This window comes from Bradyrhizobium sp. BRP19, assembly GCF_020194195.1.
GTDB classification, from domain to species: Bacteria; Pseudomonadota; Alphaproteobacteria; order Rhizobiales; family Xanthobacteraceae; genus Bradyrhizobium; species Bradyrhizobium yuanmingense.
Genome location: NZ_JADYVZ010000004.1, coordinates 54191 through 109410 on the forward strand (window position 1 = coordinate 54191; position 55220 = coordinate 109410).

55 protein-coding genes, 1 tRNA gene and 1 riboswitch (2 of these 57 running past the window's edge) are annotated in these 55220 nt (G+C 64.6%); of the genes, 28 read left to right on the forward strand and 28 right to left on the reverse strand.

The features are described 5' to 3' along the window. Together I6F36_RS14795 and I6F36_RS14800 are read left to right on the forward strand one after the other, a co-directional pair. Nucleotides 1-29 carry the 3' portion of an alkaline phosphatase gene (locus I6F36_RS14795; protein WP_225171660.1) on the forward strand. Its footprint begins 1537 nt before the window's first position, so 29 of the gene's 1566 nt are visible here — the last part of the coding sequence; the start codon falls outside the window, past its left edge; it ends in the stop codon at nucleotides 27-29. Nucleotides 30-286: 257 nt separating this feature from the next. Next, a complete protein-coding gene (locus tag I6F36_RS14800; protein ID WP_225171661.1) occupies nucleotides 287-1105 on the forward strand; it encodes an aldo/keto reductase in 819 nt (272 codons plus the stop codon). A gap of 266 nt (nucleotides 1106-1371) precedes the next feature. Here the strand turns inward: I6F36_RS14800 and I6F36_RS14805 are convergent, their stop codons facing one another. Beyond that, nucleotides 1372-1614: a hypothetical protein gene (locus tag I6F36_RS14805; RefSeq protein ID WP_036031049.1), complete on the reverse strand. Its 243-nt coding sequence runs from the start codon at nucleotides 1612-1614 to the stop codon at nucleotides 1372-1374. 102 nt (nucleotides 1615-1716) lie between these two features. Beyond that, the gene (locus tag I6F36_RS14810; protein ID WP_074447526.1) at nucleotides 1717-2169 is read right to left on the reverse strand and encodes a hypothetical protein; all 453 of its coding nucleotides are present in this window, start codon (nucleotides 2167-2169) and stop codon (nucleotides 1717-1719) included. A 159-nt stretch (nucleotides 2170-2328) separates the two neighbouring features. Here I6F36_RS14810 and I6F36_RS14815 point away from each other — a divergent pair, with 159 nt between their 5' ends. Further along, entirely contained in the window at nucleotides 2329-2601 is a 273-nt protein-coding gene (locus I6F36_RS14815) for a helix-turn-helix domain-containing protein (RefSeq protein ID WP_036031024.1), read from the forward strand. 20 nt (nucleotides 2602-2621) lie between these two features. On the opposite strand, the gene I6F36_RS14820 is transcribed toward I6F36_RS14815, so the two are convergent. Both I6F36_RS14820 and I6F36_RS14825 read right to left on the reverse strand, forming a co-directional pair. Next, a complete protein-coding gene (locus tag I6F36_RS14820) occupies nucleotides 2622-3854 on the reverse strand; it encodes a PLP-dependent aminotransferase family protein (protein ID WP_225171662.1) in 1233 nt (410 codons plus the stop codon). Between the two features lie 51 nt (nucleotides 3855-3905). Continuing rightward, entirely contained in the window at nucleotides 3906-4433 is a 528-nt protein-coding gene (locus I6F36_RS14825; protein ID WP_036004005.1) for a DUF3124 domain-containing protein, read from the reverse strand. Nucleotides 4434-4500: 67 nt separating this feature from the next. Between I6F36_RS14825 and I6F36_RS14830 the strand changes: the two genes are divergently transcribed. The 4 genes from I6F36_RS14830 (at nucleotide 4501) to I6F36_RS14845 (ending at nucleotide 9929) form a co-directional block, all read left to right on the forward strand. Next, nucleotides 4501-6231, forward strand: a complete 1731-nt coding sequence (locus tag I6F36_RS14830; RefSeq protein WP_036004008.1) for a cation:proton antiporter — start codon at nucleotides 4501-4503, stop codon at nucleotides 6229-6231. Between the two features lie 189 nt (nucleotides 6232-6420). Then, nucleotides 6421-7497, forward strand: coding sequence for a 3,4-dihydroxy-2-butanone-4-phosphate synthase (ribB, locus tag I6F36_RS14835; protein WP_036004011.1), 1077 nt, complete (start codon nucleotides 6421-6423; stop codon nucleotides 7495-7497). A gap of 136 nt (nucleotides 7498-7633) precedes the next feature. Next, a complete protein-coding gene (locus tag I6F36_RS14840) occupies nucleotides 7634-8848 on the forward strand; it encodes an acyl-CoA dehydrogenase (RefSeq protein ID WP_036004014.1) in 1215 nt (404 codons plus the stop codon). 163 nt (nucleotides 8849-9011) lie between these two features. Next, nucleotides 9012-9929, forward strand: coding sequence for an MBL fold metallo-hydrolase (locus tag I6F36_RS14845; protein ID WP_036004017.1), 918 nt, complete (start codon nucleotides 9012-9014; stop codon nucleotides 9927-9929). Nucleotides 9930-9999: 70 nt separating this feature from the next. On the opposite strand, the gene I6F36_RS14850 is transcribed toward I6F36_RS14845, so the two are convergent. Both I6F36_RS14850 and I6F36_RS14855 read right to left on the reverse strand, forming a co-directional pair. Then, the gene (locus I6F36_RS14850; RefSeq protein ID WP_036004020.1) at nucleotides 10000-10854 is read right to left on the reverse strand and encodes a DUF1499 domain-containing protein; all 855 of its coding nucleotides are present in this window, start codon (nucleotides 10852-10854) and stop codon (nucleotides 10000-10002) included. 253 nt (nucleotides 10855-11107) lie between these two features. After that, a complete protein-coding gene (locus I6F36_RS14855; protein WP_036004029.1) occupies nucleotides 11108-12736 on the reverse strand; it encodes a fatty-acid--CoA ligase in 1629 nt (542 codons plus the stop codon). Nucleotides 12737-12801: 65 nt separating this feature from the next. On the opposite strand from I6F36_RS14855, the gene I6F36_RS14860 reads away from it, so the two are divergent. After that, nucleotides 12802-13884, forward strand: a complete 1083-nt coding sequence (locus I6F36_RS14860) for an extensin family protein (protein WP_225127561.1) — start codon at nucleotides 12802-12804, stop codon at nucleotides 13882-13884. A gap of 36 nt (nucleotides 13885-13920) precedes the next feature. Here the strand turns inward: I6F36_RS14860 and I6F36_RS14865 are convergent, their stop codons facing one another. Next, a complete protein-coding gene (locus I6F36_RS14865) occupies nucleotides 13921-14601 on the reverse strand; it encodes a L,D-transpeptidase (RefSeq protein ID WP_036031037.1) in 681 nt (226 codons plus the stop codon). A 340-nt stretch (nucleotides 14602-14941) separates the two neighbouring features. Between I6F36_RS14865 and I6F36_RS14870 the strand changes: the two genes are divergently transcribed. Both I6F36_RS14870 and I6F36_RS14875 read left to right on the forward strand, forming a co-directional pair. Next, nucleotides 14942-15919, forward strand: a complete 978-nt coding sequence (locus I6F36_RS14870; protein ID WP_036004038.1) for a magnesium transporter CorA family protein — start codon at nucleotides 14942-14944, stop codon at nucleotides 15917-15919. A gap of 204 nt (nucleotides 15920-16123) precedes the next feature. Beyond that, a complete protein-coding gene (locus I6F36_RS14875) occupies nucleotides 16124-16342 on the forward strand; it encodes a hypothetical protein (protein ID WP_035696491.1) in 219 nt (72 codons plus the stop codon). Nucleotides 16343-16555: 213 nt separating this feature from the next. On the opposite strand, the gene I6F36_RS14880 is transcribed toward I6F36_RS14875, so the two are convergent. Together I6F36_RS14880 and pdxH are read right to left on the reverse strand one after the other, a co-directional pair. Next, entirely contained in the window at nucleotides 16556-17308 is a 753-nt protein-coding gene (locus tag I6F36_RS14880) for an SDR family NAD(P)-dependent oxidoreductase (RefSeq protein WP_036004050.1), read from the reverse strand. Nucleotides 17309-17334: 26 nt separating this feature from the next. Then, entirely contained in the window at nucleotides 17335-17976 is a 642-nt protein-coding gene (pdxH, locus tag I6F36_RS14885; RefSeq protein WP_036004041.1) for a pyridoxamine 5'-phosphate oxidase, read from the reverse strand. A gap of 113 nt (nucleotides 17977-18089) precedes the next feature. Between pdxH and I6F36_RS14890 the strand changes: the two genes are divergently transcribed. Both I6F36_RS14890 and I6F36_RS14895 read left to right on the forward strand, forming a co-directional pair. Further along, a complete protein-coding gene (locus tag I6F36_RS14890; protein ID WP_225171663.1) occupies nucleotides 18090-18497 on the forward strand; it encodes an RT0821/Lpp0805 family surface protein in 408 nt (135 codons plus the stop codon). A gap of 166 nt (nucleotides 18498-18663) precedes the next feature. Beyond that, nucleotides 18664-19626, forward strand: coding sequence for a DnaJ C-terminal domain-containing protein (locus tag I6F36_RS14895; RefSeq protein ID WP_057026860.1), 963 nt, complete (start codon nucleotides 18664-18666; stop codon nucleotides 19624-19626). Between the two features lie 317 nt (nucleotides 19627-19943). Here I6F36_RS14895 and I6F36_RS14900 read toward each other — a convergent pair whose 3' ends face one another. Then, entirely contained in the window at nucleotides 19944-20714 is a 771-nt protein-coding gene (locus I6F36_RS14900) for an anti-sigma factor (protein WP_036031043.1), read from the reverse strand. Between the two features lie 106 nt (nucleotides 20715-20820). Beyond that, on the reverse strand, nucleotides 20821-21309 hold the full coding sequence (locus I6F36_RS14905; protein ID WP_025034639.1) for an RNA polymerase sigma factor: 489 nt from the start codon (nucleotides 21307-21309) through the stop codon (nucleotides 20821-20823). 172 nt (nucleotides 21310-21481) lie between these two features. Here I6F36_RS14905 and fabI point away from each other — a divergent pair, with 172 nt between their 5' ends. From fabI to I6F36_RS14925, 4 genes are all read left to right on the forward strand, one after another. Continuing rightward, nucleotides 21482-22297 (forward strand): enoyl-ACP reductase FabI, encoded by an 816-nt coding sequence (gene fabI, locus I6F36_RS14910; RefSeq protein ID WP_018648668.1) that lies wholly within the window; start codon nucleotides 21482-21484, stop codon nucleotides 22295-22297. 12 nt (nucleotides 22298-22309) lie between these two features. Further along, a complete protein-coding gene (locus I6F36_RS14915; RefSeq protein ID WP_036004064.1) occupies nucleotides 22310-22909 on the forward strand; it encodes a histidine phosphatase family protein in 600 nt (199 codons plus the stop codon). Nucleotides 22910-23094: 185 nt separating this feature from the next. Beyond that, nucleotides 23095-24183, forward strand: coding sequence for a chorismate synthase (aroC, locus tag I6F36_RS14920; protein WP_225171664.1), 1089 nt, complete (start codon nucleotides 23095-23097; stop codon nucleotides 24181-24183). Nucleotides 24184-24245: 62 nt separating this feature from the next. Beyond that, nucleotides 24246-25436, forward strand: coding sequence for an adenylate/guanylate cyclase domain-containing protein (locus I6F36_RS14925; protein WP_225171665.1), 1191 nt, complete (start codon nucleotides 24246-24248; stop codon nucleotides 25434-25436). A gap of 42 nt (nucleotides 25437-25478) precedes the next feature. Here the strand turns inward: I6F36_RS14925 and clpS are convergent, their stop codons facing one another. The 3 genes from clpS to I6F36_RS14940 all read right to left on the reverse strand — a co-directional run bounded on the left by clpS (nucleotide 25479) and on the right by I6F36_RS14940 (nucleotide 27540). Next, nucleotides 25479-25784, reverse strand: a complete 306-nt coding sequence (gene clpS / locus I6F36_RS14930) for an ATP-dependent Clp protease adapter ClpS (protein ID WP_036004073.1) — start codon at nucleotides 25782-25784, stop codon at nucleotides 25479-25481. 141 nt (nucleotides 25785-25925) lie between these two features. Next, nucleotides 25926-26309 carry a fluoride efflux transporter CrcB gene (gene crcB / locus I6F36_RS14935; RefSeq protein ID WP_225143576.1) on the reverse strand — a complete coding sequence of 128 codons (384 nt, stop codon included), beginning with the start codon at nucleotides 26307-26309 and terminating at the stop codon, nucleotides 25926-25928. Nucleotides 26310-26337: 28 nt separating this feature from the next. Next, nucleotides 26338-27540 (reverse strand): MFS transporter, encoded by a 1203-nt coding sequence (locus I6F36_RS14940; RefSeq protein ID WP_225171666.1) that lies wholly within the window; start codon nucleotides 27538-27540, stop codon nucleotides 26338-26340. A gap of 118 nt (nucleotides 27541-27658) precedes the next feature. Further along, a riboswitch (Fluoride riboswitch) is annotated at nucleotides 27659-27735 on the reverse strand. A 261-nt stretch (nucleotides 27736-27996) separates the two neighbouring features. On the opposite strand from I6F36_RS14940, the gene I6F36_RS14945 reads away from it, so the two are divergent. Both I6F36_RS14945 and I6F36_RS14950 read left to right on the forward strand, forming a co-directional pair. Then, nucleotides 27997-28860, forward strand: a complete 864-nt coding sequence (locus I6F36_RS14945; RefSeq protein WP_036004084.1) for a DUF1194 domain-containing protein — start codon at nucleotides 27997-27999, stop codon at nucleotides 28858-28860. Between the two features lie 191 nt (nucleotides 28861-29051). After that, nucleotides 29052-29687 (forward strand): hypothetical protein, encoded by a 636-nt coding sequence (locus tag I6F36_RS14950; protein ID WP_036004087.1) that lies wholly within the window; start codon nucleotides 29052-29054, stop codon nucleotides 29685-29687. A 4-nt stretch (nucleotides 29688-29691) separates the two neighbouring features. Here the strand turns inward: I6F36_RS14950 and I6F36_RS14955 are convergent, their stop codons facing one another. Further along, the gene (locus tag I6F36_RS14955; protein WP_225171667.1) at nucleotides 29692-30531 is read right to left on the reverse strand and encodes a nucleotidyltransferase domain-containing protein; all 840 of its coding nucleotides are present in this window, start codon (nucleotides 30529-30531) and stop codon (nucleotides 29692-29694) included. A gap of 111 nt (nucleotides 30532-30642) precedes the next feature. On the opposite strand from I6F36_RS14955, the gene I6F36_RS14960 reads away from it, so the two are divergent. Next, nucleotides 30643-31242, forward strand: coding sequence for a hypothetical protein (locus I6F36_RS14960; protein WP_036004093.1), 600 nt, complete (start codon nucleotides 30643-30645; stop codon nucleotides 31240-31242). Here I6F36_RS14960 and I6F36_RS14965 read toward each other — a convergent pair. Further along, nucleotides 31239-32318, reverse strand: a complete 1080-nt coding sequence (locus I6F36_RS14965; protein ID WP_225171668.1) for a Tat pathway signal protein — start codon at nucleotides 32316-32318, stop codon at nucleotides 31239-31241. The genes I6F36_RS14960 and I6F36_RS14965 overlap by 4 nt on opposite strands. Before the next feature lie 83 nt (nucleotides 32319-32401). Further along, entirely contained in the window at nucleotides 32402-33424 is a 1023-nt protein-coding gene (locus I6F36_RS14970; RefSeq protein ID WP_225143588.1) for a GntR family transcriptional regulator, read from the reverse strand. Between I6F36_RS14970 and I6F36_RS14975 the strand changes: the two genes are divergently transcribed. Genes I6F36_RS14975 through I6F36_RS14995 form a run of 5 tightly spaced genes read left to right on the forward strand, consistent with a single transcriptional unit; the run spans nucleotide 33401 to nucleotide 38334 of the window. Continuing rightward, entirely contained in the window at nucleotides 33401-34336 is a 936-nt protein-coding gene (locus I6F36_RS14975; RefSeq protein ID WP_036004099.1) for a hydroxymethylglutaryl-CoA lyase, read from the forward strand. The two genes, I6F36_RS14970 and I6F36_RS14975, sit on opposite strands and share 24 nt — an antisense overlap. Then, nucleotides 34333-35547: a CaiB/BaiF CoA-transferase family protein gene (locus I6F36_RS14980; protein WP_225171669.1), complete on the forward strand. Its 1215-nt coding sequence runs from the start codon at nucleotides 34333-34335 to the stop codon at nucleotides 35545-35547. The genes I6F36_RS14975 and I6F36_RS14980 overlap by 4 nt, the downstream gene beginning before the upstream one ends. 41 nt (nucleotides 35548-35588) lie before the next feature. Beyond that, complete coding sequence (locus tag I6F36_RS14985; RefSeq protein ID WP_225171670.1) at nucleotides 35589-36635, forward strand: ABC transporter substrate-binding protein; 1047 nt, start codon at nucleotides 35589-35591, stop codon at nucleotides 36633-36635. Next, entirely contained in the window at nucleotides 36632-37480 is an 849-nt protein-coding gene (locus I6F36_RS14990; RefSeq protein WP_225127544.1) for an ABC transporter ATP-binding protein, read from the forward strand. Before I6F36_RS14985 ends, I6F36_RS14990 begins: the two co-directional genes overlap by 4 nt. A 2-nt stretch (nucleotides 37481-37482) precedes the next feature. Beyond that, the gene (locus tag I6F36_RS14995; protein ID WP_036004112.1) at nucleotides 37483-38334 is read left to right on the forward strand and encodes an ABC transporter permease; all 852 of its coding nucleotides are present in this window, start codon (nucleotides 37483-37485) and stop codon (nucleotides 38332-38334) included. A gap of 5 nt (nucleotides 38335-38339) precedes the next feature. On the opposite strand, the gene I6F36_RS15000 is transcribed toward I6F36_RS14995, so the two are convergent. From I6F36_RS15000 to I6F36_RS15030, 7 genes are all read right to left on the reverse strand, one after another. Then, on the reverse strand, nucleotides 38340-39587 hold the full coding sequence (locus tag I6F36_RS15000; RefSeq protein WP_225171671.1) for a methyltransferase: 1248 nt from the start codon (nucleotides 39585-39587) through the stop codon (nucleotides 38340-38342). Next, nucleotides 39580-40314 carry a TlyA family RNA methyltransferase gene (locus tag I6F36_RS15005; protein ID WP_225150024.1) on the reverse strand — a complete coding sequence of 245 codons (735 nt, stop codon included), beginning with the start codon at nucleotides 40312-40314 and terminating at the stop codon, nucleotides 39580-39582. The genes I6F36_RS15000 and I6F36_RS15005 overlap by 8 nt, the downstream gene beginning before the upstream one ends. 27 nt (nucleotides 40315-40341) lie before the next feature. Next, nucleotides 40342-40896, reverse strand: coding sequence for a nucleoside 2-deoxyribosyltransferase (locus I6F36_RS15010; protein ID WP_225136514.1), 555 nt, complete (start codon nucleotides 40894-40896; stop codon nucleotides 40342-40344). A gap of 218 nt (nucleotides 40897-41114) precedes the next feature. Continuing rightward, nucleotides 41115-43043, reverse strand: coding sequence for a 1-deoxy-D-xylulose-5-phosphate synthase (gene dxs / locus I6F36_RS15015; protein WP_225127537.1), 1929 nt, complete (start codon nucleotides 43041-43043; stop codon nucleotides 41115-41117). A 628-nt stretch (nucleotides 43044-43671) separates the two neighbouring features. Beyond that, on the reverse strand, nucleotides 43672-43923 hold the full coding sequence (locus tag I6F36_RS15020; RefSeq protein WP_008132970.1) for an exodeoxyribonuclease VII small subunit: 252 nt from the start codon (nucleotides 43921-43923) through the stop codon (nucleotides 43672-43674). 73 nt (nucleotides 43924-43996) lie between these two features. Continuing rightward, nucleotides 43997-44926, reverse strand: a complete 930-nt coding sequence (locus tag I6F36_RS15025) for a histone deacetylase family protein (protein WP_109145896.1) — start codon at nucleotides 44924-44926, stop codon at nucleotides 43997-43999. A 122-nt stretch (nucleotides 44927-45048) separates the two neighbouring features. Continuing rightward, nucleotides 45049-46710: a bifunctional UDP-sugar hydrolase/5'-nucleotidase gene (locus tag I6F36_RS15030; RefSeq protein ID WP_225143596.1), complete on the reverse strand. Its 1662-nt coding sequence runs from the start codon at nucleotides 46708-46710 to the stop codon at nucleotides 45049-45051. A 230-nt stretch (nucleotides 46711-46940) separates the two neighbouring features. Between I6F36_RS15030 and I6F36_RS15035 the strand changes: the two genes are divergently transcribed. Continuing rightward, nucleotides 46941-48173 (forward strand): MFS transporter, encoded by a 1233-nt coding sequence (locus I6F36_RS15035; RefSeq protein WP_225171672.1) that lies wholly within the window; start codon nucleotides 46941-46943, stop codon nucleotides 48171-48173. A gap of 107 nt (nucleotides 48174-48280) precedes the next feature. On the opposite strand, the gene I6F36_RS15040 is transcribed toward I6F36_RS15035, so the two are convergent. Next, entirely contained in the window at nucleotides 48281-50059 is a 1779-nt protein-coding gene (locus I6F36_RS15040; protein ID WP_225139678.1) for an acyl-CoA dehydrogenase, read from the reverse strand. 243 nt (nucleotides 50060-50302) lie between these two features. On the opposite strand from I6F36_RS15040, the gene I6F36_RS15045 reads away from it, so the two are divergent. Continuing rightward, a tRNA-Gln gene (locus tag I6F36_RS15045) sits at nucleotides 50303-50377 on the forward strand. A 220-nt stretch (nucleotides 50378-50597) separates the two neighbouring features. Then, complete coding sequence (locus tag I6F36_RS15050; RefSeq protein WP_036004140.1) at nucleotides 50598-50939, forward strand: 5-carboxymethyl-2-hydroxymuconate Delta-isomerase; 342 nt, start codon at nucleotides 50598-50600, stop codon at nucleotides 50937-50939. 28 nt (nucleotides 50940-50967) lie between these two features. On the opposite strand, the gene I6F36_RS15055 is transcribed toward I6F36_RS15050, so the two are convergent. The 3 genes from I6F36_RS15055 to I6F36_RS15065 are packed head-to-tail and all read right to left on the reverse strand — an operon-like array spanning nucleotide 50968 to nucleotide 53420. Next, nucleotides 50968-51762: an IclR family transcriptional regulator C-terminal domain-containing protein gene (locus I6F36_RS15055; RefSeq protein WP_109144609.1), complete on the reverse strand. Its 795-nt coding sequence runs from the start codon at nucleotides 51760-51762 to the stop codon at nucleotides 50968-50970. A 60-nt stretch (nucleotides 51763-51822) separates the two neighbouring features. Next, on the reverse strand, nucleotides 51823-53061 hold the full coding sequence (locus I6F36_RS15060) for an NAD(P)/FAD-dependent oxidoreductase (protein WP_225171673.1): 1239 nt from the start codon (nucleotides 53059-53061) through the stop codon (nucleotides 51823-51825). Next, complete coding sequence (locus I6F36_RS15065; RefSeq protein ID WP_346656655.1) at nucleotides 53058-53420, reverse strand: 2Fe-2S iron-sulfur cluster-binding protein; 363 nt, start codon at nucleotides 53418-53420, stop codon at nucleotides 53058-53060. The genes I6F36_RS15060 and I6F36_RS15065 overlap by 4 nt, the downstream gene beginning before the upstream one ends. A 268-nt stretch (nucleotides 53421-53688) precedes the next feature. Between I6F36_RS15065 and I6F36_RS15070 the strand changes: the two genes are divergently transcribed. Beyond that, nucleotides 53689-55220, forward strand: partial view of an amidohydrolase gene (locus I6F36_RS15070; protein ID WP_225171674.1) — the 5' portion only. The gene runs 64 nt beyond the window's last position; 1532 of the gene's 1596 nt are visible here — the first part of the coding sequence; it begins with the start codon at nucleotides 53689-53691; the stop codon falls past the right edge of the window.

A 55220-nucleotide genomic window follows, 5' to 3' on the forward strand; every position in this document is an offset into this window, starting at 1 on the left:
AGCCCGCGATTGTGGCGCAGCATTGGTGAGGTTGCGGCGCGCCAGTCGTCATGCCCGGGCTTGTCCCGGGCATCCACGTTCTTCGTGCCGCGTGGCAATGCGTGGATGACCGGGACAAGCCCGGCCATGACGATGGAGAGGCATTGCTAACCCGATCTTGATTGGCCGCTGTGCTCCTCCCGCGCTAGGGTGAGGGGTCCCGCCACTTCTTTTCCATCACCGAAAAGTCTACTCACGCGGCATCGCCGCGCGATCCGGTGGGCTGAATTGCTCAGGAGCCTGTTGCATGGATCATCTGAAAACCCAGGGCATCAGCATGCCCAAGCTCGGCCTCGGCACCTTCCGCATGCAGGGCGATGCCTGCCGTGCCGCGGTCGAGAGCGCGCTTTCGATCGGCTATCGCCACATCGATACCGCCGAGATGTACGCCGACGAGGAGGCGATCGGCGCGGCCATCGCCGCGTCCGGCGTGTCGCGTGGCGAGTTGCACGTCACCACGAAAGTCTGGCACGAGAACCTCAGCTCCGATGCGATCCGCCGCGCTTTCGACGCCAGCCTTAGGAAGCTCCGGCTCGACCATGTCGACCTCTATCTCGTGCATTGGCCGTCGAAGGCCGCGAACTGGGGGGCGGTGTTCGAAACGCTGATGACGCTGAAGGAGGAGGGGCGCACGCGCGCCATCGGCGTTGCCAATTTCACCACCGCGCTGCTCGAGGTCGCGGTCGAGGAGATCAAGGCGCCAATCGCCTGCAACCAGGTCGAATATCACGCCATGCTCGATCAATCGAAGGTGCTTGCCTATCTCCAGCCGAGGTCGATCCCGCTGGTTGCCTATTGTCCGCTGGCGCAAGGGCGTTTCGCGAGCGATCCGGTGCTGGCCGACATCGGCGCCCGGCACGATGCCACCGCCGCGCAGGTCGCGTTGAAATGGCTGCTCGACCAGGACGGCGTCGCCGCGATCCCCAAGGCCTCGCGGCGCGAGAGCCAGCAGGCCAATCTCGACGCGCTGAAGATCACGCTCGACGATGTCGACCGCGAGAAGATCGCGGCGCTGGCGAAGGACAGACGCTGCGTCAATCCAGGTTTCGCGCCGGCGTGGGATTAGGCGCTCTTTACCCTCTCCCCCTGTGGGAGAGGGTGGCTCGCCGCAAAGCGGCGAGACGGGTGAGGGGTCTCTCTCCGCGCATAAGTCTTTCACTTTCGGACTTGCTGACGCAACCCCTCATCCGGCGCCATAGCCGATGCGCAGCATCGGCGTTCTCAAGAACGGCGGCCGAAGGCCGCCTATGCCACCTTCTCCCACAAGGGGAGAAGGAAAAGAACACAACAGAAATGGCCCCGTGAGGGGCCATTTCCTTGTCGCGTTGCGCATTAGTCCCAGTGGTGATGGCGATGGCTGCGCTTGATCACGACGACCTTGTCGCCGCGATGGTGGCGATGCCAGCCATGATGACGATGTCCGCGGAATTCGGCGCGGGCGCCGTACGGGCCGTGGTGATGATGATGATGATAACCGCCGCTGCGCTTGATCACCACCGTCTCCGCACTTGCGAGCGTTGGCGCCGCGATCACGAGCGCACCGAGAGCCGCAACCACATAACCAAGCTTCTTCATGATGTCCTCCTCCAAACGAATGCACATCTAAACCGCAGATTTGCGCGAACGTTCCGGAGGAGCGGGAAGAGAATTCTGAACGGATGTTCAGACGAAGGCGTGCTAGTCGCAGCGCTGCTGCGCGGGCGTCGGCGCACCGCTGGCGACGTATTTGCCGTTCCTGATCGTGTACTCGCCGCGCTCGCTGCGATTGTAGATCGCGCGCAGGCTGCCGTCCTTCTGCAACAGCAACCCGAACTCGCGGGCCTGATGCAGCGAGGGGAAGTACACCATGACATTGAGCAGGCCCTCGGCATTGACCGTGGCGGACACCACCTCGTTCTCGTCCCTGGCCTCGCCGAAATCGCGCCGGTACATCACACGGCCGTCTTTCCGGATTTCGTAAGTCAAGCGCGCGCCCTGGTCGCGGTCGGGCCTACCCGAGCAATCGACCGCCCAGGAGCCGAGCAGGCCCCATTGCTCCACGGTCACGGCCAGCGTCTCGGCACCAGCCGTGGGGGTGAACGCGACCCACAGCACCGCAGCCGCGATCCAGCGGCCCGAACAACGCATCATGTCCTGAAAAACCCCGCCTCGAACAATTCCAAAGTTTAGCATCCCGCGCGCGGCCCTGCCACGGCGGCTGCCGATCGCCCGCGAATTTGATCCGCGTCAATGAGGCGGGGCGGTTCGAAGATAAGATGGCGTTTCCCGAAGGCGAACGTGGATAGAGCAATGCTGAATCAAGTCATGGATTTTGCGGGCGAAGTACTGCCGGGGAGCTGTGCCGTACCGCCTTATTCCGAGGCCGCGTTTCTGAGCGAGCTGGGCGATCGGTTACGGTCCTCACGCATGCGCTGCGATCTGTCGCGCCGGGAGCTCGCCCGGCGCTCGGGGATTTCCGAGCGCTACATCGCCCAGATCGAGGCCGGCAAAGGCAACGTCTCCATCGTCCTGTTGCTGCGGCTGGCTTCCGCGATTCACGGCAGTCAGCCACAGGCGGCGTGAGGAGACGTCCGGACTGGGCCTCAGGCTCGCTTCTCCACATTGGCGCTGCGGGCGGGCACGCCAAACTCCCTGCGGCAGACTTCGGCTAGCACGGCGACGCCATCGCGGATCTGCTGGTGCGTGGGGCTGGCAAAGCACAGCCGCAGCCGCGAAGCGGAATGGCCCTTGCTGGTCGACCATTCCGGCCCCGGATTGATCGAGACGCCGGCGGCGAGCGCGGCCTGATACAGCTTCAGCGTATCGACCTGGTCGGGCAGCTTCACCCAAAGGAAGATGCCGCCCTTGGGCTCCTCGAACTCAGCGGCGGTCCCGAACTGCTCGTTGAGCGCTTCCATGAGCGTGTCGAGCTTGGTGCGCAGCGCCTTGGTCAGGGCCGGCACGTGAGTTGAAAAATGCGGCTTGCAATAGGTGGCGAGCACCATCTGCTCCAGCGCACCGGAGCCAGCATCCGTCTTCAGCGCCAGCATCCGCGACATCACCTCCCAGGGCGCCACGACGAAGCCGACGCGCAGCGCCGGCGCGATCGACTTGGAGAACGAGCCGATATGAATCACGCCGCCGCTCTCGCTCATCGCGTAGATCGCGGGCGGCCGCTGCCCCGACCAGATGAGGTCGGCATAGCAATCGTCCTCGAAGATGGGCACGCCATATTCGGTCGCGAGCCGCACCAGCTCGGTGCGGCGGCTCTCGGGCATGATGCTGCCGGTCGGGTTCTGCACCGTCGGAATGGTGTAGATGTATTTCGGCCGGATGCCGCGGCGCTTCAGGTCGGCCAGCGCGGAGGCCAGCAGATCCATGCGCATGCCGTCCTGGTCGAGGGGAATGCCGACGACGTTGACGCCGAGCCGCGCCAGCCGTGTCAGGGAGCCCTGATAGCTCTCCTGCTCGAAAATCACGGTGTCGCCGCGCGTCAATAGGGTGGCGTTGACGAGGTCGAGCGCCTGCAGCGAGCCGGAGACGATCAGGAGGTCGTCGACCGTGCAGCTGATGCCGGCGTCGCGCTTGAGTTTCGTCACCAGGAATTCGCGCAACGGCAGGTAGCCCTGCGGACCATGCGCCAGACCGTAGGTGGCGAGCGAGCGGCCCTCGCGCCGCAGCACCGTGTCGGCCGCTTCGATCAGCTCGTCGAGCGGCACCTGTTCGGAATCGTTGTTGCCGCCGACGAAGCTGTATTTGGCAAGGCCCGTCCAGCGCGCAGACGGGGCCGGCAGCCCTGCTGGAAACAGGGGCGCGAAATCGAAGCTGGACGTCATGGGAGCGTTCCTCGTTTTGTTCTTGTTGAGCTCGGCTTTGCACCGGCCGCCTTACTTCTTGCCGGCCGTCCTGGTCGGACGGCCCTGACTGATGAAAGCGTAATGCGTGTTGGCGATGCCGCCAACCATTAAGGCTTCGACCACGGGTTCTGCGATCTCGCCCGTGGCGGCCCAGTCGACCAGAAAATTGGCGCCGGTCCCGCCGCGCACGTCGTCGGTCGGAATGAAGATCGAGACGGTGGCGAGCGGCCTCAACGCCACCGGCGTCTTCAGATAGCTCTCGACCTGCTTGCCTGCGGTGTCGAAATAGGCGATGCGTTTGATGACCAGCGGCTGGGTCTCGGAGGCGTTGTGTACGCTCAGCGTCACCGAGAAGTCGACACGCAGCTTGCCCTGGCTCATCGCGACGCTGGAATAGGCGGGCACGTAGAAACCGCCGGATACGGCGAGGTCCTCCTTCAGCGGCGTGGTGAGCGAATCGGCAAAGTTTTGTTCGATACTGACCTTGGATTGCGCGGCGGCGGGCACGGCAAAGGCGAGGGGAGCGAGCAGCATGGCTGCGAAGAGCCCATTCCGCATGTGACGAATTGCTCGCTTGCCGCACCGCAACCCACCTCTAGGGTGCGGCAAAACGGACCAATTTGGCATGCATGAGCTCATTCGCGATATCACACTCTCTATTCTGTTCGCCTGGATGCTGGGGCTTCTCGCCCATTTCTCCCGGCAACCGCTGATCCTGGCCTACCTTATCGCCGGCTTCTGCATAGGTCCATTCGGCGCCGGCTGGGTCCATTCGCAGGAATCGATCAGCGTCATCTCCGAGCTTGGCCTGATCTTCATGCTGTTCATGATCGGGCTCGAGATCGACCTGAAGAAGATCGTTCGGGCCGGGCGGGTGATCCTGTTCGCGGCGGGCAGCCAGCTGCTGGGCGGCTGTCTGCTCGGGCTTCTGTTCTTCGTCGGCATCGGCCTGTCGCTCGGCGGTGGGCATTTCGATGCGGTCTATCTCTGCGTCGCCTGCGCGCTGTCGAGCACGGTCATCATCGTCAAGGTGCTCTACGAGAAGCGCGAGCTCGATACGCTGCCGGGCCGCATCACGCTCGGCGTGCTGGTGCTCCAGGACATCTTTGCCATCCTGTTCCTGGCGGTGCAGCCGAGTCTCGCCAATCTGCAGGTCAGCGTCATCCTGCTCTCGATCGGCCGCGTCGCGGTGCTGGTCACGGCCGCGCTTCTGGTCAGCCGCTACGTGCTGCCGCGCGTGTTCCACCAGATCGCCCGGCGGCCCGAGCTGATCCTGCTCGGTGCGCTCGCCTGGTGCTTTCTCGTCGCCGAGACCGCCTATCAACTGTCGCTGTCGCGCGAGATGGGTGCGCTGATCGCCGGCGTCTCGCTCTCGACCTTCCCCTATGCGCTCGATGTCACCGCCAAGGTCACCACGCTGCGCGACTTCTTCATCACGCTGTTCTTCGTCGCGCTCGGCATGACCATTCCCGTGCCCGGCCTCTCGGTGATCAGCCTCGCCTTGATGATCGCGGCGTTCACGGTGGTGAGCCGCCTCGTCACCACCTTCACCCCGCTCTATCTGATGAAGCAGGGCCTGCGCGCCAGCCTGTTGCCGGCGCTCAACCTCGCGCAAATCTCCGAGTTCTCGCTGGTCGTGATCCAGACCGGCGTCGCGGACCGCCACATCGCAGCCGAGACGGCGAATGCGGCTTCGTTCGCCTTCGTGGTGCTGGCGGTGCTCTCGACCTTCGTGATGACCCGCAGCGACGAGATCACCCGCTGGGCGATCGGCCCCTTGAAGCGGATCGGCCTGCGCGATCTCGACCATGGCAACGGCCATGCCGAGGAGGGCCACGGGGGCGGCCATGGCGAGGCCCGCCGCATCGTTATCCTCGGCTTTTTCCGTGCGGCGAGCGCGCTGCTGGCCGAGATCGAACGGCAGGCACCGGTGCTGCTCGAGCAGATCACCGTGGTCGATTTCAACCCCAATGTGTACCAGACCCTGCTTTCACGTGGTCTGCACGTGATCTATGGCGACATCAGCAGCGCCGACACGCTGCTCCATGCCGGCGTCGGCAAGTCCGAGATGATCATCCTCAGCGTGCCGGATTCGCTGCTGAAGGGCGCCACCAACGAGAAGTTGGTCCGTCACGTCCGCGCGCTCAATCCGACCGCCCTGATCGTCGCCACGGCCGACCTGTTGGCCGACGTCGGCGCGCTCTACGAGGCCGGCGCCAGCTATGTCACCGTGACCCGGCTCAGCGATGCACATGAGCTGTTTACCGTGATCGAAGCCGCCCAGGCCGGCCTGCTCGCGGACAAGCGCGCCGAGCTCGATCAGCGCCTCGGCGAGCGCCGCGAGGTGCTGCCCTGACGGCGTCGGGCCGCCTTCCTTGCCCGCCTTCCTTGCGGGCAATCTGCGCCTATATCGCTGGTATGCCCGGTGCAAGCCTGAAACCCATCGGCAGGCCCGCCCTCGGACATATGTGGTTGCGCTGGGGAGACTAGCGCCCCGACCCAAGTCCGGCTAAGCCTCCCGGCCATAACCGATAGAGATTGGGAAATGCCCGATAGCGTTCAGGAAGTCTTGCAGGCCTTTGCTCGGGGTGAGCTCGTGGTCGTCACCGACGACGAGGACCGCGAGGGCGAGGGCGATCTGATCGTCGCCGCCTCGCTGTGCACCGCCGAGAAGATGGCCTTCATCATCCGCCATACCTCCGGCATCGTCTGTGCGCCCGTGACGACCGAGGACGCGCGCCGGCTGCGGCTCGATCCGATGGTCGCCCACAACGATTCCGCGCACACCACCGCGTTCACGGTCTCGATCGACTACAAGCCCGACGGCGGCACCGGCATCTCCGCCGAGGAGCGCGCCTCGTGCTGCCGCGCGCTCGCCAATCCCAATGTCGGCGCCAACGACTTCGCCCGGCCCGGCCACATCTTCCCGCTGATCGCCAAGGACGGCGGCGTGCTGCTTCGCTCCGGCCACACCGAGGCCGCGGTCGACCTCTGCAAGCTTTCCGGCCTGCCGCCGGTCGGCGTCATCAGCGAGCTCATGAACGACGACGGCAGCGTGATGAAGGGCGAGCAGGTCGCGCAATTCGCGGTCAGGCACAAGCTCAAGCACGTCACCATCGCGGACATGATCGCCTACCGCCAGGCGCGCGAGAAGCTGATCGAGCGGGTCTCGACCTTCGTCACCGACAGCCCGATCGGTCCCTTGCAGGGCTATGCCTACCGCTCGCCGTTCGATTCCATCGCCCACGTCGCCTTCGTCTATAACGGGGTCGGCGACGGCAAGAACGTGCTGACGCGCTTTCACAAGCCGAACATCGTCAAGGACACCTTCACCGGCCACAAGCGCATGGCCGCCGTGCTCGAGCATTTCAAGAAGACCGGCCGCGGCGTGCTGGTCTACCTGCGCGACGGCGCGGCCGGCGTGCCCGTTTCGCCGCTGCCGGACGAGACGTCGACGGAGGCCGACCGCAACCGCCAGTGGCGCGAGGTCGGCGTCGGCGCGCAGATCCTGCGCGACCTCGGCGTGACTTCGATCCGGCATCTCACCTCGTCGGTGCACGACTACAAGGGCCTATCGGGCTTCGGCATCGAGATCGTCGCCAACGAGCAGCTCGAAAGCTGACACGCATTGTCTTTCTCCCGGTCGCGCTGAAAGCGCCACCCCGGAACGACCAAGCCAGGATGCAATTGAACTTGTTGCCGCGGCGCTTTACTTTGTCGGGCAATTATCGACGGAACCAGACGCGAAAGGACGTTTCATGAGCGTGCGCCCTCAGGCCAAGGACAAGCCGGCTGCGGCTTCTTTCCAGTGGGACGATCCGTTCCTGCTCGACGAGCAGCTCACCGAAGACGAGCGCATGGTTCGCGACACCGCCCGCGCCTATGCGCAGGACAAGCTGCTGCCGCGCGTCTCCAAGGCCTATCTCGAGGAGAAGACCGACCGCGAGATCTTCAACGAGATGGGCGAGCTCGGCCTGATCGGCATCACGCTGCCGGAAGAATATGGCTGCGCCAATGCGAGCTACGTCGCCTATGGCCTCGTCGCGCGCGAGATCGAGCGGGTCGATTCCGGCTATCGCTCGATGAACTCGGTGCAGTCCTCGCTGGTGATGTACCCGATCTACGCCTATGGCGACGAGAACCAGCGCAAGAAGTACCTGCCCAAGCTCGCCAGCGGCGAGTGGGTCGGCTGCTTCGGCCTGACCGAGCCCGATGCCGGCTCCGATCCGGCCGGCATGAAGACCCGCGCCGAGAAGGTGTCGGACGGCTATCGCCTCACCGGCAGCAAGATGTGGATCTCGAACGCGCCGATCGCCGACGTCTTCGTGGTCTGGGCCAAGTCGGCCGCGCACGACAACCAGATCCGCGGCTTCGTGCTGGAGAAGGGCATGAAGGGCCTGTCCGCGCCGAAGATCGGCGGCAAGCTCTCGCTGCGCGCCTCCATCACCGGCGAGGTCGTGATGGACGGCGTCGTGGTCCCGGAGGACGCCCTGCTGCCCAACGTGTCCGGCCTCAAGGGCCCGTTCGGCTGCCTCAACCGCGCCCGCTACGGCATCTCCTGGGGTGCGCTTGGCGCCGCCGAGGACTGCATGCACCGCGCCCGTCAATACACGCTCGACCGCAAGCAGTTCGGCAAGCCGCTCGCCGCGACCCAGCTGGTGCAGAAGAAGCTCGCCGACATGGAGACCGAGATCGCGCTCGGCCTGCAGGGCTCGCTTCGCGTCGGCCGCCTGATGGACGAGGGCAAGTTCGCGCCCGAGATGATCTCGATCATGAAGCGCAACAATTGCGGCAAGGCCCTCGACATCGCCCGCACCGCCCGCGACATGCACGGCGGCAACGGCATCTCGATCGAGTATCACGTGATGCGCCACGTCCATAACCTCGAGACGGTCAACACCTACGAGGGCACCCACGACGTCCACGCCCTGATCCTGGGCCGCGCGATCACGGGCATTCAGGCGTTTTTCTAGTCACTGTGTTTTTCCGCCGCGGCTAGCTTGCTCAACTGTCATCGCCCGCGCAGGCGGGCGATCCAGTATCCCAGAGACTTCGCTTTTGTCACTGGCGCTGCGGCGTACTGGATACCCCGCCTTCGCGGGGTATGACGGCAGAGAGTGTGGCACAGGAAGTCCCATGTCCGACAACGACGACGTCCCGTTCAACCGCAACTTTCCGCTGAAGCCCGGCATCGTCGAGGAGGTCCGCCCCGGCGTGCGGCGCGTGCTCTGCAACAATCCGAGCCCGTTCACCTTCACGGGCACGGTCAGCTACATCGTCGGCAAGGGCAATGTCGCGATCATCGATCCCGGTCCAGACGATGCGGCGCATGCGGCGGCGCTGCTCGATGCCGTGCGCGGCGAGACCGTGACGCACATCTTCGTCACCCACACCCATCGCGACCATTCGCCGAACACCGCGCGGATCAAGCAGGCGACGGCGGCGCCGGTCTATGCCGAAGGCCCGCATCGCGCCTCGCGGCCGCGATTCGAGAGCGAGAAGCACAATCCGGAATCCGGCGCCGACCGCGATTTTGCCCCGGACGTCAATCTCGCGCACGGCGACGTCGTGGAAGGTGACGGCTGGCGGCTCGAAGCCGTCGCGACGCCCGGCCACACGGCCAACCATCTGGCATTCGCCTGGCCGGAGCGGAAGTTCAACTTCGTCGGCGATCACGTGATGGGCTGGTCGACCTCGATCGTGGCGCCGCCGGACGGCTCGATGATCGACTACATGGATTCGCTCGACCGGCTCGCCACCCGCGAGGAGGATCTCTATTTCTCGGGCCATGGCCCCGAGATTCCCGAGGGCCAGCGCTTCGTGCGCTTCCTGATCCGCCACCGCAAGGCACGCGAGGCCTCGATCCTGCACCGCCTCGCCAAGGGCGAGACCGACATCCCGACCATGGTCCGCGCGATCTATATCGGTATCGATCCGCGCCTGACGACAGCTGCCGGCTATTCCGTGCTGGCGCATCTGGAAGATCTGGTCGCCCGCGGCGTGGTGGCGACGGATGGCGATCCCGTGATCGGCGGGACCTATCGGATGGCCTAGGGGCGAATAGCGAATGGGGAATAGCGAATGGGCGGCTCCATTCGCTATTCGCTACTCCCCATTCGCCAAGTCACTTCTTCACCGTCTTCGCCGGCGCCTTGGGCGGCGTCACCGGCGTCTTCTTCACCGGCTTGAGTGCATCGGCGTCGGCGGCGGTGTTGAGGTCGTCGATGAATGTCTTGACGCGTGCGGCGTTGCTGCCGAGGTCGCTGTCGAAATTGCGCGACGCAGAGCGGATATCGACGCGGGAATCATCGCCATCCGGCACGACCCTGATCGAAACGTCCTCGCGGAAACCCATGATCGGCGTGCGCGCCACCGCCTCGATGCGGCCGATGCGGCGCGGCGGCTGCGGTGCGCGCTCGTCGATCACGATCCATTTGCGCTTGTGGACGAGCTGAAGCGCGATCGCATAGGCGCGGTCGGCCGAGATCTCGAGCTCGACGGGCTCGATCTCGGGATAGAAATGGCGCTGCTGCTCCGCCGAATAGAGGCCGGCATAGACCGCGGTGTTGGTGCCCTCGCCGGTGCGCAGGCGCGCCAGCGCATCGAAGCGCGGCGGATCAATCGGATTGGTGGTGATGTCGTAGATCGACGGCAGCTTGCGATATTGAAAGGCCAGATAGGCGGGATAGGCGAGGATCGCCCCGTCGATCAGGAAGGCGAGCAGGATGCGCGCCATGCCGCGCGAGCCGTTCTGCCAGATTGCGGCAAAGCCGGCGAGCCCGAACAGGATCGAGAGGCCGGCGATCGCGAGCCCGCCGATGAACGTCGCCAGCGCCGGCTTGGGCTCCAGGAAATCGAAACGGACGACGATGATCGACACCACCACCGCCAGAACCGCGAACACGGCCAGATTGCGCGCCCAGCTCGCGAGGCTGGACACGGGCTCCGACTGGTAGGGAGCGGAAAACCTGCGGGCCATCGGGTGAGCTCTGCCGGGGTTGGCGATGCCGGCCGATTTGGCGCGACGATGCGCCGTTGAGACCACGGCGCGGGAGCAAATTCAAGGGTTCCTGCTACGCCCAAGCCGTCATGCCCGGGCTTGTCCCGGCCATCCACGTTCACTGCACCGTGGGGCAAGGCGTGGATGGCCGGGACAAGCCCGGCCATGACGTCGTGGAGGCTTCAACAAGTCGGACGCTGACGCCCCTCCAAGGAGGGGCGCACCCAGCCCGTCACGCCGCCGCGTTCGGGAACCGGTAATCCTTAAACTGGTCGCGCAGCGCCGTCTTCAGGATCTTGCCGGTGGCGGTGTGCGGAATGCCGTCGACGAAAGCGACGTCGTCGGGCATCCACCATTTGGCGATCTTGCCCTCCATGAACTTCAGGATGTCCTCGCGCGTGGCCTGCTGGCCCTGCTTGAGCTGCACGATCAGCAGCGGCCGCTCGTCCCATTTCGGGTGGAACACGCCGATCACGGCGGCTTCCGCCACGGCGGGGTGGCCCACCGCGAGGTTTTCGAGGTCGATCGAGGAGATCCACTCGCCGCCGGACTTGATCACATCCTTGGAGCGGTCGGTGATCCGCATATAGCCGTCCTCGTCGATGGTCGAGACGTCGCCGGTGTCGAAGAAGCCGTCCTCGTCGAGGATGTTGCTATCGACGCGGTAATAGGCCTTGGCGACGGCGGGCCCGGAGACCTTGAGGCGGCCAAAGGTCTTGCCGTCCCAGGGCAGCTCCTTGCCGGCATCGTCGGTGATCTTCATCTGCACGGCGAACGGCGCATAACCCTGCATCTGCAGCACGTCGAGCCTGGCATCGCCTGTCGCATTCTGGAACGGCGGCTTCAGCGCCGCGACGGTTCCGATCGGGCTCATCTCGGTCATGCCCCAGGCGTGGCGGACGTTCGAACCCATGTCGAGGAAGGCCTTGATCATCGAGCGCGGCATCGCCGAGCCGCCGCAGATCACCATCTTCAGATCCGGCAGTTTGAGATTGTTGGCCGTCATGTGCTGGAGCAGCATCAGCCACACCGTCGGCACGCCGGCGGTGTGCGTCACCTTCTCGGTCGAGAGCAGTTCGTAGACCGAGGCGCCGTCGAGCTTGGCGCCCGGCATCACCAGCTTGGTGCCCTGCGAGGGCGCGGAGAAGGCGATGCCCCAGCTGTTGGCATGGAACAGCGGAACGACCGGCAGCATTGTCTCGGACGCACTGGTGCCGAGCGCGTCGACGTTATTGGCCATCAGCGCGTGCAGCACGTTGGAGCGATGCGAATACAGCACACCTTTGGGATCGCCGGTCGTGCCGGACGTGTAGCACATCGCCGCCGCCGTGTTCTCGTCAAAGTCCTTCCATTTGAATTTGCCGTCGGCCTGCGCAATCCAGTCCTCGTAGGCGACCGCGTTCTTCAGCGTGGTCTCCGGCATGTGAGCCTTGTCGGTGAGCACGATGTAGCGCTCCACGCTGGGCAGCTTGTCCGCGATCTTCTCCAGGATCGGAATGAAGGTGAGATCGGTCATCACGACGCGATCCTGCGCATGATTGATGATCCAGGCGATCTGTTCGGGGAAAAGGCGCGGATTGACGGTATGGCAGATGGCGCCGATCCCCATGATGCCGTACCAGACCTCCAGATGGCGCCAGGTGTTCCAGGCGATCGTCGCGACGCGATCGCCGAGCTTGATGCCGTCGCGCTCCAGCATCTGCGAGACCTTGAGCGCGCGCTTGTGGATCTCGGCGTAGTTGGTGCGATGGATCGGTCCCTCGACCGAGCGTGTGACCACCTCCTGCTTGCCATGAATCCTGGCGGCGTGTTCGATGATCCGGTGGCAGAGCAGGGGCCAATCTTGCATCAAACCAAGCATTCCGACGTTCCTCCGAGAAGTCGCTGGGCGCGTTATCGCTCTCAGCGTTGGGCCAAAGAATTGCCATGAGTTTTAGCCTGCCGGACTTGCGTCGCAAATGGTCTTGTCGCGGCTATATGTCCGCCGGGGCGGCAATGGTTACCGCTGCGGCGGGGCTGTTGCTGATCGCCGAAAGGGCAGAGGCGCGGAAATATCCTGCGCCGCTCGATATCTTCAACCTTGGAGCACCGAAGCCCCGCGCAACCGTTCGCGCCGCCAGGATTCCGCTGCCGAAGCCGCGTCCCGAGGAGGCCCCCAAAGCGTCGGATGAGGGGGCGGCGCAGGCAGACGGCAAGCCGTCCCCCGACAAGCCAGGCGCGGACAAGCCCGCCGAGTCCGCGCCGCCGCCCGAGAAGCAGGCCTCGGCCTGCCGGCTGGCGCTGACCGAGGAGATCGCGATCGCGCCGTCCATTCCGGATATCCGCGGTCCCGGTGCCTGCGGCGGCGAGGATCTGGTGCGACTGGAGGCCATCGTGCTGCCGGACAAGCGCAAGGTGACGGTCAAGCCGGCGGCCATCCTCCGCTGCACCATGGCGTCCGCGCTCGCCGATTGGGTGCGCAAGGACATGACGCCGCTGGCGACCAGCCTCGGCTCCGCCGTCAGCGAGCTCGACAATTTCGACAGCTTCGAGTGCCGCGGCCGCAACCGCGTGGCCGGCGCGATGCTGTCCGAGCACGGCAAGGCCAATGCCATCGACATCCGCGCCGTCAAGCTCGCCAATGGGCAGTCGATCGGCCTGACCGACCGCACCACCTCGCGCGAGGTGCGCGAGCGCGTGCTGCACTCGGTCTGCACTCGCTTTTCCACCGTGCTAGGCCCGGGTTCGGACTGGTACCACGAGGACCACATCCATCTCGATCTTGCGCAGCGACGCAACGACTACCGGATTTGCCAATGGAACGTGTGGGATCCGCTGCCTCAGGTCGCACCGCTGCTGCCGGCGGAGCGTCCCGAGGAGGCACCGCCGCGCGAGGTCGCGGCCAAGCCCGAGGCAAAGGAGGGCGCCGACGGCGGTGAGGCGGAAAAGCCTGCTGCACCTGCGGACAAGCCGGCGGCGGATGGCAACAAAGCCCGATCGCACCAGCCGGCAACAAAAAAGCGCCGGTGAAACCGGCGCCTTTGAAAGGCCTCGGACAAGGCCTGCTTAGTAGGGTGAACTGGAACCGCCCTGGAGCGCGAGGCGCGGCTTGTAGGGCGAATCGCCGTGCTTGGGCTCGAGCACCACGACGAGGGTGCCGAGCTTGACGCGATCATAGAGATCGATCGCGTCCTCGTTGGTCAGGCGGATGCAGCCTGACGAGATCGAGGCGCCGATATATTCCGGCTGGTTGGTGCCGTGGATGCGGAACAGCGTGTCCTTGCCCCCAGAATGGAGGTACAGCGCGCGGGAGCCCATCGGATTGTCCGGTCCGGGTGCGACATAGGTCGGCACGCCGAGGCGCGAGATTTCGCCGGGGGTGGGGTGCCAGGCCGGCCACTCGGTCTTGCTGGCCACCTTGGCGATGCCCGACCAGGCCATGGCCTCTTCGCCGACAGTGATGCCGTAGCGGATCGCTTTGCCGCCCTCCAGCACGTAATAGAGGTAATGGTTGTCGGAATCGACCACGATCGAGCCCGGCGCTTCCTTGCGGTGGAATTCGACAATGGCGCGGCGGAACGGTTCTGCGACCGCGGTATTCTCGTATTTCACCTTGGCAAGGAGTTCTTTGTCCTTGGGCTTGAACGCCTTGGTGTCCGTCGCCTCGTAACGCGTCGTGGCCTGCATGCAGCCCGACAGCATCAGGCCAGCGGCCAAAATCCCAAACATAATTTTCAGCGACGACATGGTTTGGTTCCAATCAAAACAATACCGTGCGGAAGGGACCTGAGCGTAGCGCCCAAGTTCCTCGACTCCGTTAAGCCCATTATGGTTGAAATCTGCCACAATTCCAGCGCTGAAGCCGTTTTCCAGGGCTGTAAGACCCCAGCTGTGGCTTTTCTGCCGCAAATTTGGGGGTGTCGTGCGGGTTTTTTTGGTAAGACGCGCCAGACTGTTCCTCCGGCGCCACAGTTGAGCCCTAGCGGCCGCCGCAGATGCAAACGCTCCGTTAATGTTGTTGTCATCGTGAACCTGTCAGAATCGCGCTAAGGGCTGTCGTTCTGTCGTAGGATCTCTGGAGCTTTTGATGTTTTCGGTGTTCGTTCTCTCCGAGACCTCCCTCAAGAAGGCGGTTGTCGAGGATCTCACAGCGCTGCCGGAGAACGCAGTCTGGATCGACCTCGTCAACCCCTCGGCTGCCGAGGACAAGGCGGTCGAGCGGCTGGCGGGCATCGCCATCCCGACCCGGGAAGACATGCAGGAGATCGAGATCTCCAGTCGCCTCTATATGGAGAACGGCGCGCGCTACATGACCGCGACGCTGATGTGCCACTCCGATACCGACATGCCCCGGACCACCGCGGTGACCTTCATCCTTGGCGACCACCGCCTGGTGACGGTCCGCTACGACCTGCCCAAGCCCTTTGCGCTGGTCGAGGCCAAGCTCGCCCGCTCCTGCACGCCCTCGATCACCGGCGAGATGGTGCTCATGGAGCTCCTGGACGCCGTGATCGACCGCTGCGCCGACATTCTGGAGCGCTGCGGCGCCGAGATCGACCAGGTCTCCCACGAGATCTTCGAGCCGGAGAGCGAGCGCCACGGCCATGCCAAGCGATATTCCCAGATTCTGATCTCGATCGGCCGCAAGGGCGACTTGACCTCGAAGGTTCGCGAGAGCCTGGTGTCGATCGGCCGCGTCGTGACGTTCCTGTCCGCCGTGGTCGAGGGCGTGAAGTGGTCGAAGGACATGCGCGAGCAGCTCAAGACCATGCAGCGCGACGTCGCCTCGCTGACCGATCACGCCTCCTATCTCTCCAGCAAGATCACCTTCGTGCTCGACGCCATGCTCGGCGTCGTCAATCTCGAGCAGAACAACATCATCAAGCTGTTTTCGGTCATGGCCGTTGTCCTGATGCCGCCGACCCTGATCGCCTCGATCTACGGCATGAACTTCAAGGTGATGCCGGAACTCGAATGGGTGCACGGCTATCCGATGGCGCTGGTGATGATGCTGATCGCCGCCATCGTCCCCTACTGGATCTTCAAGTGGAAGAAGTGGCTGTAGGATCGTGCGCGAGCAAAGATACCTACCGAGACCTTACGCCGCTCGCATAGACACGATGAATCGTGTCGCAGAATCGATCGGGATTGCGGCGACGCGGTGACGCGTGTGTCATGCCGCAATTCCTCCGGTAAAATTTGAGCGGTGGGCTGAACGTTTGCGCGAAACTTGTCTGCGATAAGCAGGGCGTAGCCGCGAGGAACAGCCATGGTTGAGAAACACATAACGTCGCCCCGCAACGTCATCGATCTGGCGAACTACCGTCAGGTTCTGGCGAGCGGCAAGGCGCCGTCGATGTCGGCACGCATGTGCCGGCACTGTGGTGCTCCGCTGCTCGATGGTGAGAACGACGACGACTGCTCGACTGCATTCAGCACGGCCGCTCCGCGGCCGCGCGAGCGGTCACGTCGGATTCGACTCGATTGAGGAACGGAAGGTAAGGGCGATCCAGGTCTTGCGGCGGCGTTGTCTGGATCGCCTTGCTTCCCTGAGCGGCCATTTCCACTTCCGTCATTGCGAGGAGCCACCCGGTCCCGCCTCCGGCGGGCCGGATGACAGGCTCCGCGACGAAGCAATCCAGACTGTCTTTGCGGAGGCAGTCTGGATTGCTTCGCTTTCGCTCGCAATGACAGTGCCCGCCTACACGTGCTGGCCGCCGTTGATGTGGATCTCGGCGCCGTTGACGTAGGAGCTGGTGTCCGTGCACAGCACGTAGATGATCTTTGCCACTTCGTCGGGCGTGCCGAGGCGGTGCATCGGGATCTGCTGCTCGACGATCTTCTCGGTGCCCGGCGACAGGATCGAGGTGTCGATCTCGCCCGGGGCGATCGCGTTGACGCGGACGCCGATGCGGCCGAAGTCGGAGGCCATCTCGCGTGTCAGCGCTGCGAGCGCGGCCTTCGAGGTGGCGTAGGCTGCGCCTGCGAAGGGGTGCACGCGCGAGCCCGCGATCGATGTGACGTTCACGACCGACCCCTTGGCGGCCTTCAATTCCTCGATCAGCCCCCGCGCCATCATGATCGGCGCGAAAAAGTTGACATGGAAGACGTGGGTCCAGGTATCGAGGTCGGTGTCGACCGAGCCCAACCGCGAGCCGCCGGCGCCCTTCGGCGAGATCGCGGCGTTGTTGACCAGCGCATGCAGCGTGCCGCCCTCGAGCCGGTTGCGGATCTCCGAGATCGCGCGCGCGGTGTCCTTGGGATCGCCGAGGTCGACCTGGATGTGGTCCTCCGGCCCTGCGTCCCAGGGGCAGTCCTCCGGGAAAGGATGCCGCGAGCAGGTGATGACGCGCCAGCCCGCCGAGGAGAAACGGATCACGGTGGCGTGGCCGATGCCGCGGCTGGCTCCGGTCAGGAGCAGCGTACGGCGCGGCGCATTGGACGAATGCGGCATGGACATCTTTCAGGTCGGCCCAAAGCTTACGGATACATTCGCGTCTTGGACCACGGTTGGCCGGCCGCGTCACGGCGAAATTCAATGCGGTCGTGCAGGCGGAACGGGCGGTCGTGCCAGAACTCGATCCGCACCGGCGTGATGCGCCAGCCGCTCCAGCCCGGCGGCCGCGGCACTTCGCCGATGACGTATTTGGCCGCGACCTTGGCGATGGCCTGCTCGAACGCGAACCGGCTCTCCAGCTCTTGCGATTGCTTGCTCGCCCAGGCGCCGATCTGGGCCTGCTTCGGTCGCGTCGCGAAATAGGCGTCGGCCTCCGCGTCGGTCACCGGCGTCACGTTGCCGCGGATGCGCACCTGACGGCGCAACGACTTCCAGTGAAAAAGTAACGCTGCCTTAGGATTTGCGGCGAGTTCGCGGCCCTTCTGGCTGGCGATGTGGCTGTAGAAGACGAAACCCTCGGTATCGAAGCCCTTCATCAGCACCATGCGCACATCAGGCAGCCCGTCGGGATCGACCGTTGCGAGCGCCATGGCGTTCGGATCGTTCGGCTCGCTCTTGACCGCTTCGTTGAGCCAGGCCTCGAACAACGCAAATGGCTCGTCGGCAGCGGTGAAATCACCGGATGTTAAGGGTGTCTGGTGTTTCATCGAGGTCGTGTCGGTCATGTCCGGAGTCCGAGTTGCGTCCCGCGGCCCAAAACGCGTTGTTGTCCGCTACCGCCCTATATAGGGCATGGGGACGCGTTGGCCTATCGGCGATCCGGCCGTCCGGCTTCGTCATGACGATGATTCTGATCGGGCTTGGTGCCGGCGGCTGCAGCTTTTCCCGCAACGGCGGCAGCGCCTATGCCAAGGCCGAGGACAGCGACCTCACCGGCTCGATCGCGCGGCCGGCGAAGGACGCTCCCCCGACCGAGACCGATCTCGCCTTCACCCGCAACGCCGCCTCTGACGTCCTCAGCAAGGGCGACAAGGATTCCAGCCAGCATTGGGAGAATCCGGAGACAGGGGCGCGCGGCTCGGTGACGCCCATCGCCCAGTCCTATGCCGCCGAGGACGGGCGCAAATGCCGCGACTTCCTGGCGAGCTACGTCAACGGCAATACCGAAAGCTGGCTCCAGGGCGCCGGCTGCCAAAGCGGTCGTGGCCGTTGGGAGATTCATACGCTAAAGCCGTGGCGGAGCTGAGCATGATCCGGAAACGTGGGAACCGGTTTTCCGATCAGACCATGCTCCAAAGATAGAGCTTCAGCTCGCGTTCCTAGTTGCAAAAATGCCACTCTCTTCCCACATCACCCGCAGGTGGGGCGGGGAGCCCTTTGAACAATTCGATTTCTTGAAGGAGACGTGACGAATGCGCGACCCCTATGAGGTCTTGGGGGTGCCGCGGAGCGCCAGCGCTGCCGCGATCAAAAGCGCCTATCGCAAGCTGGCCAAGAAGCACCATCCTGACAGCAACAAGGGTGATCCGAAGGCTGCCGAACGCTTCGCCGAGATCAACTCGGCCAACGAGATCCTCGGCGACGAGGACAAGCGCAAGCAGTTTGACCGGGGCGAGATCGACGCCGAGGGCAAGCCGCGCTTCCAGGGTTTTCCGGGCGGCGGCGGTCCTCGCGGCCGCGCGGGCCCAGGCGGGTTCGAAAGCTATACGTTCCGAAGCGGCGGTGCGGGCGGCCCGGGGGGCGGTGCGTTCGAGGACATCCTCAACAGCATGTTCGGCGGCGGGATGCGCGGCGCACGGCCCGGAGCCGGCGGCGGCGCCCAGTTCGAGTTCGACACTGGCGGCATCGGGCTCGATCTCGACGTCAACGTCGCCATGAGCGTCTCGCTGGAAGAGGCGGTCAAGGGCGGCGAGAAGCGTGTGCGGCTGCCGACTGGCAAGGAGCTCAACGTCAAGATTCCGGCCGGGGTCACCGAGGGCCAGCAGATCAGGCTGCGGGGGCAGGGAGAAAGTGCGCAGGGCCATCCGCCCGGCGATCTCCTGATCACCATCAACATTGCACCGCACCCGTTCTTCAAGGTCGAGGGCGCAGACCTCAGGATCGACCTGCCGGTCACGCTCTACGAGGCGGTGCTCGGCGGCAAGGTCCGCGTGCCGACCCTCGGCAATGCCGTGGAGCTCTCGGTCCCCAAGAACACGTCCAGCGGCCGGACCTTCCGCCTCAAGGGCAAGGGCCTGCCGAAAGCCGGCGGAACCGGAGATCTCTTCGTCATCATCAGGATTATGCTACCGGACGGGAACGACGCCGAGCTTGAAGCATTGATGGAGAAGTGGCGAGACCAACACCCCTACAATCCACGTAGCGGTGTCGGTTAGGGCGAGAGCGAACTGAAGGGGTTCTCCTAAAGGACCACGGCATCGTCCTGGAGATGATGCCCATCATACGCCTGAGGCGTGGTAGCGCTTCATGGTCTCGACGTGTCGGCTGTCCGGCGGGGCAGCCGATAAAAAGGTGCGGCCTCGAGAGGGGGACCAGCGCGGTACCAAAAACCCCAATCGAGGCCGCCCGCGTCGATCGGCGGATCGAACGCCACTCATAATCGCGTGAGCACCCGGTGCGATAATGAGACGTGTCGATGTCCTGATTCCAAATTTTCGATGACGGAATCTGGGCACTGGCCTTGCGCGGTTGTCTAGGTGCCGTTTTTCTCTGCTTGGTCGTAGACGGCCTGCGCCACCTTGGTCAGCCGCTCGCGATCGCTGCTGCCGCTGACGACGTAGCCGACGCCGCGCTCGGACCAGAACAACGCGCCGTCCTTGTCCGTCTTGGCGTAGCGCATTTGCGTTGCACCATTCTCGGTCTTGGCGCTGTAGATGGTGTACCGTTCGCCCGAAGCGCCCTCGTACATCAGGAACGACGCCGGACCGTTCGGTCCCGGCAGAAGCCGGCCGCCGACCAGCTTCAGCCCGCTCGCCTCCAGGTTCGGCGCGAACACGGTCCAGCCGCAGCGCCGGGTCAGCCAGGCCTGCAAGTGATCGCGCTCGTTGCCGCCGACCTCAACGGGGTGGCGGACCTCGACGACATAGAGGCGGTGGGCGTCGAGTGCGTCCGCCGTAAAGCTCCGGAAGGTCGAAGGCGCGTTGGCGGCGCCATGCGCCACCCAACCGGCGGTGCCGCCGGCGACGAAGGCGACCAGCACGGCCGCGGCGGCGCCATAAAACCATTGCCGCGGGCGGCGCTCCAGCCTCTCGAGCTCGAGCCGTGCGGGCACCCGTTCATGGGCAATCGCATCGTAACGGGCGTGCAGCATCTCGGCCATCGTCCGCCAGGATTGCACCCGCTCGGCGTCCTCGGGGTGGGCGGCAAGAAAGGCCTCGACGTCGGCGCGTCGCTCGGCCGGCAACTCGCCGTCGACATAGGCGTGCAGTTCGTCCTCGGTTACTGGAATCTTGCGGTCGTTCATATCGGTCGTCTCTGGCTCTGCGGCCCAAAATGTCTTCTGCGAGTTAGCTTCGCGCAGCTCACTATCCGGCTGCGGGCGGAGATCGTTCGATGCATCGACCCGGCCATCATTTCACCCGCCTGAGCGCCGTACGCTCGCCCTCCAGCGAGGCTTTGACGTGGGCTCTTGCGCGCGCCAGGCGCGACATCACGGTGCCGATCGGCACGCCCTGGATGTCGGCAACCTCGCGGTAGCTCATGCCTTCCAGCATCACCAGCAGCAGCACCGAACGCTGCTCCTCGACGAGAGTAGCCAGTGCCTTCTCGATGTCGCGTCCTTCGGCCTCGGTCCCGCTGGCATCGGGGTTGTTGTCCGTCAGCGGCATGAATTGCGGCCGCCTTGCCAGCGAGCGCCGCCGGTTCTTGTTGAGGTTGGTCAGGATCGTATAGAGCCAGCTCCTGACGTCGCCTCCGAGAAACAGCCGCTCCGAACGCAGCGCGCGTACCAACGTATCCTGGACCAGATCGTCGGCCGCATCCGCATCGCGTGTGAGCGCGCGGGCGTAGCGGCGCAACGCCGGGATCATGGCTTCCACACTCTGGCGAAACGCATTCATTGCGGTCCTGACATCCCTGGCGTTCGGCGCGCGCCTATAGCGATCATAACACCCAAGCGGAACGGCTATTCCGGCACTCGAAACAGCGTTAATGCTGCGTATTAGGGCTGTACCGCGGGGGAGGGCTGGTGTACCTCCAGACCTCAACGAGAGTTCGACGGGACGTGCAAAAATGGCGCAGAATTCGGGTCTGATGCAAGGAAAGCGCGGGGTCATCCTCGGCGTCGCCAACAACCGCTCGATCGCCTGGGGAATCGCCAAGGCATGCCACGCCGCGGGCGCCGAGCTCGCCTTCACCTATCAGGGCGATGCGCTGAAGAAGCGCGTCGAGCCGCTCGCCGCCGAGATCGGCGGCCTCGTGCTCGGCCATTGCGACGTCACCGATGCCGCGACCATCGATGCCGTCTTCGCTGTGCTGAAGGAGAAATGGGGCAAGATCGACTTCCTCGTGCATGCGATCGCCTATGGCGAGCAGCTCGACGGCCGCTACGTCGACACCACGCAGGAGAATTTTTCGAAGTCGATGCTGATCTCCTGCTATTCGTTCACGGCGGTGGCGCAGCGCGCCGAGAAGCTGATGACGGATGGCGGCTCGCTGATCACGCTCTCCTATTACGGCGCCGAGAAGTGGATGCCGCACTACAACGTCATGGGCGTGGCCAAGGCGGCGCTGGAAGCCAGCGTGCGCTATCTCGCTGCCGATCTCGGCGAGAAGAACATTCGCGTCAACGCGATCTCGGCAGGTCCCATCAAGACGCTGGCGGCGTCCGGCATCGGCGACTTCCGCTATATCCTGAAGTGGAACGAGACCAACGCGCCGATGCGGCGCAACGTGTCCACCGAAGACGTCGGCGGCAGCGCGCTGTATTTCCTTTCCGACCTCTCGCGCGGCGTCACCGGCGAGGTGCACCACGTCGATTCCGGCTATCACGTGCTCGGCATGAAGCGGCCGGATGCGCCTGATATCTCGCTTGGCGGGAAGGACTAGCCTCTAACTGAAATGCCCAAGCCTACGATCTACTATCTTCGCCACGGCGAGACCGAGTGGAATGCGCTCGGCAGGCTTCAGGGCACCAGGGACATTCCGCTGAACGCGCGCGGCTGCAGCCAGGCCGTGCAGGCCGGCGGCATTCTCGCCGAACTGTTCAAGCGCGACGGGCGCGACAAGGCCGCGCTGGCTTACGTGTCGAGCCCGCTCGGCCGTGCGCGCCAGACCATGGAGCTCGCGCGCGGCAAGCTCGAATTGCCGCCTGCCGATTACGCGCTCGACGATCGTCTGCGCGAGATCGGCTACGGCACCTGGGAGGGGCTGACGCTGGCCGAGAGTGAGGCGAGGGATCCGGACATCTATGCAAGGCGCCTCGCCGACAAATGGACCGTGGGGCCTGCGGGCGGGGAGACCTACGCCGACGTGCAGGTCCGCGTGCGCACCTGGTACGACCAGCTCCTGTCCGACACCGTCGCAGTGGCCCATGGCGGGACCTGCCGAGCTCTGATGGTGGCCTTGGGCCTCGAGACGCCCGCCAGCGCCGCCGAGCTCTATATCGAGCAGGGCGCCGTCTACGTGTTCCGCGACGGGCGGTTGGAGAAGTTTAGTTAGCCCGGAGCGCTGCCTCGCCCCGCCGTCATGCCCGGGCTTGTCCCGGGCATCCACGGACTTTCGTGCTCGCAGCCACCAAGAACGTGGATGGCCGGGACAAGCCCGGCCATGACGGCTTCGCCGATATTTGACCCCTATTTCAGGGCGAGTTAAGTCAGCATTGACTTACGAACCCGCGAGCAGCGATGTCCTTCAACACTTTCGGCCACATGTTCCGCGTCACAACCTTCGGCGAGAGCCATGGGGTGGCGATCGGCTGCGTGGTTGACGGCTGCCCGCCGATGATCCCGCTCACCGAGGCCGACATCCAGCGGGATCTCGACCGGCGCCGTCCCGGCCAGTCGCGCTTCACCACCCAGCGCCAGGAGCCGGACCAGGTGAAGATCCTGTCCGGCGTGATGGCCCATCCCGAGACCGGCGCTCAGGTGACGACGGGCACGCCAATCGGCCTTCTGATCGAGAACACCGACCAGCGCTCGAAGGATTATTCCGAGATCAAGGACAAGTTTCGTCCCGGTCATGCCGACTTCACCTATGAGGCGAAGTACGGCCTGCGCGATTATCGCGGCGGCGGGCGCTCCTCGGCGCGCGAGACCGCGATGCGCGTTGCCGCAGGCGCCATCGCGCGGAAAGTGCTGCCGGATGTGAAGGTGCGAGGCGCCCTGGTGCAGATCGGCCCGCACAAGATCGATCGCGACAAGTGGGACTGGGACGAGGTCGCCAACAATCCGTTCTTCTGTCCCGACAAGGACAAGGCCGCGTTCTTCGAGACCTATCTCGATGGCATCCGCAAAAGCGGCTCCTCGATCGGTGCCGTGATCGAGGTCGTCGCCGAGGGCGTGCCGGCAGGTCTCGGCGCGCCGATCTACGCCAAGCTCGATTCCGATCTGGCGGGTGCGATGATGACCATCAACGCGGTGAAGGGCGTCGAGATCGGCGCCGGTTTTGGTGCGGCAGAACTGACGGGCGAACAGAACGCCGACGAGATGCGCTCCGGCAATGACGGCACGCGCTTCCTGTCCAACCACGCCGGCGGCGTGCTGGGCGGCATCTCCACCGGGCAGCCCGTGGTGGTGCGCTTCGCGGTGAAGCCGACCTCGTCGATCCTGCAGCCGCGTCTCACCGTCGATCGGCAAGGCACCGAGACCGAGATCTTCACCAAGGGCCGCCACGATCCCTGCGTCGGCATCCGTGCCGTCCCCGTCGGCGAGGCCATGATGGCCTGCGTGCTGGCCGATCACTTCCTGCGCGATCGCGGACAGGTCGGGCGTTGAACTCACGGTACTAGTCCACCGCGCAGCTTGACGGCCCCGCAACTTCGTCCGCAAATGCGGCCATGAACAGCTCCGAGCTTCAGCGCATCACCAACTGGCTGATCGACGGCACTTGGGCGGCTCAGGAGTCGGCCGTAGGGATTGCCGATTTCTGCGAACGTCTGGTCGCGGCCGGCCTGCCGCTGTGGAGGTTCGGCATCTTCATCCGCACGCTGCATCCCGAAGTCTTCGGCCGCAACTTCATCTGGCGGCAGGGCGAGGGAGTAGAAATCGGTGCCGTCGATTTCGAGATCCTGGACACGCCCCAATTCGCCCACAGCCCGCTTCGCGTGGTTTTCGAGCAGGGCATCGAGGTCAGGGGCCGCGCAGGCGACCCCGACAGCAAGCGATTTCCGTTCCTCGAGGACATGCACGCCGAAGGCGCGACCGATTATATCGCGGTGCCGGTGCCTTTTCTCGACGGCTCCATTCACGCGACGAGCTGGATCACGCGGCAGCCCGGCGGCTTCAGCGACGACGACATCGCAGCCATCCGAGCTCTCATAGCGCCGCTCGCACGCATCAGCGAGATCATCACTATGCGCCGCACCGCCGAGATGCTGCTCGACACCTATGTCGGTAATCGCGCCGGCGCGCGCATCCTCGGCGGTCAGATCCGCCGCGGTCACAACGACACCATGCAGGCGGCGATCTGGCTGTCGGACCTGCGCGGCTTCACCGCGCTGTCGGACCGGCTGCCGCCCGAGACGGTTGTCCAGATCCTCAATCATTATTTCGACTGCCAAGTCACGGCGATCCGAGACCATGGCGGCGAGGTGCTGAAGTTCATGGGCGACGGCCTGCTCGCCGTGTTCCCGATCGACGAATATGTCGGCGATGCCGCTCATGTCTGCGCGCAGGTGCTGGAGGCGGCGCGCGACTCGCGCGCCAGCGTCGAGGCGCTCGCCTTTCCGGTGGGCGAGGCCGTCGAGCGCTTCCGCTTCGGCGTCGCGCTGCATGTCGGCAACATCCTTTACGGCAATATCGGCGGCGGCAACCGCCTCGACTTCACCTGCATCGGCCCGGCGGTCAATCTCGCGGCAAGGCTGGAGAAGATCACGGGGCGCCTGGGGCGGACCGTCGTCGCCTCGGAAGGTTTTGCCAATGTCTGCCGCCATGATTGGCACCAGCTCGGCGAGTTTCCGATCGCAGGATTTTCCAAGGCGCAGCGCGTCTACGGGCTGGCGGAGGAGACGCCGGTGGTGATGGCGTGATGTGCACTGAGCTGAAGGCCATTCATCGTCGCAGGATGAAACCTATTCCTCCGGCTCCGTCGTGAACAATAGCGGATAGCCCTTGGCGCGGCCGGCGTCGGTGGCGCGCGTTGCCTTGGTTTCGGCGACGTCCTTGGTGAATACGGCCACCACGCAGGCGCCCAGCTTGTGCGCGGTGATCATCACCTTGTAGGCCTGATCCTCGGTCATGCGGAATTCGGCCTTCAGCACCATGGTGACGAATTCACGCGGCGTGTAGTCGTCGTTGATCAGGATGACCTTGTGGAGCTTCGGCCGCTCGACCTTGGTCCTGGTCCTGGTTTTCGGTTTGGTGACGGTGTCGTTCATCGTGTCCCGAAACGCCCTGGCTCGAATGAGCCACCAGCCAACACATCATACCGCAGGAGCGGGGAGCGCTCCAAGATATGCGGCCGCTCGCCACTATGCCGTCGCGGCTGGGCAGGAATGCACGACTTGCGCCTGCGCGAGTTACGGAAGTGCGCGAACGAGCTGTAATGCGGCGATCAGAGCGCCCACCGACAGCACGACCGACGCAATCATGTAGGCGGCAGATGCCCATGTCTGGCCGCGCTCGATCAGATACCAGGCATCCAGCGAGAACGTCGAGAACGTCGTGTATCCGCCACAAACTCCGACCGTCAGAAACATCCGCGCGGCCTGCGGCAGGTTCCATTTGGTCGCGAACAGCGCGGCGAAAATGCCGATCAGGAACGATCCGGTGACGTTGACGATCAGCGTGCCCCACGGAAAATCCGTACCGAACGCGCGGCCCGACCCGATCGCAACGAGATAGCGTATGACCGCGCCGAGCGCTCCGCCGCCGGCAACGGCGAGGATGTATTGAATGTTCAATGTCTCGTTCCCCACTTCGCCATTTGCTTCACTTGCCCTCGGTGGCCAGACCTTTGCCGACGGCGAGCAGCCCCACCAGCGAAACCAGCGCGAATCCAAGCCCGGCAAGAAACGTTCCCGCCGGTCCATAGGCGTCCCACAGCGCACCCGCGATCACGCTCGCAGCCAGCAAGGCAAGCCCGGTGAACAGGTTGAAATAGCCGAAGGCGGTGCCGCGCAGGCTTGGCGGGGCGGCATCGGCGACCATGGCCGAGAGCAGGCCCTGCGTCAGTCCCATATGGAGTCCCCACAGCACGACTCCGAGCGCGAGGCCCGCAAGGCTCGGGAGCAGCGCCAGCGCGAGGTCGGCCGCGGCGAGGAAGACCAGGCCGAGCGCGAGCAGGCCGGTCCGGTTGATCCGGTCCGACAGCACGCCGGCCGGATAGGCCGACAGTGCATAGGCGACGTTCATCAGCACCAGTACAGCCGGCACCCACATCACGTCGAGCCCGATGTTCTGTGCGCGCAAGATCAGGAAGGCCTCGCTGAAGCGCGCGAGCGTGAACACGACGCCCACGGCGACGACGCGCCAATAGACCGCTCCGAGCTGGCGCATTGCGGCGAGATTGAGCGGATTTTCCGCACGTTTCCGGCTCGGATCGGGCTCCGGCTCCTTCACCGCGAACGCGATCAGCCCGAAGGACAGGAAGGCCGGCAGCACCGCCACCCAGAACACGAGAGTAAAATTGTCGGCCGTCCACCACATCAGGCCGATGGCCACGAGCGGCCCGACGAAGGCGCCGATCGTGTCGAGCGATTGCCGCAGGCCAAAGCTCGCGCCGCGCAGGCCGACCGGGGCGATATCGGCGATCAGCGCATCGCGCGGCGCGCCGCGAATGCCCTTGCCGACGCGATCGATGAAGCGCGCCGCTACCAGCCATCCGACGCTGGGCGCGAGCGGGAACAGCGGCTTGGTGAAGGCGGCCAGCCCATAACCGATCGCGGCGAGCAGCTTGCGGCGGCCGAGCCAGTCCGACAGCGCACCGAAGAAGATCTTGGTGATCGAGGCGGTCGCCTCGGCAATGCCCTCGATGAAGCCGACGGTGAGGGTGGAGGCGCCGAGCACGGTGACGAGATAGACCGGCAGCAGCGCGTGGATCATCTCGGAGGAGATGTCCATGAACATCGAGACAAAGCCGAGCACCCAGATCCCTCTGGGCAGTGTGGTACGTACGGCATTCGGTGTCGTCATCGTCACGTCTTCGTGGTCCCCTCGCATTCGCCTGCCGGCCGCCAGCAGGCAACAAAAAACCCGCCATCGGCGGGTGTGTCCATGCTCCCGCCAAAGGCAGAGGCCCAAGATTGCCTCTCCTCGAGCAGGAGTCATCAGCCCATGAGGTCATCGACCGCCGGGCGGTTGTCGGGGGACTCCATCCCCATCTGTGCGACCAACCTAGCATGGAAATCGTGCCGGACAAGTGGGCGGGGTCGCGTGCCTCCGCCGGCAGCTGGATTCCGGGCCCTCGCTTCGCGAGTCCCGGAACGACGGCTCTTGAGATCGCCCCTGTTCCCGACGCAAGCGCGGCAACATGGCGGCAGACTTGCGTAACGTGTGAATTCCTAACTCGAATGTGAAGCACAAGCGATCTTCGGCCTTTGCGGCAAGCCGATTGCATGTCACCATCGCGTCATACGACGGGAGACTGCGATGCGTTTGCTGTTCTCGATCGGGGCTGTGCTGGTGGCCGGCATGTTCGCCGGAGGGGACGTCGCGGGCATCGCGGCACCAGGACCCAAATTCGAATCGCCCAGAACTCAACCGCAGCGGCTTGCGGCCGACAAGGACGCGCAGAGCGTCGATGTCGAGCTGATCCTCGCGGTCGACGTGTCCTACTCGATGGACATGGACGAGCTCGCGATCCAGCGCGAGGGCTATGCACAGGCGATCCAGTCGAAGGAGTTCCTGCAGGCGCTGAAGCTCGGCCCGAACGGCCGCATCGCAGTGACCTATTTCGAGTGGGCCGCCTCCAGCGACCAGAAGATCATCATTCCCTGGCGGCTGATCGATGGTCCGGAGACGGCGGACGCGGTTGCCGCCGAGATCATGAAGACGCCGATCCGGCGCGCTTCGCGCACCTCGATTTCAGGCGCGATCAACTTCGCGATGCCGCTGTTCGACGAGGATCCCTATCGCGGCCTGCGCCGTGTCATCGACATTTCCGGCGACGGTCCGAACAACAATGGCGGCCCGGTCACGATGGCGCGTGACGCCGCGCTGGAGAAAGGCATCGTCATCAACGGCCTGCCGATCATGGTCAAGGAGCCGTCCTATTCGACCATGGATATCGACAATCTCGATCTTTATTACGAGGACTGCGTCATCGGAGGGCCGGGGTCCTTCGTCATCACGATCAAGGAGCGCGACAAGTTCAAGGAAGCGATCCGCACCAAGCTGCTGATGGAAATCGCCGGCCGCACCCCGGAGCGGCCCGTGATGCCGGTTGCCGACAAGGAGCCGCGCGTCAATTGCCTCATCGGCGAGAAGATCTGGTCCGATCGCTGGGGGCGGTGAGGGGGCGGTTTTTTCCGGTGGCATCACGCCAGTTCCGGCTGAGATCTTTTGCCCGCCCGGCCGACGCGCGCGCTTAACGGCTCGTTAACGGGTGCGTGGCCCTAATCGCATCGTTACTGTTCGTTCCCGCCGGCATCCTGACCTGCCCAAGCCAGCGAAAGCGGGTTTGTGAGGCCCGTCCGAGCAATCCAATGGCCATCGTCACATCGAGCACCAGCCAGATTTCGCCCGCCAACGAGCGGCTGTATCGCCAGAGCGCTCTGCTCGGCGACTGGAAGGGCAATTGGGTGGGCAACAACCAGCCCGTCGGCTTCAAGGTCGTCAACATCCGCGGCGCCCGGGCGCAGGTCGAGTACACCCACAACGGACGCACCGAGCGCGGCTTCGGCGAGGTTCAGGGCACGCTCATCACCTTCGGCGGGGTCACGGTCGGCACCAAGGACGGCAAGAACATGGTGATGCTGTTCTCGTTCGGGGGCGTCGGCAAGCAGACTGCAAATCTGCAAAAGCAGGACCCGCCCGCGTCCGACAGCCGCCTGATGGGAAGCTGGGGCGGCTATTCCAGCGAGAACGGCAAGAGCGCGAGCTTCAAGGTGCTGTCCGTCAATGGCAAGGAGGCCGAGGTCAGCGTCACCACCGACGGCGTCACCCGCAAGGGCACCGGCTTCGTCTACAAGAACGTCATCATGTTCGGACAGACGCAGATCGCAAGCGACGACGGGCAGAACGGCAAGATCATCTACCAGGTCGGCACCAAATCCTTCATGGTGCCGGTGACGAAATATCCGCCGGCGGATTCGTCGTCTTCGGTCGACAAGACCGCATAACCCTTTACAGCGCTGTTCCGCCGGGGTGAGCCAGCGCCTTCAATTCTCGGTCGACCTGCCGCAGCACTGCGCAGGCCTGTGCGAAACCGCCATCAGCGACGAGTCGCCAGATTTCGTCGGCCTGCTCCACCAGGTGTGGAATCGTCAGCGGCAGGCCGGCTGCCTCCTGCAGCGCCCCCTTCTCGTTGATCAGATAGCGTTCGTTCAGCGCGAAGAGTACCTGCGCGACGCAGGCGAGCGACCTGTAGAGGCATCCCGCGACATGGGTCCTTTCGTTGCGTGCGGCCGCGAGCTCGGCATTTTCGATGCTGAACAGGACTTCCCATTGGAAGCGCCGGATCAGGGCGCTGCGCAGTGGCTCCGGATAGGGAAGCGCGATCGACTTGAGCCGGGCGATCATTCCGTGCGGATCGTGCAGCGGCTGACAATATGCGATCTCGCCCATCCAGATGGTTGAGCAGAAGCCGTGCGGATGGCCGGGCTGGTAGTCCATGGTGACCGCCCCGGCGCCGCAGGATTCCATGACGGCCTCGACCGCGTCGGCGTCGCGGTAGAGCAGGTCGACCTTGCGGCCTTCCACCGAAAGCCAGGCGCCGCCGACGACCCACGGGCCCCATTCACCGACGGGTGTCACCGTCGTGGCGGCGGGATCGTCCGCGATCGTCTTCGCGGCGGCCAGCAACCGTCCGGTGTCCAGCGCTGACTTGAAATAGAGTCCGATATCGTAGTCCGAGGCCGCGTGCGCGCGGCCCCGCGCGCGAGAGCCGCCGAGCACGACAGCTTGAACGCCAGGTACATCGGCAAGAACGGATGTCAGGCGGGTGAGCAGCGGATCGTCCGGCATCAGGTGCGGTTCCCCGAAAGACCTGTGGCCGCGAGGGCCGGCGCGGTCACTCCGCTGGCATTGATGATGGTCGAGGAGTATAGTTTTAGGGGCTTTTAGACGGTAGCCAGAATGTTCGACCTTGCACGCTCATGCGCTCTTGCAGCTCTCGCCGTGTTCTGCCTCGGCGGAGCGCCGGTTCACGCGCAAGTGGCGCCGCTGCGATATTGGATTCCCGGCGGGCCTTTCGGCCTTGGCGGCGCTGCCGGCCTGAGCTCCGACAGCTATGGCAACTTTGCGGGCTTCAACGCCGGAGAGGCCGATTGGCGTACGAGCTCTGCGAACGGCTTCTTCATCGGTCGCGAACGCGGCAATCTCGGATTGAGCGGCTTCAACCAGGCGGGCTCGCTCGGCAATTTCAGCGCGCTTTCTTATGACAGCACGCAATTCGGCTATCAGATGAAGACCGGCGGCGGCATGCCCGTCACCTTTTTCGCCGGCTTCGACACGCTGAAATACGGCAACGGCATCGGCAGCTCGCTGGCGCCGCTCACCTCCACCGCCGCGCCCGGCTATGGCGGGTTTGCGGGTGTCGAATTCAAGCCGACCTCAAATCTCAGCCTGTCGTTCGGCGTCGGCTACACCCAGCAGGATTCGGGCCGCATGGACAGCGATATCAGATCGAACATGCTGCCCGGCGAATCGCCGGCGCTGAGCGGCCTTCGGCGCTAAGATCGCATCACCAGCTCCGGTGGACGCCGCAGCGATTTCGGCAGGCTTGGGCCGGTGCCGAAGCGCATCACGATGTCGGGGCGTCGTTCGCCGAGGCCGAGCCGGGTCGCGAATTGCTGCCTCAGTGCTGCGACCTCGACCGGCTGGTTGACGAAGGAATATTTCAGTCCCAGTGCGGTCGCCTGCAAGCCGAAGCGCTGGCAGGCGCGGCCGACCGCGATCCAGTGCGAGGTGTCGCTGCGATCGGCAGCAAGCACGACGACACCGGCCGAGCTGTCGAGCTGCTCGCGATATTTCTTGTTTTCTCCGCTTTCGGTGAAGAACAGCTTCAGAAGCGGCCGGGCTATCCAGGACGGCAGCGCAGGATTTCCCGATGCGGGCGCGAACAACCCGTCCATGGTCGCGACCGCCTCTGCCTCGTTGAAGCGGATCCAGTCGACGAGCTCGCGCATGAAGGCCTTGTCGCGCATCTGCGCCGAATTGCCTTCGAGCACATAGTCGGCGACCTCAGCCATTCCGGCACGCTCGGTGATCAGGATCGCAGCGACGCCGGGTTGCCGGCAGGCGTTCTCGAGCTGGCGCAGGATCTCGGGCGCGGCAGGCTTGCCGGCGAAGGCCGCGCGGGTGCATTGCCTGACGGGAATTGCATCGGCCAGGGCCGATGCGGCAGGAGCGGCCTCGTCGAGCGTGATCACGATGCGATCGCCGTCGACGACCGGATCGGCGCGCCAGCCCAGCGTGGCCGCGGCGAGGATGAGGTTTTCGGCGGCACAGCCGAGACTGACGAAGAGATGATGATCGTCGGGATCGACGGCCGGACAGCGCCGCGCGACGTCAGGCGCAATCGTGATGACATTGCCGCGGACGGCGAAGATCCACGGCTGGGTGTTGTGGCTGTTGGCCGCAAGCGTCGCAAACCGGACGAGCTCGCGATCCCTGGGCGCTGCTCGCAGCGGAGCCCGTGACGCGTTGATGGCCTCGTCATAGGTCATCGCCGCCAGCGCGGCGGAAGGGCTGCCGATCGCTGCCGCAGAAAGCCCGAGCGCGGTCGTGATGAATTGTCGCCGGTTGGCCACGGACTTCCGCTCCACACCCCATGATGAGCATTCTTAGCGCCAGGCGGCGCCGAGAAGATTGACCGGAATCAAGGTCGGCAGGATCACGATACGCCGGCGACCAGCGGACGCTGCAGGTGCCGGGCCATCAGGTCGGCGGCTTCGCTGTAGCGCCGCGCTTCCAGAACGTCGAGCAGGCGCAGATGCTCGCGCACGTGCCGCCTCATGCCGTCACGATCGGCGAAGCTGCGATAGGCGAACAGGCGCCTGATCGAGTTCACACGCTTGAGCGCTTCGAGGAAGAATGGATTGCCTGTTCCGCGGATGATCTCCTCGTGGAATTCGCAGCCGGAGTGAAAGATCTCGCCAATCGTCATCTTCTCGATTTCGCCGTCGAAGACCCGCTGTTGGCGCTCACGCAGGCGTGTGATCACCTCCTGGGGTAGTGCAAAGCCGGGCTGTGCGATCGCCGCCGGCTCGATCACCGCGCGAAACGCCTTGGCCTGCGCCTGCGCTTCGGGGCTCGAGACCGTCTCCGCGAAACGCCAGCCATAGCCGGGCAGGCGTGCGATCCAGCCCTCGGCGGCGATACGGTCCAGCAGCCGCTGCAACTCCGCGCGGCTCAGATCATAGCGGCGCAAGAGCTCCGCCTCCGTGACGTCGGCTGGGAGTCGGCTCGCGAGCACGTCCCCTGCGATGGCCGTATAAACCTGCTCGCCGCGCCTGACGGCCGCGAGCGCCGGTTGGGCGGCGCCGCTGGTCGGATTCTTCGCCAGCACGAAGCCGCGATGCGGCTCGCCGCGCGCCAGCCCCGCCGCTTCCAGGGCCTTCAGGCCGAGCCGGATCGGCGCGCGTGAAAGATCCAGCGCATCCGCAAGCCTTTGTTCGACCAAGCGGTCTCCGGCCTTCATGCCTTCGCGGCGGGCTAGCGCCATGATCAGGCCGGCGAGCTGCTCGGCCCGCTCGGAACCGTTCTTGTCGCTGCGCGGTCGGGAACTGTCGGTGGCGCTCATTGCAGTGCACGCAAGTTTTAGGGCTTGACAGACTGTCTCATGGATTGTTCTTTTATGCAATAATATACAATCGTCCCCAGGGAGACCCACATGGCCCGCGAGCCCGATGTCCACATTTGCGAGGTCGCGCCCCGCGATGGTCTTCAGAACCTGGACATCTTCGTTCCGACCGAGGCCAAATGCGCGTTGATCGACATGATCGCCGCCGCGGGCATACGCGAGATCGATGCCGGGTCGTTCGTCCCGCCGAAGGTCGTGCCGCAATTCGCCGACGTTGATGCGGTGATGGCGCATGCGCTCATGCACAAATCGACTCTCATCGGTGCGCTGGTGCCGAACCCGAAGGGCGCCGAGCGCGCCATCGGCGCCGGCGTCGACGCCGTCTATTTCGTCATCTCGGCCAGCGAGACGCACAACCGCGCAAACGTGCGCCGCTCGGTCGACGAGCAGGTCGAGGGGTTTCGCGCAGTCCGCGCTGCGATCGACGCCCAGCCGTTGGGGCAGCGGCCGCGCTTGATGGGGGCGATCTCCACCTCCTTCGGCTGCTCGCTGGAAGGGGAGGTGAGCGAAGCGGCGGTGTGCCGGGTTGCGCGCGCTTTTGCCGAAGCGCGTGCCGACGAGATCGGGCTTGCCGACACCGTCGGTTATGCGACGCCGAAATCGATCCGGCAGATCGTCGGGGCGGTGCAGCGCGAGCTCGGGTCGCAAATGACGCTGCGGCTGCATCTGCACGATACGCTCGGCGCCGGCCTGGCCAATGCCGTCGCCGGCCTTGAAGCGGGCATTCGCCGTTTCGATGCCGCCGTATCCGGCCTCGGCGGATGTCCCTTCGCTCCGGGCGCACGCGGTAACATCGTCACCGAGGATCTGGTGTTCATGCTGGAGCGCATGGGGCTCTCCACCGGCATCGACCTCGACCGCCTGATGCAGACCCGCGAGATTCTCGCCCGCCACATCCCCGCAGACCATCTGACCGGGCATCTGCACGAGGCCGGAATTCCCAAGCTCCTGCGGAGCGCGGCATGACCATGGCTGTGCGTGAGACGGGATCTGAGCTTCGTCCGTTGGCAGGCCTTCGGGTCATCGAGTTCAGTCAGATGGTGATGGGGCCGAGCTGCGGCTTGATCCTGGCCGATCTCGGTGCCGACGTGATCAAGGTCGAGCCGCCCAAGGGTGACCGTACCCGCGCCTTCAAGGGACCTGCCGCCGGCTTCTTTGCGACCTACAGCCGCAACAAGCGCAGCATCGCTCTGGACACGTCGACAGCGCAGGGCCAGGACATCGCACGCAGACTGCTCGAGCACAGCGACGTGCTGATCGAGAACTTCCGGCCGGGCCTGTTGAAGCGGATTGGTCTCGACTACGAGAGCGTCGCGGCTTTCGTACCGCGCCTGATCTATTGCTCGCTCAAGGGCTATCTGCCTGGTCCTTACGAGAACCGCCTGGCGCTCGACGAAGTCGTGCAGATGATGGGCGGCCTCGCCTACATGACCGGTTTGCCCGACAGGCCGATGCGCGCCGGCGCCTCGGTCAATGACGTCATGGGCGGCATGTTCGGTGTGATCGCGATCCAGGCCGCGCTCGCCGAGCGGCAGCGTACCGGCCGGGGCCGCTACATCCAGAGTGCGCTGTATGAGAACAACGTGTTCCTGATGGCCCAGGCGATGATGTGCGAGGTGGTCAGCGGGCAGCCATCGATCCCCTATTCGATCAAGGACAGCCCGTGGCCCGTCTACGACCTCTTCGACACCAGGGATGGTTCGAAACTGTTCGTCACCATCGTCGGTGAAGAGCAATGGGAAGCGTTCTGCCGCGCCTTCGATCGCGAAGCCTGGCTCTCCGATCCACGCTTTGCCACCAGCAATGACCGGGTCGATCATCGCGGCTGGTTGATCCCGGAAATCGCAAATATCTTCAAGCAATGGGACAAGGCCGATCTCGCCGCGCGGCTCGAGCAGCTCGATCTGCCCTACGCACCGGTGAACAAGCCCGGCGATCTCTTCGATGATCCGCATCTCAACCAATCCGGCGGCCTGACTGACATCCGTTTGCCTGACGGTAATGAGGTCAAGACACCGCTGTTGCCGATTGCCATGGACGGAAAGCGGCTGTCCAACCGCTACGATCCACCCGGTATCGGCGAGCACAGCGGCGAGATCCTGCGCGAGATCGGGATGTCGCCGGATGAGATCGAACAGCTGCGACAAGCAGGGACAATCAAGGTCCCGCCGTCCTGACGGACCGCGCGATTGAACAAGAACCAAGGGAGGAGGATCACATGAGCATTTCTAGACGCCAGGCGCTGTTCGCGGGGTCTGCATGGGCCGGCGCGTCACTGCTGCCGGGGCCATTGCGTGCGGAGGCCAAGCAGGTCTCGCTCGCTTTCGGGCCGGTGTCGCCGGTTTACGCCATCGGCATGATCGCGGAGCTGAAGGGGTACTTCAAGGACGAAGGACTCGATTCCAAGCTCGTTACCGGCAATGCCGGTACGTTCGGCCGGCAGACATTGGCGGCGGGGCAGGCGCTGTTCGCGCACGGCGATGCCAGCCATCCGCTCCAGCTCGGTGCGCGCGGCAAGCCCTGCAGGATGCTGCTCGCGACCGAGATGGTATGCTCCTACGCCAACATCGTGGTCCGGCAGGACCTCTACGAGAGCGGCATCAATTCGATCGAGAAGCTCGCGGATTACAAGCGCCCCGACGGCGCCAAGCCGATCGTTGCCGCGACCGCCATCGGGTCAGGCACCTGGGTGTACGGCACCTATGTGTTCGAAGCGCGTGGGCTCGGCAACAAGGTGAACTGGGTTGCGGGCGGCGGGCCCAACACGATGTTCCCATCGCTGCAGACCAAGCAGTTCGACGCCATCGTGGCGCCGCCGAGCTGGATCGTCGAGGTCGAGAAGAAGGGTTTTGGCCGGACGATCTACGACACGTCGAAGCCTGGCGTGTTCGAGAAGGATTTCGGCGGGACGTTGCCCGTGCTGGTGATCTACACGCTCCAGGACACGGTCCAGCAGGACAAGGCGATGGTGCAGGCCTACGTCAACGCGATCTACCGGGCGATGGCTTTTGTGAAGGCGGCGCCGCTCGCGGAGGTGCAGGCGCTGGTCACGCCGAAGTATTTTTCAGGGATAGATCCCGATGCCGTCAGCGCCGAGCTCGGCTTCGACAAGTCGACCTGGGCCTATGACGGCGTCATCGACAAGGCGTCGTTCGAGCGCGGCGCCAAGCCCTGGTACCGCAAGGGCACGGACATTCCCGAGACCAGGTACGAGGATGCGGTCGACATGAGCTTCCTTCAGGCGGCCAGGGCGAAATACAAATGATCGCCGCGCCAAGCCAGAGCCTCGCGCTCGCGCGCGACGAGGATCGAGCAGCGGCTGCGCGCACGCGCATCGCCGTACAGGGTCTTGCCAAGCGCTTCAACGCGTCCGGACGCGAGTTCGTGGCGGTGGATGACGTTTCCTTCGAGGTCAAGCAGGGCGAGTTCGTCGCGCTGCTCGGTCCATCCGGCTGCGGCAAAAGCACCATTCTCAATATGGTCGCGGGGCTGTTGCCGCGCTCCGGCGGACGCATCCTGATCGACCAGGACACGGTCGAGACCGGCGAGGTCAACCCCAGGGTCGGCTATGTCTTCCAGCGCGATACGCTGTTTCCGTGGCGGACCGTGGAGCAGAACATCGGCTATGGGCTGGAGATCGCGGGAGTGCCAAAGAGCGAGCGCGCCGCGCGCGTTGCCACCGCCATCGAGAAGGCCGGCCTTGCAGGCTTTGCGCAGAGCTTCCCGCGCATGCTGTCCGGCGGCATGCGCCAGCGTGTCGCCTTAATGCGCACGCTGATCCTGGAGCCCGAGATCCTGCTGATGGACGAGCCGTTCGGCGCGCTCGACACCCACACGAAGCTCGAGATGCACAAGACGCTGCTGGAGATCTGGGAACGCGAGCGGCAGACCGTTCTGTTTGTGACTCACGATCTCGGCGAAGCCTTGACGCTGGCGAGCCGCATCATTCTGCTCTCGGCGCGCCCCGGGCGTCTCAAGGAAGACTTCGACGTCGCCATTCCGCGTCCGCGCGATCCCGTGGCCGTGCGTGAGACGGCCGAGTTCGCACGGCTCTATTCCCACATCTGGCATTCCCTCGGCGAAGAATTCCGCCGCACCAGGGCCGACTGATCATGTCCAACAGCCGCACCGTCATCCTGTTCTGGCAATTGGCCATTCTCGCAGTCGTTCTCGTCGTCTGGCAGTGGGGCTTCGAATGGAGCAAGACGTTGCTGCCGAAGGCCTACGTGCCGAAAATCCTCGATCCCTATTTCGTCGCCAAGCCGTCGCTGATCTGGCAGAGTTTCTTGCGGCTTGGGTGCTTCGCAGACGCGACCGGCTTTACCGCCTGCATCAAGGGCAGCGACAACAATCTATGGCTTGCCACACTCGTCACGTTGAAGAACACCTGGTGGGGCTTTCTGTTCGGCTCGGCGAGCGGGATCGCGGCCGGCCTGGTGCTCGGCCGTTCCGATTTCCTCTCTCGCGTGTTCAGCCCCTACATCGTGGCGCTCAACTCCATACCGCGCATTGCGCTGGTCCCGCTCGTCATCCTGATTTTTGGCCTCGGTGACCTCTCCAAGATCGCAACCGCCTGGCTCGTCGTGTTCTTCGTGGTGTTCTTCAATACCTTCGAAGGAACGCGTGCGGTCGACCGTGACCAGATCGCTGCCGCCCGCCTGCTCGGCGCCAGCGAATTCACGGTGCTGCGCACGGTCGTGATCCCGTCCGCGCTCGCCTGGGTGTTTGCCTCGCTCCTGCCGGCCGTTTCTTTCGCGCTGATCGGCGTCATTGTCGGCGAGTTCATCGGTGCCGAACGCGGTCTCGGCAAGCTCATCATCGAAGCCGAGGCGCGGGCCAATGCCAGCGAGATGATGGTGGCCATCTTCGTCATGATGTTCGTCGGCATCCTGCTGGCGATCGCGGTGCGTTCGCTGCAGTCCTACCTCTTGCGATGGCAGCCGCAATTCGAGGCTTCGGCGTAGCCCGCTCAGCGGCTGAACCGCGCCACCAGCTCGACATGCGGCGTGTGGCGGAACTGGTCGACCGGTACCACGGACTCCAGCCGATAGCCGCCGTCGATCAAGAGCCGTGCGTCGCGGGCAAAGGTCGCGGCGTTGCAGGACACGGCGATCACGACCGGCACCTTGCTCGCCGCAAGCTTCAGCGCCTGCGCCTGCGCGCCCTGGCGCGGCGGGTCGAATACCACGGCGTCGAAGTCCCGCAGCTCCTGCGGCACCAGCGGGCGGCGGAACAGATCGCGGGGCTCGCACTTGATCGGCTTCAGGCCAGGTGTTCGCGCAGCTTTCGCCAGCGCCGCGATGGCGCCGGCGTCGCTGTCATAGGCTGCAACGCGCGCCTTCTCCGCGAGCCTGAGCGCAAACGGACCGACGCCGCAGAAGAGGTCGAGCACCTCCTTGGCCTTGCCGATGCGCTCTGCGACGAGTGCCGCAAGCGTCTCTTCGCCCGCCACCGTCGCCTGCAGGAACGAGCCCGGCGGCAGCGTCACCTCGGCGCGGCCCATCCTCACCGTCGGCGGCAGGCGTTGCAGCACCAGCTCGCCATGCCGGGTCAGCCGCGCCAGGCGGTGCTGTTCGGCGACGCGCGACAGCGCCGTGACCAGCGCCGTCGGCAGCGGGCCCGAGCCGCGCACGTCGACATCGAGCCCGTTGGCGGTCGCGGTGACCTGGATATCCAATGGCTTGGTCACTGCCATCTTGGACGTCAGCGGCTCGGCGAGTGCCCAGGCGGCGTCGAGTGCGCCCTCGAGCGCGGGATCGAGGATCGGACAACGATGGATCGGGATGACGTCGTGCGAGCTCGCAGCCGAAAAGCCGACCTTGAGGATGTCGTGCGTGCCGAACCGGCCGTGCAGCGTGATGCGCCGGCGCCCGGCGCCGTGGGCGTCGACCAGCGGCGCCACCTCGCAATCGATGCCGGCCTGCGCCAGCGTTTCGATCACGATGTTGCGCTTCCAGGCCCGATACGGCTCGTTCGCCCAATGCTGGATTGCGCAGCCGCCACACACGCCGAAATGCGGACAGAATGGTTCGACGCGTTCCGGGCTTGCGACCTCCACCGCCAGCAGCTTGCGCCGGTCGGGATGATGGCCTGCGACGTGATCGACCTCGACGGTCTCGCCGCCGAGCGTATAGGGCACATAGATTGCTTCGCCGGCGTCGAGGCAGACGCCGTCGCCGCGATGGCCGACATGATCGATCGTGATGCGCTCAACCACGGCGCGCGCCCAGGAAGAATTCGATGTTGCCGTCACCGCCCGTGATCGGCGAGGGGAATATCTCGATCTCGGTGCAGCCGAGCGAAGCCGCGAAGGCTGCGATGTCGTCGCAGATCTCCCGGTGCACGGCGGCATCGCGGATGATGCCCTTCTTGTTGTGCTTCCGCTCCGCCTCGAATTGCGGCTTGATCAGCGCCAGCAGGCTCATCGGCGCGGCTGCCAGCGACAGAGCTACCGGCAGCACTGATTTCAGCGAGATGAAGCTGACGTCGATGACGACGACATCGGGCCGCGCCGGCAGGCGCTTGCCCTCATAGCTGCGGATGTCGGTCTCCTCCATCGACACGATTTTGGGATGATCGCGCAGCGAGGGATGCAGCTGGCTGGTTCCGACATCGATGGCGAACACCAGGCTCGCGCCGTTCGCCAGCAGCACCTCGGTGAAGCCGCCGGTGGATGCGCCGACGTCGAGGCAGACATGGTCCTCGATCTCAATCGGGTACCGCTCCAGCGCCCCGGCGAGCTTGACGCCGCCGCGGGAGACGTAAGGGTGCGCCGGCTCGGCCTGGATCACGGCGTCCTCGGCAATCGTCTCCGACGGCTTTGCGACCTGCTTGTCGTCGGCCGTGACGAGGCCGGCCTCGATCGCCGCGCGGGCCCGCGCCCGGCTCTCGAACAGGCCGCGCTCGACCAGCAATACATCCGCGCGCTTGCGGGCAGGGGGCATCGGATCTCCGACGGACGACTAAAAAGCTTATGTAGCGATCAATCGCGCGGCCGCCATCCGGACGCAAGTCTCGAACGCGGTGAGATCGTGCCAGACGTCGGTCGGCATAGTGGCCGGCGTCACCAGCGGGCAGCCGTGCAGCTCCAGCGCATGGATCATCATGAGGTTGTCGACGAGGCCGAAATCTTCGACCGTCAGCCCTTGGGCATCGACCAGCCGCCCGTTCTCGGAGGTGACCTCCATGAAGCGACTGAGGCGGTCGGCATAGGCGGCGCCATCGTTGGAATAAGCCAGGCAGAATTTGCGGCGGCCGGCCATGTAGCCGAGCTCGTAGACGGTGCCGGGATCGGCGCCGGCGCCGCGGAACGGCGTGAGGTTGGCGATGATGGCATCGGCCGCGTCCATCATCGCCTCGTTGCCGCAGAAAATCTGCCGCGAAGCGTCGCGCGCGGTGAGGTCGATCGCGTTGTCGAGGGGATAGAGCCCGGTAAGCCCGTGCGCGGCGCAGATTTCGACCTTGCGCCGGCCGATCTCGACGGCATCCGGCAGGAACACGTCGGGGCCTGCCAGATAGATTTTCATCGCACGACCGATTGAGAAGGCATCGGAGTTGCCGCGACGTTGGCGGTGCAAAACCTCTCCCAAGGGGAGAGGTCGCGCCAAAGGCGCGGGTGAGGGGTTACGCTCTCACGTGGGATCTGAGCCCCTCACCCGGATTGCACTGGACGATGCTTCGCATCGCCAGGAGCAATCCGACCTCTCCCTACGGGAGAGGTGGGGTTCAGCGTCTGCCGCGACAATCAAGCCAGCTTGACCGTCTCGGTCTTCACATCCTTGCCGAGCGCCTCGAACACCTTGGCCACGATGCCCTTGGCGTCGAGGCCGGCGCGGGCGTACATGGCGGCCGGGGTGTCGTGATCCTGGAACACGTCGGGCAGCACCATCGAGCGGAACTTGACCATGCCGGTGTCGAGCACGCCCTGATCGGTCAGGAACTGCGCGACATGCGAGCCGAAGCCGCCGATCGAGCCTTCCTCGATCGTGATCAGGATCTCGTGGTCGCGCGCGAGCTTGAGGACCAGCTCGGTGTCGAGCGGCTTCATGAAGCGCGCATCGGCGATCGTGGTCGACAGGCCGTGGGCGGCGAGCTCGTCGGCGGCCTTCTCGCATTCGGCGAGACGGGTGCCGAAGGAGAGCAGCGCGATCTTGCTGCCCTGGCGGATCACGCGGCCCTTGCCGATCTCGAGCGGAATGCCGACCTCGGGCATCTCGATGCCGCGGCCTTCGCCGCGCGGATAGCGCAGCGAGCTCGGACGGTCGTCGATCGCAACCTGGGTCGCCACCATGTGCACCAGCTCGGCTTCATCCGCCGCCGCCATGATCACCATGTTGGGCAGGCAGCCGAGATAGGCGTTGTCGAACGAGCCGGCATGGGTCGCACCGTCGGCGCCGACGAGGCCGGCGCGATCGATGGCGAAGCGGACGGGCAGGCTCTGGATCGCGACGTCGTGGACGATCTGGTCGTAGCCGCGCTGCAGGAAGGTCGAGTAGATCGCGCAGAACGGCTTGTAGCCTTCGGTCGCAAGGCCCGCGGCAAAGGTCACCGCGTGCTGCTCGGCGATGCCGACGTCGAAGGTGCGGTCGGGGAAGGCCTTGTTGAAGATGTCGACACCGGTGCCCGACGGCATCGCCGCGGTGATGGCGACGATCTTGTCGTCCTTCTGCGCTTCCTTGACGAGGCTCTGGCCGAACACGTTCTGATAAGCCGGCGCGTTCGGCTTGGCCTTGGCCTGCGTGCCGGTCGCGACGTCGAACTTGACGACGGCGTGATACTTGTCGGCGGAGGCTTCCGCCGGGCCGTAGCCCTTGCCCTTCTGCGTCACGACGTGGACCAGGATCGGACCGGTCTCCATGTCGCGGACGTTCTTCAGCACGGGCAGGAGATGGTCGAGGTTGTGGCCGTCGATCGGGCCGACATAGTAGAAGCCGAGCTCCTCGAACAGCGTGCCGCCGTCCATCATGAAGCCGCGGGAATATTCCTCGACGCGATTGGCGCGGTTGGCGAGGATCTTGGGCAGGCGCTTGTTGATCTGCTTGGCCGCATCGCGCAGCGTGCGATAGGTCTTGCCGGAATAGAGGCGCGACAGATAAGCGCTCATGGCGCCGACCGGCGGCGCGATCGACATGTCGTTGTCGTTGAGAATGACGATCAGGCGCGAGTTCATCGCCCCCGCATTGTTCATGGCCTCATAGGCCATGCCGGCCGACATCGCGCCGTCACCGATCACGGCGATAACGTTGTTCTTGCCGCCGGAGAGGTCGCGCGCCACGGCCATGCCGAGGCCGGCGGAGATCGAGGTCGAGGAATGCGCCGCGCCGAACGGATCGTAGTCGCTCTCGCTGCGCTTGGTGAAGCCGGACAGGCCGCCGCCGGTGCGCAGCGTGCGGATGCGGTCGCGCCGGCCGGTGAGGATCTTGTGCGGATAGGCCTGGTGGCCGACGTCCCAGATCAGCCGGTCGCGCGGCGTATCGAAGACGTAATGGATCGCGGTGGTGAGCTCGACCACGCCGAGGCCCGCGCCGAAGTGACCGCCGGTCACCGAGACGGCATCGATGGTCTCCTGCCGCAGCTCGTCGGCAACCTGGCGAACCTGCTCGACCTTGAGCTTGCGCAGATCTTCCGGCGTCCGGATGGTGTCGAGAAGCGGCGTCTTACTGTATGCGTTCACGGCGATTTCCAATTTGTCAGCACCGGAAGGTCATTCCGGTGCGCGATGGGTTTGCACAATATCGGCGCAGCGCGAGTCCTATAACCGTCGGAGCCACCTGCACGGGGCAAGGCCCCGCCTTCAAGCTTAGGTAAGCTTAAGTGTGCTCCGGTTCAGTCTCTGTGATCCCTGTCACTTAGATCGGCTTCGTCCGTCCCAAGCCAATTTCATCAGCAGTTTGAAGCACTTGTCGTCGGTAATCGGTGCCCACGCAAGGCTTACAAAAAGCCACACTCCGCGCAGCTTTACACCAAAGCTTAGGCCAAAGCCAACCCGCTGGGCCGATTAGGGGTATGCAGGTGCAACTCGCGGACCAGAAGTGGTTAACCTCGGGGCGCGGTAAGGGGTTCCGGCCTTGATCGGTTCTTGGCAGGCTTTTTGGCCCGAGTATGGGCTTTTCTAGCTCTCAACGACCCGATTCGAAGGCAGGGACGTATCCACCGCCAGGGAACCGCATGACGGCCGGGAACTGCGCACGGCGATAAGGACGCAGCGGCCACGCTCACCGCGAAGACATTCTACGCGGACCTGCGTCGCGGTCTTGCACGGCCCTGCGGGGGTCAGAAGACTGAGCGGGAGAGCACTCTTATTACTGGACGTCGAGCGGGGCCGTGCCGGTGGCCTGGCCGCTGGCATCGGTGGTGATCTTGTCGACGCGCGCCTCGGCCTGGCGCAACAATTCCTCGCAGCGCCGCTTCAGGGCCTCGCCGCGCTCGTAGATCGTCACGGATTCCTCGAGCGGCACCTTGCCGTCCTCGAGCCGCTTCACGATCGTTTCGAGTTCCTCGATCGCGCGCTCGAAGGTGAGCCTGGAGACGTCGACTTGAGTGTTTTCGGCCATATCCGTTTCCGATTGCCCGATTCGCTTCACCTTTGAGAAAGCAGAGTTTTACGGGCGTAATGTGGCGGGTGGGTCAAGCGCCCATCAGGGCGCCGACATGCGCCGTAACAGATTCTTTCAGTCCCTGCAGGTCATAGCCGCCCTCGAGCACCGAAACAACGCGGCCGCCGGCGGTCTTGTCGGCGAGGTCCATCAGCTTGCGCGTCACCCAGGCATAGTCCTCCGCGCGCAGGTTGAGCGAAGCCAGGGGATCGCGATAATGCGCGTCGAAGCCGGCCGAGATGATCAAGAGCTCCGGGCTGAATTTCTCGAGCTGCGGCAGGATCAGATTCTCGAACGCGACGCGGAATTCCGGGCCGCCGTCCTCGGAGGCGAGCGGCGCATTGACGATGGTGTCGTGATCGCCGCGCTCGCTTTTGGCGCCGGTGCCCGGAAACAGCGGCATCTGGTGCGTCGAGCAGTACATCACGGTCGGGTCCGACCAGAAGATGTCCTGCGTGCCGTTGCCGTGATGCACGTCGAAGTCGACGATGGCCGCGCGCCTGATGCCGTATTTGCGCTGGGCGTGGCGCGCGGCGATCGCGACGTTGTCGAAGAAGCAGAAGCCCATCGGCTTGCCGATCTCGGCGTGATGTCCGGGCGGGCGGACCGCGACGAAGGCGTTGCGATGCTCGCCGGCCATCACCGCTTCGGTCGCCGCAACCGCGCCGCCGACGCCGCGCATCACCGCCTCCCACGTGCCGGGGGACATCGAGGTGTCGCCGTCGATGTAGACCTGACCGCTGGTGGGCGCGATGTGGCGCAGCTCGGTGACGTAATGCTCGTTGTGGCAGAGCGTGACGAGATCGAGATCGCCCTCAGGCGCCTCCTCGCGCGCCAGGAACTGGAAGCGCTCATGCGACAACGCTTCCTCCACCGCGCGCAGGCGATCCGGCCTCTCAGGGTGTCCCGGCGGCGTGACATGGTCGAGGCAGGCCTTGTGGGAAAGGAGAAGCGTGCTCATCAGGTCGGCCTCACGGAAAACGGGCTTTTGCCGTCGTTGGCGCATCCGGCGCCAAAACGCAATGCAAAATCCAATCTAAGCGCTTGGCCGGGAATGGCAAAGGGCTGCCCGCTTGATCCGGATCAATTCACCCGCAGGATGCGCCGGGGCGGCAGCGGACCGACCGGCCCGTGCGCCCGGAAGAACGCGAACAGCGCGTCCGCATCGTAACCGCCGTATTGTGGCGCGGTGCCCTGCTTGGCGACGGTAAACCCGTCTCCGCCGACGGCGAGGTAATCGTTGAGCGTGACGCGGTAGCCGCTTCCCGGCTCGATCGGCCTGCCGCCCAGCGTCATCTTCTCGAGGCTGACGCGCTCGCCGAACGGTTTTGAAGCATCCCAAGTATAGCTGAAGCCGTTCGACACCTGGAGAATCCGCGGCCGCTTCGGGTCCAGCCATTGCTGCTCGAGCAAGTCCTTGAGCTGGCTGCCCGTCAGCGTCATGGTGACAAGACGATTGCGGAACGGCTGGCTGGCGAAGACGTCGCCGAACGTGATCGCGCCGTTCTCCTTTGGAACGATGTCGGTGCGGATGCCGCCGGGATTGGTGAGCGCGATGACAGCGCTGCCATCCTTCGCATCGCGCGTTGCGAGCAATTGCGCGTCGGCGATGATATCGCCGAGCGCGCTTTCGCCGGCCTCGTTCGGCACGCGCGACAATGTCTGCGTCACTGAGCCGGCGGGCCGGTTGGCGATCGGCGCGGAGAGCTTGTCGTAGGCGTCGATCAACGCGGTCTGCTCGGGATCCCTGGCCAGCGAAGCATTGGCGACGATGACGTTCTCGGCCTTGGCGGCGACGATATCGCGAGTCACAGGATCGAGCTTGAGGTCGATCGCGGTGACGAGTGTGCCGTATTTGTCGCCGCTGGTGACGAGCCGCCCGTCGATATCGCAGATGTAGGCGCGATGGGTGTGGCCGCTGACGACGACGTCGACGGCAGGATCGAACTTCCTGACTATGTCGACGATCGGTCCCGTGATGGCAGGGCATTCATTGTAGTCGCCGGCGGGCTCGCCGCCCTGGTGGATCAGCACCACGATCGCTTCGACGCCGCGCGACTTCAGCTGCGGCACCAGCGCGTTCACCGTCTCGGCCTCGTCGCGGAATTCGAGCCCGGCGATGCCCGCGGGCGAGACGATGCCGGCGGTCTCCTTCAACGTCAGGCCGATGAAGCCGACGGGGATGCCGTCGAACTCCCTGATCTCGTAGGGCGGCAGCACGCTCTTGCCGGTCGCGGTCTCGACGGTGGAGGCCGCGAGATAACGGAATTTGGCGCCCGTGAAGGGATGCGGCCCCTGGCAGCCGTCGACGGGATGACAGCCGCCGTTCTGCATGCGCAGAAGCTCGGTGTTGCCCTCGTCGAATTCGTGATTGCCGACCGAGCTGATCGCAAGGCCCATCATCGAGAGCGCCTCGATCGAGGGCTCGTCGTGAAACATCGCCGACAGAAACGGGCTCGCGCCGATCAGGTCGCCTGCGGCGACGAAGATGGCGTTCTTGTGTCCTTCGCGCAGCTGCTTCAGCAGCGTCGCCATGTACTCGGCGCCGCCGGCCGCCACCGTCACCTTCTTGGACTTGTCCTCGGGGTCGTTGATGCGGATGCCGCCCGGCGGCGGCCGCAGATGGCCATGGAAATCGTTGATCGCGAGAATGCGCAGCTCGACGGGGGCTGCGCTCTGGGCCGCAGCAGGGAGGGTGCCGGTGAGAGCGAGGACGAAGCAAGCCAGGCGGAGAAGATGTCGCATGGAGTTAGACTATTCGTTCGGCGCGAAGATTTCACGAAGGTTGTTGTCGTCATTTTTGAGGCACGCGCAGCGTCGTTCCCCCGACAATCCCATCATCGCACGAGCCATGCCGCTCGATGAATGCCAGGTCCGCTACGTGCCGCAACAATTAGCTACAATGTTTCATTTGAAAAACCGCTGGTTGTGGGGCACGATCCGGCCCCGTTCGCTTCAGACAGACCGTCAGATTCATGATTGCCGCCCCCCGGATCGACGAATCCTCACCGTATTATCGCGGCTGGCGGGTCGTGCTGGCGTGCTTCCTGATGGCCTTCTTCATGTTCGGCTTCGGCCTCTACGGCCAAGGCGTCTATCTCGCCGAGTTGCAGCGCGCTCACGGCTGGCCGGGCACGCTGATCTCCGCGGCCAGCACCTTCTCGTTTCTCCTGACCTCCGTGCTCGTCATCTTCACCGATGACCTGCTCGAGCGCATCGGGCTGCGCGCGCTGATCCTGTGCGGCGTGTCGGCGCTCGGCGCTTCGACCGTGCTGCTGGCGCTGGTGCAGACGCCCTGGCAGCTTTATCTCGCCTATGCGCTGATGTCGGTCGGCTGGACCGGCATGGGCACGGTGGTGATCGCGACCGTGCTGAATTCCTGGTTCGAGCAGCGGCGCGGGCTTGCGCTCAGCCTTGCCTTCAACGGCGCGACTTGCGGCGGCATCATTCTCGTCCCGCTGCTGCTGTCGCTGACCGGCAGCATCGGCTTCCGTTCCGCGATGCTGGCGGCGACCCTCGCGATGATGGTGCTGGTGCTGCCGGCGGTCGTGACCTTCATCGGCTGGCCCGCAGGCATGGCGCCTGCAGCGGGCGGACGTTCCTCCGGCTCCTCAGCGCCGGTTCGCTCGCGCAAGGCGGTGCTCGCCAACGCGGCGTTCTGGACCATGGTGCTGCCGATCGCGCTCGCGCTGCTGGCGCAGATGGGTTTCATCGTCCACCAGGTGACGTTTCTCGAGCCGCTGATCGGCCGCTCCGCCGCAGGGCTTGCCGTCACGATCATGGCGGCGATGGCGATCGTCGGGCGCCTCTCGCTCGGCCTGTTCGTCGACCGGCTCGATGCCCGGCTCGCCTGTGCGGTTTCGATGACGAGCCAGGCGGCTGCGCTGTTCGTGGCTCTGCAAAGCACGAGCCCGACCGTGCTGCTGGCCTGCTGCGCCGTCTACGGCTTCTCGATGGGGAACATGATCACGTTCCCGCCCTTGATCATCCAGCGCGAGATCGGTGCTTCGGCCTTCGCGACCGCGGTGGGCTTGGGCACCTCGATCAGCGGCATCGTCAGCGCCTTCGGCCCCGGTGTCGTCGGTCTCGTGCGGAGCGTTACGGGCAATTACACGACGGCGTTTGCGATCTGCGTGGTGCTCGATCTCGCCGCGGCGGGCGTGGTGCTGTGGCGGCCGGGGAGAAGGGCTCAGGTCGCAGCTTTGTAGCCCGGATGGAGCGCAGCGCAATCCGGGACCGCTGTATCCGCGGTGAGACTTTCCCGGATTTCGCTACGCTCCATCCGGGCTACGATGTCGCGTTTGCGGCGCTCACCTTACCCCAGCAGCGCCGCATCCGCCGCTGCGACCGATTCCGCGCTCTCGGTCACGGTGCGCTCGAGCGCGCCCGCCTGCACCGCGATGTTCTCGGCGAAGAAGCGCGCCAGCGCGACGTAGCGTGGCGCGTCGCCAAGGCCTTCGGCCTTGGCGGCGAGCGCCTCGGAGGCGAGCAGGCAGCCGCCGAGCGTGGAGCCGAATTGCTGCAGATAGGGCGTCGCCCCCGCAAGCGCGTCGTTCGGCGCGGAGGCAACGCGCTCCAGCAGCCATTTGCTGGTGCGCGTGAGCGCCTCCAGCGCCTCGCGCAGCTTGGTGCCGGTGGTGCCGAAGGCGGGATCGTTGGAGGCCTCCACCTGCTTGACGGTCGCCGAGAGCTCGTCGAGCAGCGCCCACACCGACGCGCCGCCATTGGCAGCTAACTTGCGCGTGACGAGATCGATCGCCTGGATGCCGTTGGTGCCCTCGTAGATCGCGGTGATGCGGGCATCGCGGTAGTGCTGGGCCGCGCCGGTCTCCTCGATGAAGCCCATGCCGCCATGCACCTGCACGCCGAGATAGGCGACCTCGTTGCCGATATCGGTGGAATAGGCCTTGGCCATCGGCGTCAGCAACGCCGCGCGTGCGGCGGCTTCAGCGCGCACCGTCGGATCCTTGGCGCGGGTCGAGACGTCGATCGCGACAGCCGTCGCATAGCAGATGGTGCGGGCGGCCGCGGTCTGGGCCCGCATCCGCATCAGCATGCGCTTGACGTCGGGATGCACGAAGATCGCATCCGAGCCGTCGCCTTTCTTGCCTACCGCGCGGCCTTGGCGGCGCTCCTGCGCATACGACAGGGCCTGCTGGTAGGCCCGGTCGGCAACGCCGACGCCCTCCAGGCCGACGCCGAGGCGGGCCTGGTTCATCATCGTGAACATGCAGCGCATGCCCTGGTTCTCTTCGCCGATCAGATAGCCGATGGCGCCGCCATGATCGCCCATGGTCATGGTGCACGTCGGCGAGGCATGCATGCCGAGCTTGTGCTCGACGCCGCTCGCATAGATGTCGTTGCGCGGCCCCAGCGAGCCGTCCGCGTTGACCATGAACTTCGGCACCAGGAACAGCGAGATCCCCTTGGTGCCGGCGGGCGCATCGGGCAGACGCGCGAGCACGAAATGCACGATGTTGTCGGTCATGTCGTGCTCGCCATACGTGATGAAGATCTTCGTCCCCTTGATGCGATAGGTGCCGTCCGCCTGCTTTTCGGCGCGGGTGCGCAGCGCGCCGACGTCGGAGCCGGCCTGCGGCTCGGTCAGCTGCATCGTCCCGGTCCATTCGCCGGAGACGAGCTTTTTGAGATAGATCTGCTTCAGCTCGTCGCTGCCGTGGGCGTCCAGCGCCTCGATCGCCGACGCCGTCAGCAGCGGGCAAAGGCCGAAGGCGACGTTGGCCGCGCTCCAGATCTCGGTGCAGGCGGCGTTGATGGCGAGCGGCAGGCCCTGGCCGCCGAAATCTTCCGGGCCGGACACCGCATTCCAGCCGCCCTCGGTCCAGCGCTTGTAGGCGTCAGGCCAGCCCGGCGCGGTCGTGACCTTGGCGCCCTCGAGCTTGATGCCGTGCTCGTCGCCGACCTTGTTGAGCGGCGCCAGCACGTCGGATGCGAACTTGCCGGCTTCCTCCAGCACGGCCGCGGCAATGTCGGCGTCGAAATCGCCGTAATGGCCGGCCTCCAGGGCGGCCTTGAGGCCCGCGCCATGGTTGAGCGACAGCAGCATGTCAGAAATCGGCGCGCGGTAGGTCATGGCTCACTCCCCGAGAACAAATATTGGCGCCGTATTCCCATGAAACGGGAGCGGTCTCAACTGCCGGGACGCCGGATGGGCTGGCCGGAACGGGCAGGGCCGTCGGAGCCCAGAATAGAGTGTCGGCCGCCGGGCCCTTTTTGCCCCTCCAGGCGGTTGAAATGCCGCGCCGCTCCCTATAGACCGGCTGCGACCGACGGGAATCTGCGGGTGCCGGTTCTGCCCGTTCCGTTCGTCGTCTGTTGGGGCGTAGCCAAGCGGTAAGGCAGCGGATTTTGATTCCGCCATTCGGAGGTTCGATCCCTCCCGCCCCAGCCAGATCTTCCGCCCAGCCTGAAATCACCCACGGACCCGGCCCGGCTGGGGAGCTGCTGCACAGCTCTGCGCTGCACAGGGCGTTTCTCGGCAAAGATTCCGCCGACCGGGCCTTCCCCATGCGAACCATGACCCGCCGCGACAAAGATGGCGACGTTGAGGGGCGAACGGTCTACGACGGTGAGGTCATCTCATGAACGCCACCTAAAACGAGAACAACGTCATGCCGCACTTGGTGATCGAATATTCGGAAGGGGCGCTCGCTCGCGACGACGTAACAGGCTTGATGGAAGCGCTCTTTGAAGCCGCTTGGCGAACGGGTATCATGAAGGCGGAGGACGTCAAGGTGCGCGCGTGCGTCTACAACGATTTCCTGGTTGCCGGGAAGCGTGACAGCTTCGTGCATCTGTCTGTCTATTTGCTCGAAGGTCGCTCGCCCGACCAGAAGGTCGAGCTGAGTACGAGCCTTCGACGGACGATGACAGAGCGATGCCCGGATGTGGCCAGCATAAGCGTGGATGTCCGTGACATGGACCCGGTCGCCTACAAGAAACGGCTAAAATGACGGGTGCTCGCCAAAAGACGGCAGCTTCTCAGACGAGCAGGGGCTGCGCGGCGAGGGACATCTCCTTGAGGAGAGGCAGGAAGCGATCGATCATCTCACCGGTCGTGATGCGATCGACATGAGCGCCGATATTTGCGGCCGCGATGACGGCGCCATCGTAGCGGCGAATTGGCACCGATATCGACCGAAAGCCCTCTTCGGCTTCCTGATCGACAAGGCTATACCCTTTGGTGCGGTCGGCAATGATCGTCGCAATCACTGCCGATTTGTCGACCAGCGTCGACTGGGTCAGAGCCGCCAGCTTCATGCCGTCGACCGTTCTCGTCAGCTCGTCGTTTGCCAATCTGCCCAGCAGAACGCGTCCCACCGACGTGCAGAAAGCCGGCAGCCGATATCCTATGTCCAGTCCGGTCGAAAATACCCGCGCCGGACTCGAGCGGGCGATGAAAACGACCTCTTCGCCATCCAGGACCGCAAGGGAGCAGACCTCCCTGGCCTTGCCGGCGACCTCGTCCATCAACGGCTGCATCACGGTGCTGATTTGGTTCGACGCCAAATAGGCCGAAGCCAAAAGCAGCACTCTGGGCGTTAGCGAAAACAACCGCTCGTTGCCCGCGACGAATCCGGATTTTACGAGGGTCATCAGAATCCGGCGCACCGTCGCCCGCGGAAGATTCGCGCTCTTGGAGAGGTCGCTGAGGGTCATTGGACGGCGATCGATACCGAACGACTGTATCACGCGAAGACCCCGATCCAGGGTCTCGATGAACTCGCTGCCCTCCCGCGCCTTTTCCTCTTCTTCCGTACGCTTCAGCCTCGGCATTCTATTGGGCGGTCCCTCTCAGTGGCCTCTCGAAAGCGAGAACCATCACAAATCCGCGCGCTAGGCGCCAGCCTTGTCTCCGGCTGTCACCAGGGATTTGAGGTCAAAGGAAGAGTCTGCGGCTTGCTCCGGTGCAGGGGAGATTCCCGCCGCAATCAGGCGTCGGGCTGCCATTTGCTCGCCTGGCCGGTTGACGCTGTCCACCGCGACCAATCGGCCCTGGCGATAGTAGAAGACCGAGAATCTTCCGTCGTCGACCGAACCTCGGACCGCCTGCCGATCATATCGTCCGGCCAGCCCGACGATCTGCAGCTTGACGTCATATTGGTCGGACCAGAACCTCGGCACATTCTCATAGGGCGCTCGAGCGCCGGCGATCGCCAGTCCAGCGGCCTTCGCTTGATCCTGGGCGTTTTGCACCGATTCCAATCTCACCCAGCTTTCGCAAAAGCGGTTGAAGTGGTTGGCGCAGTCACCGGCCGCGAAAATGTCCGATGTTTCGCATTGTCCGTGCGCGTCAACGACAATTCCATTCGTGCATCTAAGCCCCGCCGAGCGCGCGATCTCGTCATTGGCGACACCACCAATCCCCACCAGCACCAGGTCGGCGTGGACAACGGCACCGTTGCCCAGCACGACAGCGGAAACTTTTCGATCGTTTCCCTTGAAGGAAGCAACCGTTTCGTCGAGCATCACGTCGACGCCAGCCCGCAAATGCGTATCAAGAAGAAAGGTCGACAAGACCGGCGAGACGGCACGTTCAAGCAGGCGGCTGCTCGCTTCCACGACGGTGACCTTCTTGCCCAGCTTTGCCGCGGAGGCCGCAACTTCCAGCCCTATGAAGCCGCCGCCGACGATGACAATCTCCGCAGCATTGGCCAGACCTGCCTTCAGGTCGATCGCATCGGTCACCGAACGCAGATAGAAAATTCCATCGAAGTCCGCGCCCTCAACCGCGATGCGCCGCGCGCGCGAGCCTGTGGCGAAGAGGAGTTTTTCAAACTTCAAAGCGTAGCCGCCGGCCAGAGTGACCTGTCGCGCGTGCAAATCGAGCAGCGTGGCGCGCTGCCCAAGAACGAGATTGATCTGCTTGCCTTCGAAGAAAGTCTCGTCGCGCAAGATCAGATTTTGCTCGCTGATGCGCCCGAGAAGGAAGTCCTTGGATAGCGGCGGCCTCTGATAGGGCAGCCACTCTTCGTCGCACACAATGGTGATGGGCTGAGAATAGCCGGCGTCACGAGCCGTGAGAGCGGCTTGAACCCCGGCATATGATGCGCCGATGATGACCAGCCCTGTCATGATTGCCTCGCCGGCACATGGACCACCAGCTCGTCGAGAGGGGCGGGCACCTTCAACTGGCAACTCAGCCGACTGTTCGGCTTTCGCTCTCCCGAGACGGCGGACAGCAACTCGAGCTCTTCTTCGCTCGGCTGAGGGAGAGAGCTTGCTTGTTCTTCATCGACGTAGACGTGACAGGTCGCGCAATCGAGGCAGCCGCCGCATTCGCCGTCGATGCCGTGAATACCGTTGCGGACGGCCGCGAGCATCACGCTCACGTCGGGTCCGACCTCGATGGATTTTCCGCTGCCGTCCTGCTGGACAAATCTCACTCGCGGCATCCGACCTCCGTTTCCTAAGTTTGTTCGATCTGGGAACATAAGTTCGTTAAACGGTTAGAGCAGTTCTGGCGGACCCTCAATCCCGACCTGCTGGCCGCCGCTGCGGTTCCATTAGGCAACTTATGCGGAAATATTTTGCTTGCTTGCGCGTCACATTGGAGTCATTCTGAACGATATCGAACTAATGTTCGACTACCGAACGACAGGGCAGGATGCAATGAAGCTGACGACAGCGATCGTGGGAGTGGTGCTGACATCAGGCGCGGCGTTTGCCCAGCAGCAGGAGGCCAATGCTCCCTCGCTTGCCTTGATCAACGGCAAGATTCTCACCATGGACGGTCAGTCAAAGGTTGCGGACGCGCTTGCCGTTCGCGACGGAAGAATCTTGGCCGTAGGAGACGCGGCGACGATCAAGGCGTTGGCCGGAAATCGCACCCGCACGATCGACTTGCAGGGCAAGACTGTCGTTCCCGGGCTGATCGACACGCACGCGCATTTCAAGGCTGCCGGTCTGTCCGACTACGTCGTCAACATGAGCGGCGCCAAGACTGTTGCGGATGCCCTCGCAAGCATCAAGCAGTTCGTGGCGAAGAAAAAGCCCGGCGAGTGGATCATCGGAAGCGCCTGGCATCCCCCGTCACAGCTCGCGGAAAAGCGTTACCTGACACGCCAGGAAATCGACGGCGTCGCGCCGAACAATCCGGTCTATCTCCGGACCGTTGGCCACTTCTCGATGGCCAATTCGATGGCGCTCGAGAAGGCCGGCGTAACCAAGGCCACGCCAAACCCAAGCGGCGGATCGTTTGAGCGCGACAGTGCCGGTGACCTGACCGGCGTTCTGGTCGAGACGGCGATCGATCAGGTCGAAAAGACCGTTCCGGAGTGGACGGCGGACGACGAGTTTCGCCAATTCAAGCTCGCGGAAGGTGTGCTGAACTCGTTCGGGATCACCAGCGCCGTAGAAGGGGCCACCTCGCCCAGGGACATCGCGGCCCTGCAGCGCGTGGCGCAGGCCGGTGAAGCAACGCTACGGGTCGGTCTCATGTGGCGCCCGGAACCCCCCGCCGAGAACGCGGCCTGGGAGGCCATCATGCGAGGCAACGGCGCCTCCTCCGGCTTTGGCGATGACTGGCTGAAGTTCGCCGGAATCAAGATCCTTTACGATGGCGGCATGACGCTCAAGACGGCGCTCATGCGCGAGGCCTATCCAGACTCGCATGATGGCTACCACGGCATTGCCCAGCAATCGCCGCAACGCCTCAAGGAGCTGGTGTCCATTTGCAATCGCCACAATTGGCGCGTGGGTGTCCATGCCGTCGGCGACAAGGGCATCGACCACGTCCTTGATGCATTCGAAGCGGCCGACAAGGAGAAATCGATCAAGGATCGGCGTTTCGTCCTGATCCATGGAAGCTTGATAGTGCCCGAGCAAATGGAGCGCGCAAAGCGCCTCGGTGTCAGAGTCGACCTCCAGAACGTTTTCATGTGGGACAAGGCGGCCACCGTCGAGCGCTTCCTGGGTGCGGCGGTCGCCAATCGGGCCGTGCCCACGAAAACTCTCATCGAGAAGGTGGGGCTGAACAGCCTCGGCGCAGGCACCGACTTCCCGGTGAACACGATCAATCCCTTCATCAACATCTACGTCATGGTAACCCGCAAGGATCTCGCCGGACGCGTTTATGGAGCGAACGAAGCCGTCAGCCGCGAGCAGGCGCTGCGCCTCTACACCAGCGCGGCATCGCACTATATGTTCGAAGAGAACGAGAAGGGGACGATCGAGGCCGGAAAACTCGCGGACCTGACCGTGTTGTCGGCGGACCTCATGACGGTCCCCGAGGA

Coding starts and splice junctions, on each gene's coding strand:
- I6F36_RS14960 (WP_036004093.1), top strand. CDS start 30,643: ATGTTCGACCTTGCACGCTCATGCGCTCTTGCAGCTCTCGCCGTGTTC.
- I6F36_RS15020 (WP_008132970.1), bottom strand. CDS start 43,923: ATGGCCGAAAACACTCAAGTCGACGTCTCCAGGCTCACCTTCGAGCGC.
- I6F36_RS14815 (WP_036031024.1), top strand. CDS start 2,329: ATGCTGAATCAAGTCATGGATTTTGCGGGCGAAGTACTGCCGGGGAGC.
- aroC (WP_225171664.1), top strand. CDS start 23,095: ATGTCCTTCAACACTTTCGGCCACATGTTCCGCGTCACAACCTTCGGC.
- I6F36_RS14950 (WP_036004087.1), top strand. CDS start 29,052: ATGGCCATCGTCACATCGAGCACCAGCCAGATTTCGCCCGCCAACGAG.
- I6F36_RS14840 (WP_036004014.1), top strand. CDS start 7,634: ATGAGCGTGCGCCCTCAGGCCAAGGACAAGCCGGCTGCGGCTTCTTTC.
- I6F36_RS14890 (WP_225171663.1), top strand. CDS start 18,090: ATGACGATGATTCTGATCGGGCTTGGTGCCGGCGGCTGCAGCTTTTCC.
- I6F36_RS14915 (WP_036004064.1), top strand. CDS start 22,310: ATGCCCAAGCCTACGATCTACTATCTTCGCCACGGCGAGACCGAGTGG.
- fabI (WP_018648668.1), top strand. CDS start 21,482: ATGGCGCAGAATTCGGGTCTGATGCAAGGAAAGCGCGGGGTCATCCTC.
- I6F36_RS14945 (WP_036004084.1), top strand. CDS start 27,997: ATGCGTTTGCTGTTCTCGATCGGGGCTGTGCTGGTGGCCGGCATGTTC.
- I6F36_RS14845 (WP_036004017.1), top strand. CDS start 9,012: ATGTCCGACAACGACGACGTCCCGTTCAACCGCAACTTTCCGCTGAAG.
- I6F36_RS14905 (WP_025034639.1), bottom strand. CDS start 21,309: ATGAATGCGTTTCGCCAGAGTGTGGAAGCCATGATCCCGGCGTTGCGC.
- I6F36_RS15050 (WP_036004140.1), top strand. CDS start 50,598: ATGCCGCACTTGGTGATCGAATATTCGGAAGGGGCGCTCGCTCGCGAC.
- clpS (WP_036004073.1), bottom strand. CDS start 25,784: ATGAACGACACCGTCACCAAACCGAAAACCAGGACCAGGACCAAGGTC.
- I6F36_RS15005 (WP_225150024.1), bottom strand. CDS start 40,314: ATGCCCCCTGCCCGCAAGCGCGCGGATGTATTGCTGGTCGAGCGCGGC.
- I6F36_RS14900 (WP_036031043.1), bottom strand. CDS start 20,714: ATGAACGACCGCAAGATTCCAGTAACCGAGGACGAACTGCACGCCTAT.
- I6F36_RS14990 (WP_225127544.1), top strand. CDS start 36,632: ATGATCGCCGCGCCAAGCCAGAGCCTCGCGCTCGCGCGCGACGAGGAT.
- I6F36_RS15040 (WP_225139678.1), bottom strand. CDS start 50,059: ATGACCTACCGCGCGCCGATTTCTGACATGCTGCTGTCGCTCAACCAT.
- I6F36_RS14855 (WP_036004029.1), bottom strand. CDS start 12,736: ATGCTTGGTTTGATGCAAGATTGGCCCCTGCTCTGCCACCGGATCATC.
- I6F36_RS14870 (WP_036004038.1), top strand. CDS start 14,942: ATGTTTTCGGTGTTCGTTCTCTCCGAGACCTCCCTCAAGAAGGCGGTT.
- I6F36_RS14880 (WP_036004050.1), bottom strand. CDS start 17,308: ATGCCGCATTCGTCCAATGCGCCGCGCCGTACGCTGCTCCTGACCGGA.
- ribB (WP_036004011.1), top strand. CDS start 6,421: ATGCCCGATAGCGTTCAGGAAGTCTTGCAGGCCTTTGCTCGGGGTGAG.
- I6F36_RS14810 (WP_074447526.1), bottom strand. CDS start 2,169: ATGATGCGTTGTTCGGGCCGCTGGATCGCGGCTGCGGTGCTGTGGGTC.
- I6F36_RS14985 (WP_225171670.1), top strand. CDS start 35,589: ATGAGCATTTCTAGACGCCAGGCGCTGTTCGCGGGGTCTGCATGGGCC.
- I6F36_RS14925 (WP_225171665.1), top strand. CDS start 24,246: ATGAACAGCTCCGAGCTTCAGCGCATCACCAACTGGCTGATCGACGGC.
- I6F36_RS14980 (WP_225171669.1), top strand. CDS start 34,333: ATGACCATGGCTGTGCGTGAGACGGGATCTGAGCTTCGTCCGTTGGCA.
- I6F36_RS15030 (WP_225143596.1), bottom strand. CDS start 46,710: ATGCGACATCTTCTCCGCCTGGCTTGCTTCGTCCTCGCTCTCACCGGC.
- I6F36_RS15025 (WP_109145896.1), bottom strand. CDS start 44,926: ATGAGCACGCTTCTCCTTTCCCACAAGGCCTGCCTCGACCATGTCACG.
- I6F36_RS14995 (WP_036004112.1), top strand. CDS start 37,483: ATGTCCAACAGCCGCACCGTCATCCTGTTCTGGCAATTGGCCATTCTC.
- I6F36_RS14850 (WP_036004020.1), bottom strand. CDS start 10,854: ATGGCCCGCAGGTTTTCCGCTCCCTACCAGTCGGAGCCCGTGTCCAGC.
- I6F36_RS14875 (WP_035696491.1), top strand. CDS start 16,124: ATGGTTGAGAAACACATAACGTCGCCCCGCAACGTCATCGATCTGGCG.
- I6F36_RS15010 (WP_225136514.1), bottom strand. CDS start 40,896: ATGAAAATCTATCTGGCAGGCCCCGACGTGTTCCTGCCGGATGCCGTC.
- I6F36_RS15065 (WP_346656655.1), bottom strand. CDS start 53,420: ATGTTCCCAGATCGAACAAACTTAGGAAACGGAGGTCGGATGCCGCGA.
- I6F36_RS14975 (WP_036004099.1), top strand. CDS start 33,401: ATGGCCCGCGAGCCCGATGTCCACATTTGCGAGGTCGCGCCCCGCGAT.
- I6F36_RS14940 (WP_225171666.1), bottom strand. CDS start 27,540: ATGACGACACCGAATGCCGTACGTACCACACTGCCCAGAGGGATCTGG.
- pdxH (WP_036004041.1), bottom strand. CDS start 17,976: ATGACCGACACGACCTCGATGAAACACCAGACACCCTTAACATCCGGT.
- I6F36_RS15060 (WP_225171673.1), bottom strand. CDS start 53,061: ATGACAGGGCTGGTCATCATCGGCGCATCATATGCCGGGGTTCAAGCC.
- I6F36_RS14955 (WP_225171667.1), bottom strand. CDS start 30,531: ATGCCGGACGATCCGCTGCTCACCCGCCTGACATCCGTTCTTGCCGAT.
- I6F36_RS14860 (WP_225127561.1), top strand. CDS start 12,802: ATGAGTTTTAGCCTGCCGGACTTGCGTCGCAAATGGTCTTGTCGCGGC.
- I6F36_RS14825 (WP_036004005.1), bottom strand. CDS start 4,433: ATGCGGAATGGGCTCTTCGCAGCCATGCTGCTCGCTCCCCTCGCCTTT.
- I6F36_RS14800 (WP_225171661.1), top strand. CDS start 287: ATGGATCATCTGAAAACCCAGGGCATCAGCATGCCCAAGCTCGGCCTC.
- I6F36_RS14830 (WP_036004008.1), top strand. CDS start 4,501: ATGCATGAGCTCATTCGCGATATCACACTCTCTATTCTGTTCGCCTGG.
- I6F36_RS14820 (WP_225171662.1), bottom strand. CDS start 3,854: ATGACGTCCAGCTTCGATTTCGCGCCCCTGTTTCCAGCAGGGCTGCCG.
- I6F36_RS14865 (WP_036031037.1), bottom strand. CDS start 14,601: ATGTCGTCGCTGAAAATTATGTTTGGGATTTTGGCCGCTGGCCTGATG.
- I6F36_RS15035 (WP_225171672.1), top strand. CDS start 46,941: ATGATTGCCGCCCCCCGGATCGACGAATCCTCACCGTATTATCGCGGC.
- I6F36_RS14895 (WP_057026860.1), top strand. CDS start 18,664: ATGCGCGACCCCTATGAGGTCTTGGGGGTGCCGCGGAGCGCCAGCGCT.
- I6F36_RS15055 (WP_109144609.1), bottom strand. CDS start 51,762: ATGCCGAGGCTGAAGCGTACGGAAGAAGAGGAAAAGGCGCGGGAGGGC.
- I6F36_RS14805 (WP_036031049.1), bottom strand. CDS start 1,614: ATGAAGAAGCTTGGTTATGTGGTTGCGGCTCTCGGTGCGCTCGTGATC.